43 protein-coding genes and 1 pseudogene are annotated in these 45,240 nt (G+C 70.3%); 21 read left to right on the plus strand and 23 right to left on the minus strand.

The features are described from left to right. Positions 1-81: 81 nt before the first annotated feature. From ACIA73_RS11670 to ACIA73_RS11695, 6 genes are all read right to left on the minus strand, one after another. The gene (locus ACIA73_RS11670) at positions 82-1,383 is read right to left on the minus strand and encodes a hypothetical protein (protein WP_399438226.1); all 1,302 of its coding nucleotides are present in this window, start codon (positions 1,381-1,383) and stop codon (positions 82-84) included. A gap of 2 nt (positions 1,384-1,385) precedes the next feature. Then, positions 1,386-1,904, minus strand: coding sequence for a hypothetical protein (locus ACIA73_RS11675; protein ID WP_399438227.1), 519 nt, complete (start codon positions 1,902-1,904; stop codon positions 1,386-1,388). 87 nt (positions 1,905-1,991) lie between these two features. Then, a complete protein-coding gene (locus ACIA73_RS11680; protein WP_399438228.1) occupies positions 1,992-2,684 on the minus strand; it encodes an ATP-binding protein in 693 nt (230 codons plus the stop codon). A gap of 3 nt (positions 2,685-2,687) precedes the next feature. After that, positions 2,688-3,602 (minus strand): hypothetical protein, encoded by a 915-nt coding sequence (locus tag ACIA73_RS11685; protein ID WP_399438229.1) that lies wholly within the window; start codon positions 3,600-3,602, stop codon positions 2,688-2,690. A gap of 255 nt (positions 3,603-3,857) precedes the next feature. Next, positions 3,858-4,451 carry a hypothetical protein gene (locus tag ACIA73_RS11690; RefSeq protein WP_399438230.1) on the minus strand — a complete coding sequence of 198 codons (594 nt, stop codon included), beginning with the start codon at positions 4,449-4,451 and terminating at the stop codon, positions 3,858-3,860. A gap of 325 nt (positions 4,452-4,776) precedes the next feature. Next, a complete protein-coding gene (locus ACIA73_RS11695) occupies positions 4,777-6,552 on the minus strand; it encodes a recombinase family protein (RefSeq protein WP_399438231.1) in 1,776 nt (591 codons plus the stop codon). A gap of 30 nt (positions 6,553-6,582) precedes the next feature. Here ACIA73_RS11695 and ACIA73_RS11700 point away from each other — a divergent pair. Further along, positions 6,583-7,323, plus strand: a pseudogene (locus tag ACIA73_RS11700) (pirin family protein); the annotation flags it as partial. A gap of 222 nt (positions 7,324-7,545) precedes the next feature. Continuing rightward, positions 7,546-8,631, plus strand: coding sequence for an AI-2E family transporter (locus tag ACIA73_RS11705; protein WP_399438233.1), 1,086 nt, complete (start codon positions 7,546-7,548; stop codon positions 8,629-8,631). A 14-nt stretch (positions 8,632-8,645) separates the two neighbouring features. Here the strand turns inward: ACIA73_RS11705 and ACIA73_RS11710 are convergent, their stop codons facing one another. Then, positions 8,646-10,742, minus strand: a complete 2,097-nt coding sequence (locus tag ACIA73_RS11710) for a SpoIIE family protein phosphatase (RefSeq protein WP_399438234.1) — start codon at positions 10,740-10,742, stop codon at positions 8,646-8,648. A gap of 242 nt (positions 10,743-10,984) precedes the next feature. Between ACIA73_RS11710 and aspS the strand changes: the two genes are divergently transcribed. The 4 genes from aspS to ACIA73_RS11730 all read left to right on the plus strand — a co-directional run bounded on the left by aspS (position 10,985) and on the right by ACIA73_RS11730 (position 15,132). Beyond that, positions 10,985-12,751: an aspartate--tRNA ligase gene (gene aspS, locus ACIA73_RS11715; protein ID WP_399438236.1), complete on the plus strand. Its 1,767-nt coding sequence runs from the start codon at positions 10,985-10,987 to the stop codon at positions 12,749-12,751. Positions 12,752-12,939: 188 nt separating this feature from the next. Further along, positions 12,940-13,452: a SigE family RNA polymerase sigma factor gene (locus ACIA73_RS11720; protein ID WP_399438237.1), complete on the plus strand. Its 513-nt coding sequence runs from the start codon at positions 12,940-12,942 to the stop codon at positions 13,450-13,452. Next, complete coding sequence (locus tag ACIA73_RS11725; protein WP_399438238.1) at positions 13,445-14,347, plus strand: hypothetical protein; 903 nt, start codon at positions 13,445-13,447, stop codon at positions 14,345-14,347. Before ACIA73_RS11720 ends, ACIA73_RS11725 begins: the two co-directional genes overlap by 8 nt. Next, positions 14,344-15,132: a L,D-transpeptidase family protein gene (locus ACIA73_RS11730; RefSeq protein WP_399438239.1), complete on the plus strand. Its 789-nt coding sequence runs from the start codon at positions 14,344-14,346 to the stop codon at positions 15,130-15,132. The genes ACIA73_RS11725 and ACIA73_RS11730 overlap by 4 nt, the downstream gene beginning before the upstream one ends. 48 nt (positions 15,133-15,180) lie before the next feature. Here the strand turns inward: ACIA73_RS11730 and ACIA73_RS11735 are convergent, their stop codons facing one another. The 3 genes from ACIA73_RS11735 to ACIA73_RS11745 form a co-directional block, all read right to left on the minus strand. Then, entirely contained in the window at positions 15,181-17,109 is a 1,929-nt protein-coding gene (locus ACIA73_RS11735) for a serine/threonine-protein kinase (protein WP_399438240.1), read from the minus strand. 192 nt (positions 17,110-17,301) lie between these two features. Continuing rightward, positions 17,302-18,912: a methionine--tRNA ligase gene (metG, locus tag ACIA73_RS11740; protein ID WP_399438241.1), complete on the minus strand. Its 1,611-nt coding sequence runs from the start codon at positions 18,910-18,912 to the stop codon at positions 17,302-17,304. A 106-nt stretch (positions 18,913-19,018) separates the two neighbouring features. After that, positions 19,019-20,476 (minus strand): VWA domain-containing protein, encoded by a 1,458-nt coding sequence (locus tag ACIA73_RS11745; protein WP_399438242.1) that lies wholly within the window; start codon positions 20,474-20,476, stop codon positions 19,019-19,021. A 349-nt stretch (positions 20,477-20,825) separates the two neighbouring features. Here ACIA73_RS11745 and ACIA73_RS11750 point away from each other — a divergent pair, with 349 nt between their 5' ends. After that, positions 20,826-21,224 (plus strand): DUF6344 domain-containing protein, encoded by a 399-nt coding sequence (locus ACIA73_RS11750; RefSeq protein WP_399438244.1) that lies wholly within the window; start codon positions 20,826-20,828, stop codon positions 21,222-21,224. A 230-nt stretch (positions 21,225-21,454) separates the two neighbouring features. Here ACIA73_RS11750 and ACIA73_RS11755 read toward each other — a convergent pair whose 3' ends face one another. Next, complete coding sequence (locus ACIA73_RS11755; protein ID WP_399438246.1) at positions 21,455-22,276, minus strand: TetR/AcrR family transcriptional regulator; 822 nt, start codon at positions 22,274-22,276, stop codon at positions 21,455-21,457. Positions 22,277-22,438: 162 nt separating this feature from the next. Here ACIA73_RS11755 and ACIA73_RS11760 point away from each other — a divergent pair, with 162 nt between their 5' ends. After that, positions 22,439-24,004 (plus strand): MFS transporter, encoded by a 1,566-nt coding sequence (locus ACIA73_RS11760; protein ID WP_399438248.1) that lies wholly within the window; start codon positions 22,439-22,441, stop codon positions 24,002-24,004. A gap of 161 nt (positions 24,005-24,165) precedes the next feature. Here ACIA73_RS11760 and ACIA73_RS11765 read toward each other — a convergent pair whose 3' ends face one another. Genes ACIA73_RS11765 through ACIA73_RS11775 form a run of 3 tightly spaced genes read right to left on the minus strand, consistent with a single transcriptional unit; the run spans position 24,166 to position 25,779 of the window. Continuing rightward, positions 24,166-25,014 carry a helix-turn-helix domain-containing protein gene (locus ACIA73_RS11765; protein ID WP_399438249.1) on the minus strand — a complete coding sequence of 283 codons (849 nt, stop codon included), beginning with the start codon at positions 25,012-25,014 and terminating at the stop codon, positions 24,166-24,168. Between the two features lie 23 nt (positions 25,015-25,037). Next, on the minus strand, positions 25,038-25,553 hold the full coding sequence (locus tag ACIA73_RS11770) for a DUF6879 family protein (RefSeq protein WP_399438250.1): 516 nt from the start codon (positions 25,551-25,553) through the stop codon (positions 25,038-25,040). Then, positions 25,525-25,779, minus strand: a complete 255-nt coding sequence (locus tag ACIA73_RS11775) for a hypothetical protein (protein WP_399438252.1) — start codon at positions 25,777-25,779, stop codon at positions 25,525-25,527. The genes ACIA73_RS11770 and ACIA73_RS11775 overlap by 29 nt, the downstream gene beginning before the upstream one ends. Before the next feature lie 390 nt (positions 25,780-26,169). Here ACIA73_RS11775 and ACIA73_RS11780 point away from each other — a divergent pair, with 390 nt between their 5' ends. Continuing rightward, a complete protein-coding gene (locus ACIA73_RS11780) occupies positions 26,170-26,385 on the plus strand; it encodes a hypothetical protein (RefSeq protein ID WP_399438253.1) in 216 nt (71 codons plus the stop codon). A gap of 67 nt (positions 26,386-26,452) precedes the next feature. Here ACIA73_RS11780 and ACIA73_RS11785 read toward each other — a convergent pair whose 3' ends face one another. Both ACIA73_RS11785 and ACIA73_RS11790 read right to left on the minus strand, forming a co-directional pair. Beyond that, positions 26,453-26,656, minus strand: coding sequence for a DUF397 domain-containing protein (locus ACIA73_RS11785; RefSeq protein ID WP_399438254.1), 204 nt, complete (start codon positions 26,654-26,656; stop codon positions 26,453-26,455). Then, positions 26,653-27,513, minus strand: a complete 861-nt coding sequence (locus tag ACIA73_RS11790) for a helix-turn-helix domain-containing protein (RefSeq protein WP_399438255.1) — start codon at positions 27,511-27,513, stop codon at positions 26,653-26,655. Before ACIA73_RS11790 ends, ACIA73_RS11785 begins: the two co-directional genes overlap by 4 nt. Before the next feature lie 209 nt (positions 27,514-27,722). On the opposite strand from ACIA73_RS11790, the gene ACIA73_RS11795 reads away from it, so the two are divergent. Continuing rightward, positions 27,723-28,199, plus strand: a complete 477-nt coding sequence (locus ACIA73_RS11795; protein WP_399438256.1) for an ATP-binding protein — start codon at positions 27,723-27,725, stop codon at positions 28,197-28,199. A 154-nt stretch (positions 28,200-28,353) separates the two neighbouring features. After that, complete coding sequence (locus ACIA73_RS11800; RefSeq protein ID WP_399438257.1) at positions 28,354-30,438, plus strand: PhoX family protein; 2,085 nt, start codon at positions 28,354-28,356, stop codon at positions 30,436-30,438. Positions 30,439-30,541: 103 nt separating this feature from the next. On the opposite strand, the gene ACIA73_RS11805 is transcribed toward ACIA73_RS11800, so the two are convergent. The 4 genes from ACIA73_RS11805 to wrbA form a co-directional block, all read right to left on the minus strand. Beyond that, entirely contained in the window at positions 30,542-32,197 is a 1,656-nt protein-coding gene (locus ACIA73_RS11805) for an alpha/beta fold hydrolase (RefSeq protein WP_399438258.1), read from the minus strand. 117 nt (positions 32,198-32,314) lie between these two features. Next, entirely contained in the window at positions 32,315-33,349 is a 1,035-nt protein-coding gene (locus ACIA73_RS11810) for an endonuclease/exonuclease/phosphatase family protein (protein ID WP_399438259.1), read from the minus strand. Positions 33,350-33,461: 112 nt separating this feature from the next. Next, on the minus strand, positions 33,462-33,893 hold the full coding sequence (locus ACIA73_RS11815) for a universal stress protein (protein WP_399438260.1): 432 nt from the start codon (positions 33,891-33,893) through the stop codon (positions 33,462-33,464). A gap of 50 nt (positions 33,894-33,943) precedes the next feature. Further along, positions 33,944-34,624, minus strand: a complete 681-nt coding sequence (gene wrbA / locus ACIA73_RS11820) for an NAD(P)H:quinone oxidoreductase (RefSeq protein WP_399438261.1) — start codon at positions 34,622-34,624, stop codon at positions 33,944-33,946. A 239-nt stretch (positions 34,625-34,863) separates the two neighbouring features. On the opposite strand from wrbA, the gene ACIA73_RS11825 reads away from it, so the two are divergent. The 6 genes from ACIA73_RS11825 to ACIA73_RS11850 all read left to right on the plus strand — a co-directional run bounded on the left by ACIA73_RS11825 (position 34,864) and on the right by ACIA73_RS11850 (position 39,891). After that, on the plus strand, positions 34,864-35,763 hold the full coding sequence (locus ACIA73_RS11825; protein WP_399438262.1) for a hypothetical protein: 900 nt from the start codon (positions 34,864-34,866) through the stop codon (positions 35,761-35,763). Further along, positions 35,760-36,299 carry a hypothetical protein gene (locus tag ACIA73_RS11830; RefSeq protein ID WP_399438264.1) on the plus strand — a complete coding sequence of 180 codons (540 nt, stop codon included), beginning with the start codon at positions 35,760-35,762 and terminating at the stop codon, positions 36,297-36,299. Before ACIA73_RS11825 ends, ACIA73_RS11830 begins: the two co-directional genes overlap by 4 nt. Before the next feature lie 274 nt (positions 36,300-36,573). Further along, complete coding sequence (locus ACIA73_RS11835; RefSeq protein WP_399438265.1) at positions 36,574-36,933, plus strand: hypothetical protein; 360 nt, start codon at positions 36,574-36,576, stop codon at positions 36,931-36,933. 172 nt (positions 36,934-37,105) lie between these two features. Continuing rightward, positions 37,106-38,170 carry an ATP-binding cassette domain-containing protein gene (locus ACIA73_RS11840; RefSeq protein WP_399438266.1) on the plus strand — a complete coding sequence of 355 codons (1,065 nt, stop codon included), beginning with the start codon at positions 37,106-37,108 and terminating at the stop codon, positions 38,168-38,170. Next, positions 38,167-39,024 (plus strand): ABC transporter permease, encoded by an 858-nt coding sequence (locus ACIA73_RS11845; protein ID WP_399438267.1) that lies wholly within the window; start codon positions 38,167-38,169, stop codon positions 39,022-39,024. The genes ACIA73_RS11840 and ACIA73_RS11845 overlap by 4 nt, the downstream gene beginning before the upstream one ends. A 186-nt stretch (positions 39,025-39,210) precedes the next feature. Continuing rightward, entirely contained in the window at positions 39,211-39,891 is a 681-nt protein-coding gene (locus tag ACIA73_RS11850; protein WP_399438268.1) for a DUF4232 domain-containing protein, read from the plus strand. A gap of 229 nt (positions 39,892-40,120) precedes the next feature. Here ACIA73_RS11850 and ACIA73_RS11855 read toward each other — a convergent pair whose 3' ends face one another. Beyond that, positions 40,121-40,633, minus strand: coding sequence for a DinB family protein (locus ACIA73_RS11855; RefSeq protein ID WP_399438269.1), 513 nt, complete (start codon positions 40,631-40,633; stop codon positions 40,121-40,123). 114 nt (positions 40,634-40,747) lie between these two features. Here ACIA73_RS11855 and ACIA73_RS11860 point away from each other — a divergent pair, with 114 nt between their 5' ends. Further along, positions 40,748-40,966, plus strand: a complete 219-nt coding sequence (locus ACIA73_RS11860) for a hypothetical protein (protein ID WP_399438270.1) — start codon at positions 40,748-40,750, stop codon at positions 40,964-40,966. Between the two features lie 10 nt (positions 40,967-40,976). Here ACIA73_RS11860 and ACIA73_RS11865 read toward each other — a convergent pair whose 3' ends face one another. Together ACIA73_RS11865 and ACIA73_RS11870 are read right to left on the minus strand one after the other, a co-directional pair. Beyond that, positions 40,977-41,777 carry an ANTAR domain-containing protein gene (locus ACIA73_RS11865; RefSeq protein WP_399438271.1) on the minus strand — a complete coding sequence of 267 codons (801 nt, stop codon included), beginning with the start codon at positions 41,775-41,777 and terminating at the stop codon, positions 40,977-40,979. A 90-nt stretch (positions 41,778-41,867) separates the two neighbouring features. Then, positions 41,868-42,590 carry an ANTAR domain-containing protein gene (locus tag ACIA73_RS11870; RefSeq protein ID WP_399438272.1) on the minus strand — a complete coding sequence of 241 codons (723 nt, stop codon included), beginning with the start codon at positions 42,588-42,590 and terminating at the stop codon, positions 41,868-41,870. Between the two features lie 253 nt (positions 42,591-42,843). Between ACIA73_RS11870 and ACIA73_RS11875 the strand changes: the two genes are divergently transcribed. The 3 genes from ACIA73_RS11875 (at position 42,844) to ACIA73_RS11885 (ending at position 45,136) form a co-directional block, all read left to right on the plus strand. Then, a complete protein-coding gene (locus ACIA73_RS11875; RefSeq protein WP_399438274.1) occupies positions 42,844-43,956 on the plus strand; it encodes a M23 family metallopeptidase in 1,113 nt (370 codons plus the stop codon). Positions 43,957-44,049: 93 nt separating this feature from the next. Further along, the gene (locus tag ACIA73_RS11880) at positions 44,050-44,592 is read left to right on the plus strand and encodes a GNAT family N-acetyltransferase (RefSeq protein ID WP_399438275.1); all 543 of its coding nucleotides are present in this window, start codon (positions 44,050-44,052) and stop codon (positions 44,590-44,592) included. 226 nt (positions 44,593-44,818) lie between these two features. Further along, positions 44,819-45,136, plus strand: coding sequence for a hypothetical protein (locus tag ACIA73_RS11885; protein ID WP_399438276.1), 318 nt, complete (start codon positions 44,819-44,821; stop codon positions 45,134-45,136). Positions 45,137-45,240: the final 104 nt, after the last annotated feature.

Here is a 45,240-nt window from a genome sequence, read left to right on the forward strand (position 1 = left end):
CTCTGGATGGGTAGGGGAGGCCGAGTGCGGGCGTACCGGAAGTAGTTCCGGTACGCCCGCTCGGCGTTGGAGCCCGTACTGTCAATCGCCGCTGAGGTCGGCGAGGTCCGGCGTGATGGCTTTGCCCTCGGCCTCCAGAGCGTCGAGAGCCTGCGAGATCCGAGCATTGGAGGCTTTGCGGTCGAGCTTGTCGAGTTCGGTGCGCATGGCCATGTGAGTGGTGGGTCCGGCGCGCCCTTCGAGATCGCGGGCGATAACGATCAGCTCGTCGATGGAGGTGTCGGGCGGGCGCCCCGTACGGCGAGGTCGGGGTTTCGGCTCATTGCGTTCCGGAAGAGGGCGAGGTGTTTCCGGCTCCTCTGGAGCATCCCGCTTCGCTGGCGGTACGCCCTTCTTCCGCTGGCGCTTGGGAGTGGGGACTTCCGGTACGTGCTCTCGTGCGGGGTGCGGCTGGTCATGGGAACGCGGAGCCGTACCGGAAGCGGAGTCACCGGAAGTCGGCAGTCCCGGTGGAGTGGATGCGGCGTGCTGGCGGGTGCCCGTCTTCCAGGGGAAGGCCAGGTCGGCATCGAGTAGCGCCGAGGCGTTGCGGCGGGCCGCGAACCGGGCCAGGAGCCGCTCGCGCTGTTGCGGATCGGTGGCCACCTGGGCTCGGTCTATCGCCTCGGCCAGGCGGCGAATGGCGATCTGGCCTCGCAGGGTTGTGCGATATGCCTTGGGCCTTGCGGAGAGGCGTGCGGCCAGGGTGGCTGCCTTGGCGGTGGCGCGTTCGCGGGCGATCTCCTGGGCGTCACGGCTGCGGTCGGCGATGCCCAGGCGAGACAGGAGCCGCTCGCGGACCTCGCGCCCGATTCGCGCGGCCAGGCTGTTGGAGGTGGCCTTGGCAATGCGGTGGCGCAGCTCGATGCCCATGGCCAGGTGCCAGAGCACGGCGGCCAGGATCGGCCCGAGGAAGGCCCTCACCGAGCCGCCTACCGGACCCGATTCGGCGTACGCGGGGATGATCTGAACCGCTGTGATGACCCAGACCAGCACTCCGGGTGTACCGGGTGCTCGCTTGTCGCTGTGGAGGTTCTGCCGAGCCAGTAGGGCCATGGAGAACAGTGCGAGCTCACCGGCGGCGAACATCGCGATCCGTTCCGCTGTGCTGTACAAGCCGAGGAAATGGGCAGCGAATCGCCAGCTGGTGTCGGCGCTGTAGAACGTGCACATGGTGGCGGCGACAGTGGCTACCCGGAGCGCGAGGGTTCCTCGCCGCTCACGAGGTTGGCCGTTGATGCCGATCCGGCTTCGCAGGGCCAGGTATGTGGCGAGCGCCCCGAAGGACACGGAGGCCAGGGCGGTGAGGATCACGGGAGCGGTGTCCCACGCAGACCAGGGCATTGTCAGGCGTCACCACCCTGAAGTCGTTGCTGGCTCACGGTCGGCCCCCTCTGCTGAGCCACGCGTGCGGCGTGCTCAGCGGCCAGGACATAGAGGTGGACGGCGCCCAAGGGGATGAGGGGTGCGCTTGCCGACATAGCGAGGACGAGGATGTCGGCCAGGGTCCAAGGGCCTCCCGGGCCCTGCTGGTCAGCGAGGGAGTGGAGTACGGCGATTGTGATGGCGCGTACGACTACTGCGGCGACAGCCAGCCCCCATGCATACTCCTCGTCCCGGATGGAAGCCTGGCGCAGCCGGACTATGGCGGCGATCGCCAGGGCGATGAACCCGTCGAGGGCGCCGAGGAGCACGTAGGGCAGAGGCGCGGAGGCGCGTGTTGTGGCGGTGAGTTGATACACGAGGTCGAGTGCGAGCAGGAAGGTCAGTCCGGCCAGTACGACGGCCGTGATGCATCCCCGTGGAGCGGTCCAGGGCGAGCGGGAGGTTGGCGTCAGGGCAGGGGGAGCTGCAGTAGTGGACATACGAGATCTCCAAATAGCCGTCCGGACATGGGTTTTCACCCGCGCGGACGAGCGGTCAAGGTGAGTGAGTGGTGAAGCGGCTGGCGCTCAGGCGAGACGGAGAGCGCTGCGGCGGCGGTCCTCGCCGGTGAGCGTGACTCGGTCGGTCATCTCCGCGAGGCGGGACGCGACACGGTCGCCCAGGGTTGTACGCAGGTCGCGGATGGGCAGGTTGGTGGTGATCAGGGTGGGGCGCAGGTGCTCGTACCGGTAGTTGATCAGCCGGTAGGTGAGCTCCTCGGTCCACTCGCTGGCCTTCGCGGCGCCGAGGTCGTCGATCAGCAGCAGCGGGCAGCGCATCAGCCCGTGCAGCTCGCGCTCGGGGTCATGGCCCGCCCGGGGGCGGAGGTTGGCATACAGGTCGGCAGCGGTGACCGCCTGCCAGCGCAGCCGGACACCGGCCGCGAGCAGTGCGCGGACCGCCCCGTACGCCTGGTACGTCTTGCCGGTGCCCGTTGGGCCGGCGATCAGAAGCGACGGGCCCTCCGCGATGCCCGGCGCCCCACCGGGGCCCGACCGTCCGATACGGGAGATCTCGTCCACCCACGCGTTGATGCCCGAGTGCTCGGCGTACGCGTCCCGGTAACGGGCCGGGATGCGGGCGGCAGCCAGCTCCAGGGCCGTGGCGCCGAAAGCATCCGCTTCCGGCGCGGTGGGGGCGGAGCTGGCGATACCGGCGGGGATGCCACGGTCGGCGAGGATGCGGGACAAGCGATCGGCGAGAAGCTGCGGCTCTGCCATCGGTCAGAGCTCCTCGGCGTAGGCGGCGGCATCGGTCGGGTTGGTCCAGGCAGCGTGGCGGGAAGAGTGTGAACCCGCAGCTCCTGAACCCCAGTTGGACTTGGCCGTGGCGTTCATCGCCTCGTGCACCATGCTTCCCAGCACACTGGGATGCGCGCCCTTGGCCCGGTGAAGGTCGAGCGCGGCACGCAGGTGGCCGACCTCGATGCCCTCGTCGAGCAGCTTGTTGACCTCGCGGCCGAGGTGGCCGAGGAACTCACGTGGTGGGCGGTGCGCACACCCGGCGATGTACTCGGCGATCAATTGCCCAGCCGAGACGGTGTCCGGTGCGGGGGCGCTCTCGCCCCCCAACGGGGGAGATCCAAGATCCATGGTCCTAGGTCCTAGATCCGGACCGTGAACCTTCACAGCGCTCTCCTGCGCTTGCCGTGAGGGCTCACTGAATCCGCCCTGACCTGTGGGTTTGTCACTCCGTGCGACTTCCCGTCGATGACCGGAGCCTTCACGGGGATCTCCCTGCGTACTCACGACGGTGCTGTGAGCCTGCACTGCGAGTCCGGTGGAGCGCCCGCCCTGGTGGCGTGGGCATGCTGGGCAGCGGCTGCCGCTGGGCCGGTTGATCTTCTGGTGCTTGGACCACGTGACGATGTGGAGGTAGCGCTTGCCGTCCTCACCTTCGTACCGGCAGATCAGCCCGGCCCCGTCGAGCTGGTTGAGGTCGTCCTCGACCTCCAGGGGCCCGTGTTCGGGGCGAAGGGACCACAGGGCACCGGCGATGACGGCGGCCTGATCGCGGAAGCGTCCGTGATCGTCGGCCTGGGTGAATAGGCCGATGAAGGTCCGTTCGGCGGCGATGGACACCTCGGCCAGCGACTCGGAGGTGAAAGCTTCGGGCTTGATGGTGCGTATGCGTGCCAAGGGACGTGGTCCTCACTCGGCGGCCGGAGGGTGGGGTGCCCGGGGCTCGCCGTCGTTCAAGGGGGGAGGGAGAGAAGGGCGGCTTCGCCGCGGAGCAGGCCGGCATTTCGGGCCTGCTGTCCAGGTGGAACCACACATAGCCACACTCGGCGCGCACAAGTCCAGCCCCTTTGGGGTAGATCTCTGACGGCAGAACCGTCGGCCCGATTTGAGCCCAACAGGGATGCCTTGCAAGGGAGTTGGGGAACGTCGGGTCTACGCCGCGAGGCCGAGCGACCACGGCCCACGTACTTTGGCCGCCGGCTTGTAGTACGAGACCTGGCGCCCGTTCCCCGTGGTGAACACAACGCACTCCAAGGAGAGCTCGCAGAGGGAAGAGCCATGCCCTGTCGCGAGGTCCGCGCGGAACGGCTCCACCGTTTCAGCGAACCGCCACGAAGAGGACCGGAAGCGGAACACGCCCATCTCCGGGTCGTCGGCCAGCCGGAAGAGGACAGTCGTGATCGGCTGTGGTCCTTGGCCGAACCTCGCTCGCTCCTTGCGCTGCGTCATGAGCGGTGGGCAGCCGCACGGAGTTCCGGCCCGGTCCGTGGATGCCAGGAACACGTCGCCGTCGCAGTGGTGGGCGAGGCCGCGGGAGTCCCACAACTTCATCTCCATGAAGACGAGCTCCGGCCCGTCGACGACGATCGGAAGGGTGGACCGCTCGGAGAGGACCTCCCACTGTTCGGCGCCGTCGGCAAGGTGCGATTCCGGCTCGCCTCCGAAGGTGCGTCCGAACCTCGCGGCGGTAGACGCCGAATCAGTGATCAGCCGCCATTCCGGCTGAGGATGGAGCTTGTTGCCCACGACACGGCCGAACTCGACCTCGCCTGCGACGTCGCCGGCTGACGTGGGTTGCGTGCGGATGTGGAGCGGTTCGAATGTTGGCGTGAGAGCGGCTCGGCGAGTGCCGACTGTGGCCTCGGTGCGGGTGCCTGATGCGGGCAAGGGGTGTCTCCCGACTCCTCGCTGTGGGGCGGCACGATGCCGCCCGGGAACAGATCCAGAGTCTGGAGAAGCGCCGGTTTCGCTAACCGGCGATCCGGGTGTACATTCCCGGCACCCTTCGCCCCTAGTTGCGTAGGTGTGTCCGGGGGCTGGTGGGCTCAAGCCAGTTACTGCGTGACCGACGTCACGCGGCAACCGTGCCTGCGGCCGGGGCCTCGCCGCGCAGCTTCTCTGTTTCGTCCGGCTCCCGCGCGGGGCGCACGAACTCGATCTGCGTCCGCCGCTCGACCGGCGTCGACTTACCCGCGCCGGATGCCTTGGTGACCGTGATCCGCTGGACGAAGAGCTTCACGAAGTCCCGGCGCTCCTGTGTCGTCGCCGACGCCCACCAGGATCCTTCGCCCACGGGGTCGACATCGCCTGCACCCACCGGCAGCCACAGGTGGATCGGCAGTGTGGGTGTCGCTGCTTCCTCCAGCTCGGCGAGGCGTGCTTCGGCTCGTTCCATGCGGCCGAGCAGCCGTTCGCGGCGGTCCCGGAAGCGTCGTCGGCCTACGGGGTCGTCGTAGTCGCCGGCTTCTTCCCTGTCGTACAGCTCCTCCAGGGCCTGCTTCGCGTCCGCGCGCTCGGCGACGAGGCTGCGGCGCTCGCCGACGATCTCCGGCTGTTCCAGCTGGGCCGTGTAGCGCCGGGCGGCCTCGGCGAGGATGACGGCCGTCTCGGGGTCGTCCTCGGCGGTCTGGATCAGGGCGAAGATGCGGCGGGCCACGTGCAGGTCCAGGGTCCGCATGGAGATGGTGCACTCGCCCTCGTGCTGGCCGGGCAGGATCTTGCGGCGGCGGCAGCGGTACGCGCCCCTGTTCGGGGTGGTCGCGCGGTGTGACGTCATCACCGCGTCGCACTCGCAGTACAGGGCCTCCATAGCCGAGAGGACCGCGTGCCCGCGCGAGAGGCCCTTGCCCTGCCCGCGGCCTTCGAGCCACTGCTGTAGCTCGTGCCAGTCGTCCGGCGGGATGATCGGCGGGTACGCCAGGACCGGCTTCATCGATTCAGGCTCGCGTTCGATGCGGTAGCTCTCGATGGCGCTCGTCAGCTTGCCGTCCTCGCGGCGCCTGTAGACCGGGGTCGCCGCGTAACCGGCGACGCGTGGGTCCCGAAGAATGCGCATGAGGGTCTTCGGGTCCCACACGCTGCCCTTGGTCTCCTTGCCGACGGTCTGGCCCTTCGTGGGCACACCGTCCACGGTCATCTGCGCGCAGATGCCCGTCAGGGAACCGGGGTGCCTGCGACCGCCGCCCGGCTTGTAGGGCACGTCCTTGTGCTTCTTGATCGTCTTCCAGACGTTCTCGATCACGGTTACCTCGTCGGGCGCGTGCTCCAGAAGTTGGATCACGATGGGTCTGCCTTCCGGGGTCATGCGCGTGGCCGGGGCCATGCGGAACCCGTAAGGCGGCTTGCCGCCGAGATACCCGCCGAGGGCAGCCGCCGTCTTCTTCGCACCGCGTACGGCGTCGCTCTTGTTCTTGCTCTCGCTGTGGGCCGCGTCGAGCCGCAGGATCAGATGGATCAGGTCCATGAGGTTGCCCTTGCGGAACTCGCCCTCGGTGAGGCTCACGATCGTCACGCCGAGGTTGAGCAGCTCCGTCACGATGGGGATGGCGTCGAGCGGGTCCATCCGCGACAGGCGGCTCACGTAGTAGACGAGGATCAGGTTGACCCGGCCCTCGTGACAGTCCTTGAGGAGCCGGTCGAAGTCCGGGCGCTCGTCGCCCTTGAAGGCCGAGATCCCGAGGTCCTCGTACGTGGTGATGCTCACCGCACCTCGGCGTTCGGCCTCGGCCACACCCGCAGCGCGCTGCGTGACCGTGCTGACCTCGGACTTGTTGGTCCGCCCCACCGACTGGCGTCCATACACTCCGGCGTGAATGTCCATGCCGGTCACCACCCCTGGCCTCGTCATGGGAGGACTGTAGTCCCCCAACTGGTCTCACCCAAGGGCACCCCCTGGCACCCGCACCGCGGCTTCGAGACCGTCACGTACCTCATCGACGGCGAGATGAACCACCAGGACACCAACGGTGGCGGCGGCACCATCACCAACGGCGACACCCAGTGGATGACGGCCGGTTCCGGCCTCCTCCACATCGAGGCGCCGCCGGAGTCGCTGGTCATGTCCGGCGGGCTCTTCCACGGCCTCCAGCTGTGGGTGAACCTCCCGGCCAAGGACAAGATGATGGCCCCCCGCTACCAGGACATCCGCGGCGGCGAGGTGCAGCTGCTCACCACCCCCGACGGCGGTGCGCTGCTGCGAGTCATCGCGGGCGAACTGGACGGCCACCAGGGTCCGGGCATCACCCACACCCCCGTCACGATGATCCACGCGACGGTACGGCCCGGGGCCGAGGTCACGCTGCCCTGGCGCTCGGACTTCAACGGTCTGGCGTACGTCCTGGCAGGTCGCGGCACGGTGGGTACGGACCGCAGGCCGATCCACCTGGGCCAGACCGCGGTCTTCGGCGACGGCGGCTCGCTGACCGTCCGGGCGGACGAGAAGCAGGACGCCAACACTCCGGACCTGGAGGTGGTCCTCCTCGGCGGGCAGCCGATCCGCGAGCCGATGGCCCACTACGGCCCCTTCGTGATGAACACCCGCGAAGAGCTCCAGCAGGCCTTCGACGACTACCAGAAGGGCCTCCTGGGAGTAATCCCGGCCGCTGTCCACGGCATGTAACCACCAGCGCCGGCTCCGCCCCTGAGCGGACGAGGCAGGGCGGCGGGGGCGCGGCCCCGCCGCCGGAGTGGGCTGCCGGGGGCGGGAGTGCAGGGCGGTCCCGCCGCCCGAGCGGGCTACCGGGAGGGGGAGGGGCAGCCCCCCAACCCCCATCTGACCCACCGTCACCCGCCCAGCCCCCGCCCGAAGGCGCGCCCCCCGCCCCCGTGCTCTCGTGGCCCCATGCTCCCGACCGCGTCGAAGAAGCCCCTCCTCCCCGAACCCGCCCGCCGCATCGCCGCCTGGTGCGTCGTCGCGCTGCTCGTGGCCGGGGTCGCGGCCGTCGGCATCTGGCTCTGCATCACCTTCAGGACCGCGGTGACCCCCGTCCTCCTCGCGATCCTCGGCTCCGCCCTCCTCGGCCCGCTCTACCGGCGGCTCGTCGCCATGAAGGTCAACCAGTCGCTGGCCGCCGCCCTCACCTGCGCGGCGATGGTCGTGGTCGTCGGCGGTGCCGGCTGGATCGTGGTCAGCGCACTCGTCGACACCGGCGAACAGATCGTCACCTCGGTGCAGCGCGCCGCCACCGATCTCATCGAGAAGTTCGGTGGTGAGGGGACCACGCTCAACGACCTCGCCAGCCGCTCCAAGGACCTCCTCGGCAAGTTCGGCGGCTCCGCCGCATCCGGACTGCTGGCCGGGCTCGGCATCCTCGGCGAGTTCATCGCGACCGCCGTTCTGGCGCTGCTGCTGGTCTTCTTCTTCATGCGCGACTCCGACCGTGCGATGTCGTCCCTGCGCGGCCTCGCCCCGCGTGGCGCCGGTGACACGGCCGAGGCGATGGCCCGCCGCGCCTTCGAGGCGGTCGAGGGCTTCATGCGCGGGACCACGTTCATCGCGCTGATCGACGCCCTCTGCATCACCGTCGGCCTGCTGATCCTTCAGGTGCCCGGCGCGGTCGGTCTGGGCGCACTCGTCTTCGTCGGAGCGTACGTCCCCTACCTCGGCGCGTTCCTCTCCGGCGCCGTCGCGGTCCTCGTCGCGCTCGCCGACCGGGGCCTGGTCATCGCGCTCTGGGCGCTGGGCGTGGTGCTCGCCGTGCAGGCCCTGGAGGGGCATGTCCTCCAGCCCATGATCCAGAGCCGCACGGTGCAGATGCACCCGGCGGTGGTGATGCTGGCCATCGCGGCCGGGGCGTCCGTCGCCGGGATCCTCGGCATGCTGCTCGCGGTGCCGTTGACGGCCGCCGCGTTCGGCGTCCTCTCCGAGATCAGGGGCCGGTACGAGGCGCGGGCCGCCCACGAGACACCGGCCGCTCCCCCCGCCTAGGGACCCCGAGCCCCCTAGAGGTCGTCGTACGTCGCCGGCGGCGCATCCTCGTACAGCTCGAACCAGATCGACTTGCCCTCGCCGCGCGGGTCCACGCCCCACGAGTGGGCCAGCATCTCCATCAGCAGCAGCCCGCGCCCGGAGGACGCCATCTCGCCGGGGCGCCGCTTGTGCGGCAGTTCGTCGCTGACGTCGGTCACCTCGACCCGTAGCCGCCGCGCGCCGACGGGGCCGCTGGCCCGGGCCGTCAGCAGGGCGTCACCGTCGGTGTGGACCAGCACATTGGTGACCATCTCGGAAACCATCAGGACCGCCGAGTCGACCTGGTCCCGGTCCGCCCAGTCGTGCAGCAGCTCGCGCAGTTGGCGGCGGGTGCCCGCGATCCGCTCGGGTTCGGCCTGGGCGACGGTCAGCGCCGTGGAGCGGACCGGGCCGGTCTCCGCGGCGATCGGCTCACGGCTGAGCAGCAGCAGGGCGATGTCGTCCTCGCGCCGGTCGGACAGCGGTCCCGTGGTGTGGTGAGAGGGCGGCCCGTGCACCGCCTGGACCAGCTCGTCGGCGAGCTTCTCCAGGTCGAGAGTCGCGTGCTGCTCCATGATCGAACGCAGTCGGGCCCAGCCCGAGTCCAGATCGTGCCCGCCGGTCTCGATCAGCCCGTCGGTGCACACCATCAGCGTCTCACCGGGCTCCAGGGCCAGCCGGGACGTGGGGTAGTCGGTGTCCGGGTCGATACCGAGCGGCAGCCCGCCCGCCGTCGTGCGGACCAGCACGGTCCCGTCCGGCATCCGTACCGCGGGCTCCGGGTGACCGGCCCGCGCCAGTTCGACCGTCCCGTCCGCCGGGTCGACCTCCAGATACAGACAGGTCGCGAAGCGCGGGCTGGAGTGGTCCTCCGGGGCGTACGTGTCGGTGATGCCGTGCAGAAAGCGGGAGGCCCGGGACAGCACGGCATCGGGACGATGCCCTTCGGAGGCGTACGCCCGCAACGCGATCCGCAACTGCCCCATCAGCCCGGCCGCCCGTACGTCATGCCCCTGTACGTCGCCGATGACCAGCGCGAAACGTCCGGACGGCAGCGGAATCATGTCGTACCAGTCGCCGCCGACCTGAAGCCCGCCACCGGTCGGCACATACCGCGCGGCCACCGTCATCCCCGGTATGTCCGGCCCCAGCGTCGGCATCATCGACCGCTGCAGGCCGTCCGAGAGCGCCCGTTCCGACTCCTCCACGCCCGCCCGTGCCAGCGCCTGCGCCAGCATCCGCGCCACCGTCGTCAGCACCGAGCGCTCGTCCGGCGTGAACGCCACCGGGTGCGCGAAGCCCGCCATCCACGCGCCCATCGTCCGCCCCGCCACCACCAGCGGCACGAACGCCCAGGACCGACGCCCGAACCCCTCGGCCAGCGGCCAGGTCGCCGGAAAACGCGTCCGGTACTCCTCGGGAGTGGGCAGATAGATGGCCCGCCCGGTCCGTACGACCTCCGCCGCCGGATAGTCCGTCTCCAGCGGCATGTCCCGGAACGGGTCCTCGTCACCGGGCTTGTGCCCGTGGTGCCCGATCGTGGTCAGCCGGTCGCCCGCCACCCCGAACACCGCGAGCCCGTCCGGCGAGAACCCCGGCATGGACAGCGAGGCGGCCACCCGCAGCACCTCCGCGGTGGACCGCGCCTCGGCCAGCGCCCGGCCCGCGTCCAGCAGGAACGCCTCCCGCGAGCGCCGCCAGTCACCGGTCACCGGGGTGCGGGCAGCCGCGCCCGGCGGGGACTCGGCGACCTCCTGGATGGTGCCGATCAGCTGATAGCTCCCATCGGCGCCGAGCGGCCTGGAGCGGCTGCGTACCGTACGGAGCACCTGGCGCCCGTCCTCGGACATGATCCGCAGCCGGGCCTCGGCCACCGTCCCCTCGGCGACGGCGAGCTGCACGATGCCGTGTATCTCGTTCCAGTCCACGGGGTGGAAGCGGGCCCTGGCGGCTGCCTCCGTGAGAGTGATCTGCTCGGCGGGCAGGCCGACAAGGCGGGCCGCCTCGGCGTCGAAGGCAACGGTCCCGGAGGCGTTGTCCCACCGCCACAGGCCCGTGTCGATCGCGGCCAGCACGTCCTCGGTGCGCATGGGCACATCCTTCCAGGTCATGGGGAGATGGGCCGCCCGGGACCGTTGGGGTCCCCCGAGCGCGTGTTTCACGTGAAACACGCGCTCGTGTTTCACGTGAAACGTCGCTTGTCCTGCAAGACCCACGGCCGGATTTCGGGGTTGCCCCCGCCCCGGAAAATGACTCGCGCCCGGCCGGTAACCTTGGTGGAAGTTGATTCCCGCCTGTCTCGCGAAGAATCTCGCGAAGAATTGGATGAACGATGCAGCATCGGTACAGGTCCCACACGTGCGGCGAGCTCCGCGCCTCCGACGTCGGCTCCGACGTCCGGCTGAGCGGCTGGCTGCACAATCGTCGCGACCTGGGCGGCATCCTCTTCATCGATCTGCGCGACCACTACGGTCTGGTCCAGCTCGTCGCCCGTCCCGGCACCCCGGCGAACGAGGCCCTGGCGAAGCTGACCAAGGAGACCGTCGTCCGCATCGACGGCAAGGTCTCCGCCCGTGGCGCGGACAACGTGAACCCCGAGCTCCCCACCGGTGAGATCGAGCTGGAGGTGACCGACGTCGAGGTGCTCGGTGCAGCCGCCCCGCTCCCCTTCACCATCAACGCCGAGGACGGCGTCAACGAGGAGCGGCGCCTGGAGTACCGCTTCCTCGACCTGCGCCGCGAGCGCATGCACCGCAACATCATGCTGCGCTCCTCGGTCATCGCCTCCATCCGCTCCAAGATGGTCGCGCTGGGCTTCAACGAGATGGCCACCCCGATCCTCACCGCGACCTCCCCCGAGGGCGCCCGTGACTTCGTGGTCCCGTCCCGTCTGAACCCGGGCAAGTTCTACGCGCTCCCGCAGGCCCCGCAGCAGTTCAAGCAGCTGCTGATGATCTCGGGCTTCGACCGCTACTTCCAGATCGCGCCGTGCTTCCGCGACGAGGACGCCCGCGCGGACCGTTCGCCGGGCGAGTTCTACCAGCTCGACGTCGAGATGAGCTTCGTCGAGCAGGAGGACGTCTTCCAGCCGATCGAGAAGCTGATGACCGAGCTCTTCACCGAGTTCGGCAACGGCCGCGAGGTCACCTCCCCCTTCCCGCGCATCCCGTTCCGCGAGTCGATGCTGAAGTACGGCAACGACAAGCCGGACCTGCGCGCCAAGCTGGAACTGGTAGACGTCACCGACGTCTTCGCCGACTCCGGTTTCAAGGCCTTCGCCGGCAAGCACGTCCGCGCGCTGCCCGTCCCGGACACTGCCGGTCAGTCCCGCAAATTCTTCGACGGCCTGGGTGACTACGCGGTCGAGCAGGGCGCCAAGGGTCTGGCCTGGGTCCGTGTCGGTGAGGACGGCCAGCTGGCCGGTCCGATCGCCAAGTTCCTCACCGAGGACGACGTCAAGGCGCTCACCGACCGTCTCTCCCTCGTACCCGGCCACGCGATCTTCTTCGGCGCGGGCGAGTTCGACGAGGTCTCCAAGATCATGTCGGCGGTACGTGTCGAGGCCGCCAAGCGTGCCGGGCACTTCGAGGAGAACGTCTTCCGCTTCTGCTGGATCGTCGACTTCCCGATGTACGAGAAGGACGAGGAGACCGGCCGGATCGACTTCTCGCACAACCCCTTCTCGATGCCCCAGGGCGGCCTGGCCGACCTGGAGGAGAAGGACCCGCTCGACATCCTGGCCTTCCAGTACGACATCGTCTGCAACGGTATCGAGCTGTCCTCCGGCGCCATCCGGAACCACGAGCCCGACCTGATGCTCAAGGCCTTCGAGATCGCCGGCTACGAGGCGGAGACCGTGGAGAAGGAGTTCGCGGGCATGCTCCGCGCGTTCCGTCTCGGCGCCCCGCCGCACGGTGGCATCGCCCCCGGTGTCGACCGCATCGTGATGCTCCTCGCCGACGAGCCCAACATCCGCGAGACCATCGCCTTCCCCCTGAACGGCAACGCCCAGGACCTCATGATGGGCGCCCCGACCACCCTGGAGGAGTCCCGTCTGCGCGAGCTGAACATCCAGCTCCGCAAGCCGGTCGAGAAGTAACCGAGAAGTAGTCACGAAGCAGTAGCGACGCAGTAGCGACGCACCTCGTGGGGAGGGCCCGGGAACCGCAAGGTTCCCGGGCCCTTCTTCCTTTCCGGGGCAACTCTTCCTTTCCGGGGGCAACCCGACGGGACCCCCAGCGCGTTCCCCGGGTGTGACCGACCCGAGAGAGCGACAGGAGTACGGCGATGCAGGGCAGCGGCGGTGCGCGCGACGACGGATTCGAGGAGTTCGTCGCCGCAACCGGGCCCCGGCTGCTGCGCATGGCCTGGCTGCTGACCGGCGACGCGCACCTCGCCGAAGACCTGGTGCAGAGCGCCCTCGCCAAGGTGTGGCCCAAGTGGCACCGGATCAAGGACGAGCATCCGGAGGCGTACCTCCGCAGGACGCTGGTCACCACGCACAGCTCCTGGTGGCGGCGGCGCTGGCGCGGCGAGCTGCCGCACGGCGAGGTGCCGGACGTGCGGTCGGCCCCGGACGCGTACGCGGGCGTGGACCTGGAGGACCTGCTCGGGACGGCCGTCCGGGCGCTCCCGGTGCGGCAGCGGGCGGTGGTCGTGCTGCGTTTCTTCGAGGACCTCGGAGTGGCGGAGACGGCGGCGGTGCTCGGCTGCACGCCCGGCACGGTCAAGAGCCAGTCCGCGAAGGCCTTGCGCGCTCTGCGGGCGGTTCTGCCGGTGCGGGAGGAGTGTCGTGACTGAGCTGCCCGAAGAGGCGGAGGTCCCCGAAGCGCCGGAGGTCCCCGAAGAGGCGGAGATCAGGGAGCTGCTGGAGCGGGGTACGCCCCGGTCCCTCGCTCCGTCGGACCGGATGGAGCGGGTCCGGGAGAGGGTCGTACGGCGCAGGCAGCGGCGGACGGCAGCTGCGGCGGCCCTCGCGATGGCGGGCGTCGCGCTCGCCGGGGGGCTGCTGCCGGGGCTGCTTCAGGACGGCAGGGCCCCGTCGGCACCGACGGTTCCGGGGGCGAGCCGGGGTGTCCTGCCGGTGCCCGAGTCGCCGGGCGCGACGCCACCGCCGAGCCCGAAGGCCGGTCTGCCGGTCCTGGTGCGCCTACCGATGCCGGTCGATCTGGCGCTCCGCATCCCCGAGAACTGGAAGACCGCCATGGCCAAGGGCGACCCCGCGTACGCCTTCGCGGGGTCGCCCGGGGTGTGGCTGCCGTACGGCAAGTCCTGCGGCGGCCGCGGGAGCGAGTACTGCACTCCGGGCAAGGGGCTGGCCACCGACGGCGTGCTGATCGCGATCCGGACGTGGCAGGTCTCGGAGAGCGAGGGCGCGCCCGGGCCCCTCGGCACCGTGCGGGAGGCCGCCGACTTCTCGAAGTCCTGCCGCACGCTGAACGGGACCCGGGAGCTCGTCGTCCGGTACGGGACCGGGCGGGCGGCCTCGGAGGGGCGGCCGGACGCGTACCTGGAGGCGAGGGCCTGTCTGTCCGGGCCCTCCGAGCAGCGGCTCGCGGAGGCTTACGCGGTCCTCGGGGGGATCATCATCGGGAAATCGGGCACCCCCGACAGGGGGACGGACGCCTCGGACGGCACACGGGCCCCGTCCTCCCCTGCCGGTACGCAGCACACGACGAAGGGTGCAACGAAGTGAAGACGCGCATACGGACCGGAGTGTGCGTTGTCGCCGCCCTGGTGATGGTTCCGGTGCTCGCCGCGTGCGGGCAGGGCGGGGAGGCCCGGTCCGGGAGAACAGCCGTCCCGCCGCACGCATCCAGTACGGGTGGTTCCGGTTCCGCCGGGAAGTCCGCGCCGTTCCCGCAGAGCGCACGCACCGACGCCGTACTCCCCGCCGAGCTGCCGGGCCTCGGGCCCCGTACGCGCGCGGAGATCGCCCCCGGCACCCGCCAGGCGCTCGTCGTCACCGGCCGGGACCGGGACTCCACCGAAGCGGAGGCGGTTCTGTACGAGAAGACCGCGGAGGGCGGCTGGAAGGCCGGGGCGACCTGGGCCGCGCAGAACGCCCGGAAGGGCTGGACCGAGCACCATGTGCAGGGCGACCTGCGCTCACCGATCGGCGTGTACGGCCTCACGGACGCGGGCGGGCTGCTCACCGACCCCGGTACGAAGCTTCCGTACGACCGGGGGCGCGGTTACACGATCGACGGCACCGACTCCTTCGGCCAGTCCCTCCGGGGGTCCTTCGACTACGTCATCGCCATCAACTACAACCGCCACGAGGGCCGCAACCCCCTCGACTGGGGCCGCCCGCTGGGCGCGGGCCGGGGCGGCGGCATCTGGCTGCACGTCGAGCACACGTCCCCGACGCAGGGGTGCGTCGCCCTCAAGCGCGAGGTGATGCGGGAGCTGCTGCGCACGCTGGACCCGGCGAAGAAGCCGGTGGTGGTGATGGGGCCGAAGGCGGATCTGGCGGAGTGAGAGCCGGTGTCCGACCGGGGTTTAGACACAGGCGCTGAGCCCCGGGCCCTAGCCGGGCAGCCGCCACATCTGGTTCCTGTTGCCCGGGGTGCAGGGGTCGAGGGCCAGTTGGCGGCCCGCGCCGACGTCGGTGACGCAGCCGTCGCCGACGTAGTAGTTGATCTGGACCGCGCCGCCCGCCGCGGGGGTGGTCTTCCAGGCGGTGATGTAACCGGAGTAGCCGCTCGCCTCGGCGAGCACGAGGCCCGTCTTCTCGTTGTACGCGGGGGCCTGCTTGAGTCCGAGGGCGCCGCCCGCCAGGGTGCAGGCGTGGAACTCGGTGAACTGGTTCCCGCCCGTCACCCACCCGAACTGGGTGTTCCCGCCGGAGACGACCATGCCGCCGGTGCCGGTGTGGTCGGTTCCGGCGAGGCCCATCCTGCGTCCGCTGCCGACGTTGGTGATCGCACCCCAGGAGTCGCCGCCGCAGTTGTCGGGTTTGCCGGGGCCGGCCGGCGGCTTGACTCCCCCGCCGTTCCCGCTTCCGGAACCGGAACCGGAACCCGTACCGGGGTTGCTTCCCGTACTGCCGTCGTTCTTGCCGGAGTCCGCGTCCTTGCTGCCGGACCCGGAATCCGCTCCCGTGCCGGACGTGTCCGTGTCGTCTCCGGCACCGGTCGCGGCACTGCTGCCCTTGCCCTTGTCCTTGGGGTCCCCGCCCTTCGCCGGCTTGCCCGTGGCGGTGGGCCCGGGGGTTCCGGGAGGGGCGGTCGGGAGTGCGGCCCCGGGCGTCCGGCCCGCTGGTACCGAAGCGTCCGGGCCGGGCTTGGCGAGGCCCGACTCCCGGGCGTCCGGCAGGAGTACGAAGGTGAGCACCGTAGCGGTCGACAGGACGACGGGCACGGCGACGATCACTGGCTTGGGCAGCCGCTTCCACCACGGCTGAGGTACGGGTACGGAGGCGGTCGGCCCGGACACGAGGAGGGGCGGCGCAGGCGTCGCCTCCGGCGCGACAGGAACCGGAATCGCAACCGGAACCGGAATCGGTACCGGGAGCCGGGCAGCGGCCGGCGTCGGCGCGGGACCGGGAGCCGGAGCGGCACCGGAGGGCGCCGGAGCGGCACCGGAGGGCGCCGGAGCCGGGCCCGGAGCCCCCTCTCCCGCCGAACCCGCCGCCGCCCGCGCCGCCGCCGCCATCACCGCCGCGTCCGCGTACCTCTCCTCCGGGTTCTTCGCGAGGGCCCGCGCCACGAAGTCCCGTACGGGAGCGGGAAAGGAGTCGGGGAGGGCGGGCGCGGGTTCGCGGATGTGCTTGAGGACGATCTCCAGGACCGTGTCCCCGTTGAACGGCGGCTCCCCGGTGAGGAGTTCGTACGTGACGACGCCCAGCGAGTAGAGGTCGGAGGCCGGGACGATCGCGAGGCCCTCGGCCTGTTCGGGCGCGATGTACAGGGCCGTGCCCAGCACCGAGTGCGACGCGGTGAGCCGGGAGGCGGCCTTGCTGTGGGCGATGCCGAAGTCGGTGACGGTGATGCGGCCGTCGTCGCGCAGCATCAGGTTGGAGGGCTTCAGGTCGCGGTGGACGATGCCACCACGGTGCGCCGTGTGCAGGGCGTCCAGGGCCTGGGCGACCAGGTCGAGCGCGCGGGCACCGGGCATCGGGCCCTCGTCCTCGCGGACCTCGTCGAGCGGGCGGCCGTCGACCAGCTCCATGACGATGTACGCGAGCCGGTCGTCGTCCGCACCGGCCCCGTCCTGCTCGCCGTAGTCGTGGACGTCGACGATCCCCGGGTGCGCCAGCGAGGCCAGTACCTTCGCCTCCCGCCGGAACCGCGCCGCGAACTGCGGGTCCTCCAGCAGCTTCGGCAACAGGATCTTCACGGCGACGGAACGTTCCAGCACGCTGTCCTCGGCCCGCCAGACCTCGCCCATCGCCCCGCCGCCGATGCGCTCGGCCAACGCGTACCGCCCGCCGAGCACGGTCCCCCGACCCCACATGTCCCGTATCCCCCTCGTACCTCAGCCGCCGCTGGCAGTCTGCCAGACGCCCCACGGCCCAAGTTCTCCCGGGGGAACGGGACTTGCAGCCAAGGTCTGGTGGCACTGGTGGCAGACGGGAGAGGGGCCGGACGGCGTTCCGCACGCCGGCCGGCCCCTCTCCGTACCCCTCGAAAATCCCATCCCGGAGGATCAGTCCTTCTTCGGCTCCTCCAGGCGCGGGAACAGCACCGCACCCTTCGTCACCGTCGCGCCGACCGGCAGCTGACCCCAGTTACCGGCGTCCTGCACCTTCTGCGAAGCGAGCGCACCCAGTCCGGCGGACTCCGCGCCCAGCGAGTCCCACAGCTTCTGGGAGGTCTCCGGCATCACGGCGTTCAGCAGTACGGCCATGGCACGCAGCGACTCGGCCGAGGTGTAGAGGATGGTCGCGAGACGCGCCCGGCCCTCCTCGCTCTCGTCCTTGGCCACCTTCCACGGCTCCTGCTCCGTGATGTAGCCGTTGACCTGCTTCACGAAGTCGAAGATCGCCAGGATGCCGCCCTGGAAGTCCAGCTCCTCGCCGATCAGCCGGTCCGCTTCGGCGACGGCCTTCGCGAGTCCCTCCTGCACGGCCTTCTCGGCGTCACCGCTCGCGGCGGCCCCGGGCAGCGTGCCACCGAAGTACTTGCCGATCATGGCGGCCACGCGCGAGGCGAGGTTGCCGTAGTCGTTGGCCAGCTCGGAGGTGTAGCGGGCGGAGAAGTCCTCCCACGAGAACGAGCCGTCACTGCCGAAGGCGATCGCGCGCAGGAAGTACCAGCGGTAGGCGTCGACCCCGAAGTGCGCGGTGAGGTCCTGCGGCTTGATGCCGGTCAGGTTCGACTTCGACATCTTCTCGCCGCCGACCATCAGCCAGCCGTTGGCCACCACACGGCCGGGCAGGGGCAGACCCTGCGCCATCAGCATCGCGGGCCAGATCACCGAGTGGAAGCGGAGGATGTCCTTGCCGATGAGGTGCACATTGGCCGGGAAGACCGACCCGAACTTCTCCGGGTCCAAGCCGTAGCCCGCCGCCGTCGCGTAGTTCAGGAGCGCGTCGATCCACACGTAGATGACGTGCTTGTCGTCCCACGGGACCGGCACGCCCCAGTCGAAGGTCGAGCGCGAGATCGACAGGTCCTGGAGGCCCTGCTTGACGAAGTTCACGATCTCGTTGCGCGCCGACTCGGGCTGGATGAAGCCGGGGTTGGCCTCGTAGAACTCCAGCAGCTTCGGGCCGTACTCGCTCAGCTTGAAGAAGTAGTTCTCCTCCTTGAGGATCTCCACCGGCTTCTTGTGGATCGGGCAGAGCTTCGTCCCGTCCTCCGCCTCGATGAGGTCCCCGGGGAGCTTGTACTCCTCGCAGCCCACGCAGTACGGGCCCTCGTAGCCGCCCTTGTAGATCTCGTCCTTGTCGAAGAGATCCTGGACGAACTCCTGCACCCGGTCGGTGTGACGCTTCTCGGTCGTCCGGATGAAGTCGTCGTTCGCGATGTTGAGGTGCTCCCAGAGAGGCTTCCAGGCCTCTTCCACGAGCTTGTCGCACCATTCCTGGGGTGTGACCCCGTTCGCCTCGGCAGTGCGCATGATCTTCTGACCGTGCTCGTCCGTGCCGGTGAGGTACCACACCTTCTCGCCGCGCTGACGGTGCCAGCGCGTGAGCACGTCGCCTGCGACGGTCGTATAGGCGTGGCCCAGGTGAGGAGCGTCGTTGACGTAGTAAATGGGGGTCGTGACGTAGAACGCCGCCGCCCCCTGCTTCTCGAATCCAGTGGCCGCCATGCGGAAATCTTAATGGCCGGTACGGTGCGGTCTCACCCGCATAAAAGTGAGGGCCGCCCCACGCCGGGGACGGCCCTCAGGCTCCTGGTCCTGCTCCGTTACGGGGTCAGCTCTTCAGCCACTGAGCCGAACCCGCCAGCAGCCCCTTGTAGAGGGCCGCGTCCGTCAGGCCGGCCGGGGCCGGACCCGCGTGGAAGAAGGCGGCGTTCTCGACGTCCAGCTTCCGCAGGTAGTCAAAGCCCTTGGCGTCGGTCTCCCCGAACGCCACGAACTGCCAGAACAACGGCAGCCGCGCCGCCTCGGCCAGCGCGGCCGTCGCGGCACCCTTCGCCTCCGGCGCCCCGTCCGTCTGGAAGATCACCAGCGCCGGGCCTTCGAACGCGTCGTCCTTCTCGTAGTGCTCGACGACCTCCTCGATGGCGCGGTGGTAGCTGGTACGCCCCATGTGCCCGAGGTCGGCGTGCAGCGCGTCGATCTTTCCGTCGACCTCGTCGAGGGAGAGAGCGCCGGTGCCGTCGATGTCCGTCGAGAAGAACACGACCGGGACGACCCCACTCGCGTCCAGGTGCGCGGAGAGCGCCAGCGCCTGCTCGCCGAGCTTCTGCGCGCTGCCGTCCTTGTAGTACGGCCGCATCGACCCCGACCGGTCCAGCACGAGGTACACCCGCGCCCGCGCCCCGTCGATCTCCGCCTTCTTGAGCGCGGTCCCGGCAGCCCGGTACGCCGCCGCCACCTTCGGCGCCCGCGCCTTGACCTGCGCGGCGGTGAACACGGCCCCGGCGCCGGTTGCGGCCGCAGCCGCCACGGGCTTGGCCTCCGGCTCCACGGCGACCGGTTCGGCGACCGGGGCCGGCTCCGGCTCGGCAGCCGCGACCGGCTCGGCCTCCGGCTCTTCCGTTACGGGCTCGGCCTCGACGGCAGCGACCGGCCCGGCCTCCGCCGCGACGGGCTCCGCCGCTACGGGCTCCTCGACGACGGGCGCTACGGGCTTCTCGACGACCGGCTCGGCAACGGCCTCCGCCTCCGGAGCCTTGTCCTCCGTTACGTCGACGGGTTCGGCGATCACCTCGGCGATCACCTCGGCGGCCGTCTCCCGGTCCGTCTGGGCCGGGAGTTGACCCTCTGCGGAGGCCGGGGCCGGGGTGGGTGCCTCCTCCGGCGCCACCTCCTTGCCCTTCGCGGCCTCGGCCCCGGTCAACTGCGACGGCACGCTCTTCTCACGTGACGCCTTCTCACGCGGAGCGGCAGGCGCGGCCTTCGCCTTGTCGAATGCCTCGGCCACCAGGTCCGCCGCCCGGCTCTCCTTGCTCGCCCGGCTCTCCTTCGCGGCGGGGGGCACGTCGGGCTTGCCCGTGTCACCTTCCCCGCGCACCGAACTCGCTTCGACAGAGCCGGAGTTCACCGATTCGCGCGCGTCGGACTCCTGGGCCCCGGCCGGCTCGCCGGTCCCCTGCGTGCGCTCGGCCTGGGAAGGGACCGTAGGTGTCGACGACTCGGGGGTCTGGTCCGAGTTCTGTTCCGACCGGCCGCCAAACACCTTGCGCAGCAAGCTCCGAATGCCCATGGGCGAGGCCTTTCGAGTGAGAGTGAATGGGGTGCGTTGTATGTCCGTGACTGGCGGGATTGATCCCTGACCAGGGGTCACACGTAAGGTTAGCGGCCGCGTTCCACCGGCCGGAGCAGTGGCTTCCGTAGCCCGCGGCGCTCCCTTTTCCACCCCTTCTACCAGCGCCCGATTGGGCCGCACGGGTGGGGTTTGTCCGAAGAACTGCGAATCGGAGTGGCGGTCCGTGCCTTCCCGTGCGTCGTCCGCATCATAAGGAAAGTACGAAAACCGGACATCCCGGAAACCGTTCCGACGTGTTCCGGGCCGCCCGACATCCGCACTCAAGACCAGTTCAAGGAGTCACCTCATGAAGACGATGTGGACCGCCCTGATCAGCGCGATCGTCGCGCTCCTCGCGACCCTGGGCTTCATCGCCCCGGCGTCCGCCACCACCGCCCCCGCCGACACCGCCAACGGCGGCCCGGCCGACGCCCCCCAGTCGCCGGCCCAGGCCCCCGCCCCGGCCTCAGCCCCTGGTTCCGCCTCCACATCCGCCGCCGGGCAACTGCTCGCACCGGCCGGACGGACCGCCGAAGCCGCCGCCTCCTGGTACTGGTCCGGTGCCGGCGTGAGCAGCTCCGTGCCGCCCACCATGAAGCAGCGCATCACGGCCGAGGCTCACGGTGGCTCCCCCGCGTTCCGTCAGGTCCCGGCGCTCGACCGCGCGAACGGTGTCGCCAAGGCCGAACTCGAAGCCGCCGCCTAGGCGTTCGGGTATCGACACTCAGGGGCGCACCACAGTGCCCGGGCTCTCCAGCCCACCGGCGCACGACGAGCCCCACGGCGTATGCCCACCGGCGCACGACGAGCCCCACGGCGTATGCCCACCGGCGCACGACGAGCCCCACGGCGTATGCCCAGCAGCGCACGACGAGTTCACGACGTACCCGAGGACGATCGCCTCGGACCGACGCGGCCCACTCGCCACCTCGCTGCTCACTCCCCCGAAGTACCCGAAGCGCCTGACTTACCCGAAGTAGCTGAAGTACCCGAAGCGCCTGACTTGACCGAAGTACCCGACGTAATCGCTCCGAGCTTGAACTCCAGCCCGTCCAGGACCCGCTGGAGCCCGTAGTCGAACTTGTCCTCCCGGATCTGCTCGGGCTTCCTGTCCCGGACCAGATCCCGCCCCTCCATCGGACCCGGATGACCCTCCTCGATCCGAGCGGCTGCGGCAGCGGACAGGCTCTCCACCCATTCCTCCTCACTGCGACCACTGCGCGCGATCATCGACAGGTAGGCGGTCTCACTGATCGTGTATCCGATGACGTACGCGAAGACCGGGCTAATGGCCATCTCCGTCTCCTCGCCGTCGAAGCCGGCCGAGTGGATGACAGCGGCCAGGCGTTCCGACGTACGCATGACGTTCGGCCCCAGGTGGACCAGTCCCACCTGACCCAGTACTGACGCGACCCACGGGTGGCGAAGCGCCATCGACCGCAGGCTGTAGGCGCTGCGGACGGTAGCTTCACGCCACCCCGACGAGCCGTCCACGGACGGGACTTCGAACTCCCCGTAGACCTCGTCCACGACCAGCTCGATGAGCTCGTCCTTGTTGGCGACATGCCGGTAGAGGGATGTCGCGCCGGCGCCCAGGCGGGTGCCGAGCTTTCGCATGCTCAAGGACTCGATGCCGTCGGCGTCCAGCAGACGTACCGCCTCCGCGACGATCTGCTCCCTGCTCAGCTGCTCCCGCTGTTTGGTGCGGGGCCGCGTCCAGACCGACGCGATCTCCGGGGTCTTCTCTGCCGGGGCCATGGCGGGACCTCCCTCTCGTAATCGTGACTGCATCCTCTTCCGCTCACCGTAGCGCACGCCGTTTGCCTATTGCGCACACCGTGCGCTGTGCGTACAGTGTTCGCAACGAGAGCACGTCGTACGCCTCGCCCCCAACAGGGCGCAGCACAAAGGAGGTTGGTCATGGAAAAGCTCAAGTCCCCGGCGATCAAAGCAAGTTCACCCGTGGTGCGCGACCCGCGCCGCTGGATCATCCTGATGGTGCTGTGCCTGGCCACCCTGGTGCTGGTCATCGACAACATGGCGCTGACCGTCGCGGTCCCGGCCCTCACCGAGGACCTGGGGGCGAGCCCGCAGGACATCCAGTGGGTGCTGGAGTCCTACATCCTGGTGTTCGCAGGCCTGTTGCTCACTTCGGGCAGCCTCTCCGACCGGTTCGGCCGGCGCCGGGTGATGATGATCGGGCTCGCGCTCTTCGGACTCGCCTCCCTGGCAGGGGCGTTCGCGTCCGACCCGGGTCAACTCATTGCCGCACGCACGGTGATGGGGATCGGCGGGGCGCTGATCATGCCCAGCACCCTCTCCATCCTGATGACCGTCTTCGCCGCCGATGAGCTGCGCAAGGCGATGGCGGTGTGGGGTTCGGTCTCGATGCTCGGTCTGATCGGCGGTCCGGTCCTCGGCGGCGCGCTGGTCACGCACTTCGACTGGAGCTCGGTCTTCCTGATCAACGTCCCCGTGGCGCTCCTCGCCATCGTCGCCGCGCTCGTCCTGATGCCGGAGTCCAAGGGCACCTGGAAGAAGGCCGACCCGATCGGCGCGGTCCTCTCGGTCGTCGGCATGGTGGCCCTGGTCTGGACGATCAACGAGCTCCCCAAGGGCGGCCTCTCGCACACCTCCACCCTCGTCTCGCTCGCCGTCGCGGTCCTCGGCCTCACCGCCTTCATCGTCTGGGAGCTGAGGACCGAGTCCCCGATGGTCCCGCTGCGCCTCTTCAAGGACCGCAACTTCTCCGGTGGCAGCCTCTCCCTCACCCTGGTGCAGGTGGGCAACGGCGGTCTGCTCCTCGTGGTCACCCAGTACGTCCAGTTCGTACTCGGCTACTCGCCGACCGAGGCCGGCTCCTCCTTCATCCCGATGGCCGTCGCCGCCCTCGTCTTCAACGGAATCGGCGCCACCCTCGGCCAGCGGATCGGCAACCGGGCGATGGCCGCGATCGGCCTGGTCGCCCTGGCCGGCGCCTTCGTCCTCCTCTCCTCCCTCGACCCCGGTGACGGATTCGTCCTGCTGGCCGCGGGCATGGCGGCCGTCGGTGCCGGTGCCGGTCTGGCGATGCCCGCGGCGATCACCGCACTGATGGGTGCGATCCCGGCCGAGCACGCCGGTGTCGGCTCCGCCCTCAACGACACCATTCAGCAGGCCGGTGCGGCCCTGGGCGTCGCCGCCCTCGGCTCGATCCTGGCCACCGGGTACGCGGCCTCCATGCCGGAATCCGCTCCCGAGGCGGCCCGCCACTCGATCAGCGAGGCCCTGGCCCTCGCGGCACGGACCGGCGACAGCACCCTCGCCCAGTCGGCCCGCGAGGCCTTCACCTCCGGGATGGGCACCACGTTCCTGATCAGCGCGGCCGGTGTGATCGCGGCAGCGGTGGTCGCCTTCCTGATGATGCGGGACCCGAAGAAGACGGCGGAGGCTCCGGTGGCCGAGGAAGCCGCCGAGGAACGGGACCTGGCGGGCGCGGCGCACTGACCGCCGTACCGCCGCCGCAGGACGTACGTCCGTACACGCTCTCGTACGCGTACAAGCAGGACCGCACCACCCGCTCGACCCGCCTCCGGGTCCCGGACCGCACCACGGTCCGGGGCCCGGAGGCCTTCCGGCGTCCGCAGGAGGCTGGAGCTTCCGCCACGTCACTCCAGCGATTCCAGTGCCCGCACGACAAGAGCTCGGGCCGCAGCACCGCGCACCGCGTTCAGCGACAGCCGTTCAAAGGCCCTGGCGTACAGCTGGACCTGGCTGGGCTGGGTCAGCGTGGACGCGGCGTCCAGGGTGTCGGCGTGCACTCGGTGATCGTCGAAGAGGGTGAAGGTCGGCATGGGCCAAACGGTCCGCCGCGCGGCGAGCGGAATGACGCCGACGGCGACGTTGGGCAGGTCCATCGCTCCGAGGAGGTGACCGAGCTGCCCGGCCATGGTCTCGGGGCCTGATACCCGGTACCTCAGGACCGACTCCTCCAGCACGAGCGAGAACCGGTGGGCGCCCGTGTGCAGCACCGCGTTGCGCTTCATGCGCGCTGCCACCGCGTCCGTGACGTCGTCCGGTAGGTCCCTGAATTCCGCGATCGTCGAGAGCAGATCGGTGGCATAGCCGGGAGTCTGGAGGAATCCGGGGATCACGTCGGAGACGTAGACCCGGAAGGTTCCGGTCCGCCGGTACAGGTGCTCGGCAGACTCCTGCAAGCGGCGCTGGCCGCTTCGCTGAAGCCTTCTGAACTGGACGTGGGCCTCTGCCGATTGCCGGTTCGCGGCAATCAGGTCGGGGACCTGGGCGATGGCTTCGCATGCCTGGCACCACCGTCTGATGTCCGCGTCGGACGGCGGCGTCCTGGCATTCTCGATCCGGGACGACTTCGACTCGGACCAGCCGCACCTGGCCGCCAGCTCCCGGCCGCTGATCCCCGCATCCCGTCGGATCTCGCGGAGCCGGCCCGCCAGGGATTCGCGGGCCTGCTGGACACTCGATGAGGGGTGCGGGGGCAAAGAGCGGTCCTTCGTCGGACTCGTCAGACGGTGTACAGGTGGTGCGGTGTCGCGCGTTCCCAGACGGCTTCGAAGGCGGCGGCGCACAGCTTCACGGTCTCCGCGTCCGTCGTTATCTCATCCTCCACGACCACTCCGTCACCTGAGAAGTGGTGCACGCGCAGCAACTCGCCGTCGAACAGCCAGAAGTCGTTGCCTGGTAGCGGGATTCCGGTGGCCAGTCGTCGCGGCAGCCAGCGAACCTGTTCGCCCGCCGTGACGTTGGCGTGGGTGACGTAGTGCTCCCACCGGATGTACTCCGATACGGGCTCGGAGACGATACGGGCACGGCGGACGGTGACACCGCGTGCGACGGTGTCCGCGATCAATTGGTCGTACGGGTGCCACCACGAGGAGCGGTCCGCCCAGTCGATCCGTTCCCCGCGACGCCATGCCTCGTACCGGTCCGTGGCGGCGTAGGAATCGCGCAGTTCCAGGTGCAGGGCGGACCGTCGGCACCGGCCGAGCAGTTCAGCGAAGCCGGGCGCGTTCGACGGCATCGCATGCCTCCCTGATCAGCGGGATCATCCGGGCCGGGAGCCTGACGATGGCTTCACCGTCGGGCACCGGAACGGTGGCGGGGCTGAGTTCCTCACACTGTCCCTGAGTGCCGGCGTCGGGCTTCCAGCCCTGCAACAGGATCTCCTGAGCCTCCGCGTCCGCCCACACCGTGGGGCAGTGCTCCCGGTCGGTCTCGGGGTCGATGCCGACGAATTCCACGGCCATGGCTGACTCCTCGGTTGAAGGGCTTGCGCATGCTTGCACAAGCGTCAGTGGACTGTGCATTGGGTGTCAATATCCGGACCACGGTAATGAATTGGGGTGCAAGTTCATGCAACTTCGTGGCCTGTTCGAGGGCCGCACTCCTAGCTTGACGAGCACCACGACTTCAAGGCCAGGGGCCCTCATGACCGATCCGCCCACATTCCCCGGTGCTCCCATCGACCTCCCGCTCAGGTTCCACGACGAACCGCCTCCGGTGGCGGGGTGCGGTGTGTGCGCGGCCCTGGGGCGGGAGCGGCTCGCGGCGAGGGCCGAGGGGGACGGTTCGCGGGTATCGGACCTGAACGTCGAAATCCGCAATCACCCGCATGCGGGGAGCGAGGGGTCACGCCCATGAGTCATGTCGGACCGCAACACGTCGATACGTACGAGACGCGCGCTCCGGATGCCACCGGGTGGCGGGGTGTGCCGTTCCGTCACGCTGACGAGATCGCGCTGCTGGATGGTGGCAAGCACGACGGAGGCCCGATGCCGCCCGAGGCTCCGCGTGACCCGCAGCCGCCGCCCCAGCAGCCGCAGCAGCCGCAGCAAGGTGGGGGCGGCAAGTAGGCACCGGCCCCGTGGCCCCGTCCGTACGCCGTTGGGCGTGGGGGCGGGGCTTCGGGCTGTGCGGGGCTCAGGCCACGGGGGGTATGCGTCCGGTGCGGATGTGGTTCAGGAGGGTGCGGAGGGCAGTGCGGGTGGTGGTGAGGATGACGTCGGGGTCGTCGCTCTCGCGGAGGTGGAGGGTGGGGCTGGTGGGGGATGCGGCCACGTTCACGCAGCTGTTGCCCTCGGGGCAGTACGAGGACTGCTGCCAGGCCAGAGATATGAGGGTCACTTCGCCTCGTGCTCCTTTGCGATGCGGGCGATGAAGTCGGACGAGTCCTCGGGACTCAGCGCGGCGGATTCCATGACGGCGAGGATTTGCCGGTAGCGGGTCAGCTGGGCCTCTTCGTGGAGGAGCAAAGTGCCGTGCGACTGGTCGAGTTGGGCCGTGTCGAGCTGGCGGACGGGCCCGGTGAAGTAGCTGATGGTCTGGCCCGAGCCGGGCAGGACTTCGGCGGCGAACGGGATGACCCGGAGGGTGATGTGCTCTTTGCGGGCCAGTTCGACGAGGTGTCGGAGTTGGGCCGCCATCGTCTCCCGGCCGCCGAAGCGCATGCGCAGGGCAGCCTCGTGCAGGATGCCTCGGAAGGGGACGGGGTGCTCGCGGTACAGCACCTGTTGCCGCTTGATGCGGTACGAGACCCGGTGCTCCAGCTCCGGCGGGGTGGGTGGCGGGATCGCGCCCCGGATGAGTGCGCGTGCGTAGTCCACGGTCTGGAGCAGGCCCAGGACGTGCACCGTACTGGCCATGTGGAGCGTGGTGGCGTGGTGTTCGGCCTCGGCCAGGTCGAGTTGGCCCACGGGCAACTCGTTCCGGTACTTCTCCCACCAGCCGGGATTCCGCTTGCCCGTCATGCTCACGAGCGCGGCGATGAGCGCTTCGTCGGTGCAGCCGTAGTTCGCGGTGAGGGCGCGGATGCGCTGCTCGCTCAGGCCGAAGCGGCCGGTCTCGATGTTGCTGGCCAGGGCCTGGCCTCCGCCCAGCAGTTCGCCTGCCTGGCGTGCTGTCAGCCCTGCCCGCTCCCTCAACTTGCGTAGCTCGACTCCGAGTCGGAGTTGCCGGGCGGTCGGGGCGGACCTTGGCGGCACGTGCTGCCTCCTCGCTCGAACATAGATGGCAACCGTGACCGGATCGAGTGGCCTGTCGGATGCATCTCGCTGTTTCGTCGTAACCATCCTACGGAGCGGTCTACGGTGGAACACGAAGCCGTCACCGCAGAAGAGCACCGTGTACACACGGCATCGCCACTGCAACGGCGGCCAGTTCGTGATCCGTCAGCCCTCCACAGGAGACGTTCATGGCAACCGTATCCCCGCCCGAACCCTGGGCGTACGCACTTCAACTCCCCCACGCCCCCTGCGCCCCGCGCATTGCCCGAGCCACCCTCCGTGCTGTGCTCTGGTCGCACGGCATGGGGCAACTCATCTACGCCGCTGAGCTGTTGGTGTCGGAGATGGTGACCAATGCCTACCGGCACGCGGAAGGGCCCGCCGCCCTGCGGCTCCGGGAGGTCGGGGCCGACCGGCTGCGGGTCAGCGTGTGGGACACCAACCCGTACATCCCGGCCCCCTTCGACCGGCCGTCGGGGCCGATGCGCGCGCTGCCGAGTGCGTCCGTTCCGTACGAGGACGAGAGCGGGCGGGGGCTGTGCATCGTGCGCAGTCTCGCCGACACCTGGGGGAGCTTTCCGCTCGGGGACGACCTCTTCGGACGGGGCGGAAAGCTGTTGTGGGTGGAGGTGGGGAAGGGGCCCGCCCTGGTCATGGCCGCGTGAGCGCCCCGTAGCCCCGGAGACGGCCGGTCGGCTGGACTTCACCCCTCGTTCATCCGGCGGGCCCCTCGCACGCCCCGTGCGCCCCCTAGTGTCACGGCCGAAAGCAATCCGGTCAGGCGTTCGCCCTGGCCGCACTCCGGAGGGGACCCGACCCGTGCGCAACCTGCTGCCGCTGCTCAACCCGTCGTCGCACGGGGGCGCCCGCTCCGCGCTGACGTGCCGTTACCGCTGCGGTGACGCCTGCTTCCAGGAAGTCCCGAACACCAGCGACAACGAGTACGTCGGCGACGTCATCGCCGGCGCCCTGTCCCGCCGCTCGATGATGCGCGCCGCCGCCGTCGTCACGGTCGCGACCGCCGCCGGTACGACGCTGATGACGGCCGGGGCCCCGGACGCGGTCGCCGCCCCCGTACCCACTCCCGAGGCCAAGAAGCACGGCCACGGTCACGGCAACAAGGGCAAGGCCGCCCGCGGCCTCCGCTTCACCCCCGTCGCCCCCAACACCGACGACAAGGTCACCGTCCCCGACGGCTACACCCAGAACGTCGTGATCCGCTGGGGCGACCCGATCCTGCGCGGCGCCCCCGCCTTCGACCCGGAGAACCAGACCGCGAAGGCCCAGGCCGGCCAGTTCGGCTACAACAACGACTTCCTCTCGCTGCTCCCGCTCCGCGGTGAGCGCGGCCGTCAGGTGCTGGTCGCCAACCACGAGTACACCGACGAGAACCTGATGTTCCGCGGGTACGACGCCAAGAACCCGACCCGCGAGCAGGTCGAGATCGGCAAGGCGGCACACGGCCTCGGCGTGGTCGTGGTCGAGGAGACCCGGCGCGGCAACGGCCTTCTCGCCGTCCCCCGCCACCACCTCAACCGCCGTATCACCGCCGACACCCCGATGCGCCTGACCGGCCCGGCGGCCGGCAGCAAGTTCCTCCGTACCTCCGCCGACCCGACCGGCCGCAAGGTCCTCGGCACCTTCGCCAACTGCGCCGGCGGCACCACCCCGTGGGGCACCACCCTGCACGGCGAGGAGAACTTCAACGGGTACTTCGCCAACGCCGACCACTCCACCAGCGCCACCGACAAGCGCTATGGCATCGGCACCGCCCCCACCGAGCGCAAGTGGGAACGCTTCGACAAGCGCTTCGACGTCAAGCAGGAGCCCAACGAGCCCCACCGCCACGGCTGGGTCGTCGAGCTGGACCCGTACGACCCGGACTCAACTCCCCGCAAGCGCACGGCACTCGGCCGCTTCAAGCACGAGGCCGCCCAGCCCCGCCTGACCGACGACGGCCGCCCGGTCGTCTACATGGGCGACGACGAGCGCTTCGACTACCTCTACAAGTTCGTCTCCTCCAAGCGGATGAAGCGCGGCAGCTCCCGCGCCGCCCGCGAGCACAACCTCACCCTCCTCGACGAGGGCACGCTCTACGTCGCCAAGCTCACCGGCGACTCGCCGACCACCGAGATCGACGGCACCGGCAAGCTCCCGGGCGACGGCGAGTTCGACGGCAGCGGCATCTGGATCCCGCTCGCCACCGGCACCCGGTCGCACGTCCCCGGCATGACCGCCGAGGAGGTGTACGTCTTCACCCGCCTCGCCGGTGACAAGGTCGGCGCCACCAAGATGGACCGCCCCGAGGACGTCGAGCCGTCCCCGCGCACCGGTCGCGTCTACGTCGCCCTCACCAACAACACCGACCGCGGCAAGCCCGGCAAGCCCGGCGCCGACGAGGCCAACCCCCGCAACCTCAACAAGCACGGCCAGATCCTCGAACTCGCCGAGCACCGCAACGACCCGTCGCAGACCCGCTTCGCCTGGGGCCTCTTCCTCGTCGCCGGCGACCCCAAGGATCCCGCCACCTACTTCGCGGGCTTCCCCAAGGACCGGGTCTCCCCCATCTCCTGCCCCGACAACGTCGCCTTCGACCCGCACGGCAACCTGTGGATCTCCACCGACGGCAACCAGCTCGGCACCCACGACGGACTCTTCGGCGTCGCCGTCTCCGGCGACCGCCGCGGCGAGCTGAAGCAGTTCCTCACCGTCCCCAAGGGCGCCGAGACCTGCGGCCCGCTGATCCAGGACAACCGCGTCCTGGTCGCGGTCCAGCACCCCGGCGAGCTCGACGGCGCCACCGTCGAGAAGCCCGGCTCCAGCTGGCCCGACGGCCCCGGCAAGATGGTCCGGCCCGCCGTCGTCTCGGTCTGGCGCAAGGACGGCGACGACATCGGCGTGTAGCCCCCACCCGGCGTCCCGACAGCATCACCCCACCCGTCCCCGCGGGCCGGAGCCCCTCCGGCCCGCGGGGACGGGTCTGCTGTGTGCGGCTTCACCGCCGCCCTCAGGTCGGGCAGTTCCCCGCCACCGGCCTGTTTCCCTTCACCAGGGTGTTGAGCAGGGCGCTCTGGACGCACTCGTTGCCCTGTGAGGTGATTCCGTGCAGGTCGCCGCCCACCCTGAGCAGGGGCGCCTTCATCCGGGCGGCCACCTTTTCCGCGCCCGCCAGGGGGGTGCGCGGGTCCTTCTCGGTGTTGACCAGCAGCGGCCGCGGTCCGGCCGAAGCCTTGAGTGCGCCGAGCGGTGAGCCCGTCCCCGGCCACTGCGCGCAGGCCGCGAAGTCCGCGCCCGTCGTCGGTCCCGCGGGTTCGTTGCCCGCTGCCTTCGCCGCGACGGCGACCTCCTGGAGGAGGGTCTCGGTGTTCCTGGGCCAGGCGTAATCGGTGCACTTGTTGCCCAGGTCGAAGGCGAGGTTGGCGGGGGCCGGCTTCAGCACCTCCGCCAGGTCCTTCGGCAGCGGCAGGGCGGCGATCTTCTTGAGGGCGACGGTGGAGTTCGGCCCGCCCGCGTCGGCGTCGTCGACCGCGCGGGCGAACTCGGGCCACCGCGCGGGGTCATAGGCCACCGCGTTGACCGATTTCACCAGGTCGGGGTGGAGGGTGAAGGCCTTCTCCACAGCCTTGGCCGGGTCGTCGGCGAGGGCGCACTCGGCCGGTCCCGCACCCTTGCACCAGGGCAGGAACCCGGAGAGCGCGCCACGGATCTGCTCGGCCCGGCGCCGTGCCCCGGTCTTGTCCCGGGTGGAGTCCGCGTCCTGAAGGTTCATGGAACCGCTGATCGCCTCCGCCGCGCCCGTACGGGCCGGGTCCACCACCCCGTCCAGTACGGCCGCCCGCACCCGGTCCGGATGGGTGGCCAGGTACTCCTGGCCGAGCAGCGTCCCGTACGAGAGGAACAGCAGGTTCAGCTTGTCCTCGCCGAGCGCCTTGCGGATCGCCTCCAGGTCCTTGGCGACGGCCTTGGTGCCGAGGTGGGCGGTCAGCGCCCCGTACTTCTCGGTGCAGGCGGCGGCGTACTTCGTCGTCCCAGCCGTGACGGCGGGGACGTCCACGGCCGCCGGGTCGAGAACCTCGGCCTCCCTGACCCGCTCCACCGCCGCGCCTGGCTCCCCGCAGTCGACGACCGGGGTGGAGGCGTGCGAGCCGCGCCGGTCGAAGCCGACGATGTCGAACAGGGCGCGGAACTGCGGCGGAAGCAGGTTCGCCTGGGTGTAGCGGCCCTGGAGGCCGGGCCCGCCCGGGTCCGTCACCAGCACCCCGAGCCGCCGCTTGCGGTCGGTCGCCGGAAGCCGGGACACCGCGAGCCCGGTCGTCCCCGCGTCGGGCCGGGTGAAGTCGACGGGCACCTTGAGGGTGGCGCACTCGCGGGTCGGCTGCCCGGTCAGCGGGCAGTCCTCCCAGTCGGCCTGGGGCGCCTCCACGGGGGGCGGCGAGGAACGCGCGCTCGGCTTCGTCGACTCCTTCTTTCCCCCGTTGCCCTCCCCTCCGTCGTTGCCGCCCCCGCCTCCGCACGCGGTGAGGGCGAGTGTGGCGGCCAGGCCCAGCGCGAGGGAGGAGAGGGCGTGCCGGGACGGTCTCGCGGTACGGGGCCGCACCCGGCGCGCCATCGCCGTCCGTGCCTCCGCCTCCGTCGCCGTCTCTGCCGATGCCTTCGCTGCCACTGCCGGGCCCCTCTGTTGGTGCAGGTGTTACCGGCCAGTGTCGACGGGCGGCGGGGTGCGGCGCATCCGCAGGGGCCCGGACGGGCCTTCGGGGGTGCGTGCTACGGGGGGCGGTGTTCAGCCGCCGTGCAGCTTCAGGTCGGCCAGGACCGCCCGGTGGTCCGTCCCGGCCAGGTCCAGGAAGCGGACGGCGCTCACCGAGAAGTGCTTGCTGACCAGTACGTGGTCGATCTGGGTGCCCAGCACCGGTGTGGTGCTGGTGGGCCAGGTAGGGGTACGGGCAGAACCGGCGAGCGCCGCGCTGTCCCGCAGCCCGGACCCCGCGTCGAGGATCCGGCGGAACGCGGCGTGGTCCTGGGAGGCGTTGAAGTCCCCGGCGATGAGGGTGGGCCCGCTGCCGGCCCCGGCGTACTCCTCGATGGCCCTCAGCTCGGACCGCCACCGTCCGAGTATCCGTGGCACGGGCGGCAGTGGGTGCGCGAGCTGCACCCTGATCTCCTGCCCCTGTACGACGGCGGTGGCGCCCGGCATGGCGAGGGTGGAGGGGATTCTGGCGGCGGCGCGCAGCGGGTGCGTACTGAGGATCGCCGAACCCTCCGGGCCGTGGGCCTCGATGACTTCGCGGTACGGGTACGAGGCGGTGGGCAGCTCCTTGGCGAGGGCGCGGGCGCATCCGTAGTCGCACTCCGGGACGAAGACCAGGTCCGGTTTTTCGCGGCGGACGGCGGTGATCAGAGCGGGGGTGGCTTGTCCGAACTCGACGTTGGCGGTCAGCACGCGGAGCGTGGTGAGGGCGGGGGTGGAGGGGGTGGTGTCCGTGCCGTACGGGCGGAGGTACCAGGCGTTCGCCGCTGTGAGGGTGAGGGCCAGGGCGATGAGGAGGGGGTTGCGGGCGAGGGTGGCCAGGAGGAGGGCGCAGAGGGATGGGGCCAGCAACCAGGGCAGGAATGCGAGGAGTTGGGGGAGGGGGGTGACTCCGTCGATGCCGAGTGCGCGGCAGGCGATCACGATGCTGGCGCCGGTGAGGAGGAGTGCCGATGCCCAGGTGGCTGTCTGGCGCCGCCTGCTTGGGGGCGTTGCCGCGCGGGGCTCGTCGACGTCCTCCCGCACGTCCCTGGGGTCGCTCGCTTCGCGGGTGTGTGGCGCGTCCAAGGGAGTCCCCTCACCATGGTGCCGGCATGGAAGCCTGCATCTTCTCCCGGAACGGGGGTGGGGTGGGGGCGGGTGGGGTGCGACGCCGTCGGGGGTGAGGGAGCGGGGGTGGTCAGGGGAGGTCCTCGTTGCCGCGGACGACCGTGACCGGGATGGGGGAGTGCTGGACGACGTGGAGGGAGACGGAGCCCAGGACTGCGGCCTTGAGGCCGGTGTAGCCGCGGGCGCCGACCACCAGGAGGTCGGCGCCTTCTGCGCGGGCGAGGAGGGCTTCGGCCGGGCGGCCCTGGACGGTCTGCTGGGTGACCGTGGAGGCCACGCCCGGGCCGAGGGCGCGGGTGACCGTTTCGGTGAGGGTCTGGGCTGCCAGGTGTTCGGGGTTGAAGGTGGCGGCCTCCGCCGTCAGGCCGCTCCAGGCGGGGAACTCCCAGCCGGTCACCGCGACCAGTTCCGCGCCGGTCAGTTCGGCCTGCCGCGCCGCCCAGCGCAATGCCCGTACGGAGGGGTCCGAGCCGTCCACGCCCACGACGATCCTGCCTGCCATCTGCCAGCCTCTCTGCCGCACGGAACATTGATGGAGATGTGTGGCCGCTGCTACTGCTGAGCCAGCCCCGTCTTGATCGCGCCGGTGAACCGGACCACGCGGTGTGCCTGTACCCGGGCCGCGGTCTTCGCGATCTCATCGACCGGGTTGGCACCCTGGGCGTCCACGTGGGAGGTGCCGTACGGGTTGCCGTCCTCGAACTTGGAGGGCTGGGTGTAGCCGGGCGGGACGATGATGCCGCCGAAGTGGTACGCGCAGTTGTAGAGCGCGAGCAGGGTGGATTCCTGGCCGCCGTGCAGGGTCGCGGACGAGGTGAAGCCGCTGTAGACCTTGTCGGCGAGTTTGCCCTGTGCCCAGAGGCCGCCGAGCGTGTCGATGAACTGCTTGAGCTGCGAGGTGACGTTGCCGTAGCGGGTGGGGGTGCCGAAGATGACCGCGTCCGCCCACTCCATGTCGGCGGGCTCGGCCTCCGGGATGTCGGCGGTGGCGGCGGCGTTGGCGGCCCAGGCCGGGTTCGAGTCGATGGCTGCCTGGGGCGCGAGTTCGTGGGCCTTGCGCAGGCGGACGTTGGCTCCGGCCTCTTCGGAGGCGGCGGCGATCTCGGCGGCGAGGGTGGCGATGGTGCCGGTGGAGGAGTAGTAGATGACGGCTACGTTGACGCTGCCATTGCCATTGCCATTGCCATCGCCGTTGCCGCTGCTGTTGCCGTCTGCGCTGGTCGGGGTCGTCATGGAGCACCTTCCGGGGTGAGCCAGGGTGAGCCGGGGAGTGGGGGATGCCGGCGGTCGGGCATTTCCGGCATTCCGCCTCAACCTAACGCCGCGGGCCCGGACGCGCCCGGCGGGACGGGCCCGCTCCCTGGCGCGGGCCCGGTCCTCTCCCCTGCACCGCCCCTCACCGGTACGGCCGCGTTCCGGTCGCGGGGGCCGGTCGGGTCGCCTTGGGTGGGGGGATGCGGCGTGTTCTCTGTGTGCTTCTGCTTGCGCTGGCGGCGCTTCTGGTGCCGGTGGCGGCAGTTTCCGTGTGGGCTGATCGCGAGATCGATGACACCGACGCGTATGTGGCGCAGATGGCGCCGCTGGCGGAGAACACCGAGGTGCGGCAGGCCGTTGCCACCCGGCTGACGACCGAGATCATGAAGCAGATCGATCTGGGTCCTCTGCAGGACGGGGCGGGGAAGCTGCTGGCTGACGCGGCCCAGTCCTTCACCGGTACGGACGCCTACCGACAGGCGTGGAACACGGTCAACCGCGTGACGCACGACGCCTTCCGCGACGCGCTCGCCGCGCCGGTCGGCAGCGGGGACGCGGTCACCCTCGACCTGGCCCCGGTGACCGAGGAGCTGAAGGCGCAGCTCCAGGCGGACAACGTGCCGCTGGCGGGACGTATCCCGGTGGTGCACACCGACATCACGCTGGCCCGGACCGACCAGCTCGATACCTGGCGCGGGGTGTACAAGTGGCTTTCACCGCTGGCGGGCTGGCTGCCGTGGGTGGTCCTCGCTCTGGTGGTCGCGGCCGTGCTGGTGGCGGGGTGGGGGCAGGGCGCGGGGCGGTGGCTGTTCGGGCTCGCGGGGGGTGGGGTGGCGGTGGTGGTGGGTGCGTCGCTGCTGGCGTTGGTGCTCGCCGTCGCGCACAATCTGGCGTTGTCCTCGCTGCCGGCGGACGTCAGCAGGGCGGCGGCCGAGGCGGTGTACTCGACCTTGACGGGGCCGTTGCGGACGGCGGCCTGGGTGCTGGGCGGGGCGGGGCTGGTGGTGGCGGTCGGGGCGGGGGCGGCCCGGTTGCTGGTACGTCGGCGGGAGACGCGCACCCTTTCGGACCACCCGCCTCGCGGGGCGGGGCGGGGCGACGCAGGGTGGTCGGCATGAAGATCACCCGCGCCGCCGGCGCCGTCGTTCTCGCGTCCCTCCTCTCCTTCTCCGTTTCCGCGTGCGGGGATGGGGACAAGGCATCGAATGCCGTTTCCAGTGCTACTGCGAAGGCGGGCGAGGCGGCCGCAAGCGCTACCGCGAAGGCGGGCGAGGCCGCGGCCAGTGCCACCGCGAAGGCCGGTGAGGCGGCCGGCAAGGCCAAGGAGGCGTACGCGTCTGCCTCCGCGTCCGCGTCCGCGAAGATGGCCGAGGTCAAGGACGGGGCCGCCGCCAAGGACGAGGTCAAGGTCGGGGACGTCAAGGCGGACGGGGACCGGATGACGGCGGAGGTTACGGCCTCCAACAAGGAGTCCAAGAAGCAGAGTTACGTCGTCCAGGTCAACTTCCGGGATGCCGGGGGCAATCTGCTCGACACGGCGGTCGTCACGGTCAAGGACGTCGAGGCGGGCAAGGACGGCATGGCCACCGTCAAGAGCAACAGGAGCCTCGACGGCGACGTCAAGGCGGAAGTCGCCAAGGCCCTCCGCCACTGACCCACCGGCGTCACCCAACGAGGGGGCGCAGGCCCCCACCCCACGGAAGGCGGGCCTGCGCCCCCTCGCCATGCCCCGCCCTCGACCCCCGGCAGCCCCCCGACTTGCCGCCCGGGCTCAGAGGGTGTGACCTGGTGGGGTGGGGGATCCACCACCGGGGGCGACCTTGAGGAGTGGCTCGATGGGCGCACATGCAGCGGCACCGGCGGGAGGAATACGCGGCCGGAGCGGCCAGGGTGGCCGGGCCGGCCAAGGTGGTCGGAGTGGTCAGGCAGTGGGTGCGGCGACCGCGACCCGGGCCTCCTGGGCCATTCCGCTCCTCCTCGGCCTGACCTACGGCATATACACCGCCTTCATGGCCCGCGGCACCTCCCCCCTCACCGCCCGGAACGTCTGGCTCGGCGTCCTCTGCGGCGTCATCCTCACCGTCGTGGCGTACCTCGTGGGCAAGCTCGGAAAGGGCCTCCCCGCCGGACCCCACGCGGCCGCGTTCGCCGCGCCCTTCGGCATCGCGATGGGGTTCCTCTACAGCCTCGGTGGCGGCAGCATCCTCACTGCGGTGCTGCTGGCGATGACCCTCGCCGCGAGCATGTTCGTCGCCTCGTACTACGTGTTCTACTCGCACAGCGACTGACACCACACCCGGCCGCCCCTCGGACCGAAAATGCCGCGATGCACTCAACTCCCTTCAGATACGGTCGAGTTGAGTGCAAGTTGAGTGCGATGACTGCGCGCACCCGCCGCCTCGGAGTAGAACACCAGTCTGTACGGACCGGCATCACACCACGGGGAGTTGACCCATCGGCATGACCATTCAAACCCTCCCGGACCTCGCCATCGAGACCACCGGCCTGGTGAAGGTCTTCGGCGACAACCGGGCCGTCGACGGAATCGATCTCTCCGTTCCCACCGGCACCGTCTACGGCGTGCTGGGTCCCAACGGCGCCGGCAAGACCACCGCGGTGAAAATGCTCGCCACCCTGCTGCGCCCCGACGGCGGCTCCGCCCGTGTCTTCGGCAAGGACGTGGTGAAGGACGCGGACGCGGTACGTTCCCGGGTCAGCCTCACCGGGCAGTACGCGTCCGTCGACGAGGACCTCACCGGCACCGAGAACCTCATCCTGCTGGCCCGCCTCCTCGGCCACTCCAAGCCGGACTCCCGCTCCCGCGCCGCCCAGTTGCTGGAGGCCTTCGGCCTCACCGAGGCCGCCGCCAAGCAGGTCAAGAACTACTCCGGCGGCATGCGGCGCCGTATCGACATCGCCGCCTCCATCCTCAACACCCCCGACCTCCTCTTCCTCGACGAGCCCACCACCGGCCTCGACCCGCGCAGCCGCAACCAGGTCTGGGACATCGTCCGGGCGGTCGTCGCCCAGGGCACCACCGTCCTGCTCACCACCCAGTACCTCGACGAGGCCGACCAGTTGGCCTCCCGCATCGCGGTGATCGACCACGGCAGGGTCATCGCCGAGGGAACGAAGGGCGAGCTCAAGGCCTCCGTCGGCACCGGCTCCGTACATCTGCGCCTGCGCGACCCGGACGACCGCCCGCGCGCCGAGAACATCCTCGCCGCCGAGATGAACGCGAACGTCCAACTCGACCCGGACCCCGTCGCACTGACCGCCACCGTCGACGGCCACGGCACCGAACAGGGCGCCGCCGAGCAGGCCGCCCGTGCCCTCGCCGCCCTCGCCCGCGCCGACATCACCGTCGACAGTTTCGCCCTCGGCCAGCCCAGCCTCGACGAGGTCTTCATGGCCCTCACCGACAAGAGCCCGGCCGACAGAGCCGACAAGGCCGACAAGAGCGAGACGGCAGAAAGGACGAGCGGGCAGACGCGGTCCGCCGAGGACGAGGGGATCACGGCATGAGTACCGCCACCACCAAACAGGACCAGGCCGAGACCCACCTCGAAGCACCCAAGGTCGACGAGCTCGCCGCCCTCCTCGTCGCCAAGGACCGGCCCCGTCGCCCCAGCGCCCTCTCCGCCTCGCTCACCTTCGGCTGGCGCGCCATGCTGAAGATCAAGCATGTGCCGGAGCAGCTGTTCGACGTGACGGCGTTCCCGATCATGATGGTGCTGATGTACGCCTACCTCTTCGGCGGCGCACTCGCCGGATCGGTGTCCCAGTACATCCAGTTCCTGCTGCCGGGGGTGCTGGTGATGTCCATCGTGATGATCACCATGTACACGGGCGTGGCCATCAACACCGACATCTCCAAGGGTGTCTTCGACCGCTTCCGGACGCTGCCGATGTGGCGTCCGGCGCCCATGGTCGGCTATCTGCTCGGCGACATCGTGCGGTATCTGATCGCCTCGGTGGTCATCCTCACGGTGGGCGTGATCATCGGGTACCGGCCGCAGGGAGGAGGCTTGGGGATCCTGGGCGGGGTGGCGCTGCTGATGGTCTTCTCGTTCTCCTTCTCCTGGATCTGGACCATGTTCGGGCTGATGCTGCGCTCGGAGAAGTCGGTCATGGGCGTCAGCATGATGGTGATCTTCCCGCTGACCTTCCTGAGCAATGTGTTCGTCGACCCGAGGACGATGCCGGGCTGGCTCCAGGCGTTCGTGAACAACAGCCCGGTCAGCCATGTGGCCACGGCGGTGCGGGAACTGATGGCAGGAAACTGGCCCGGCGCGGACATCGCCTGGTCCCTGGGCTGGGCCGCCCTCTTCCTGGTCGTCTTCGGCACGCTGACCATGCGTCTCTACAACCGCAAGTGAGCCGTCAAGATCGTCACGGTTACGGGTCTGTCCCAGGCCCGGGGTCGCTGTAACAGGAATGTATTAGGGGGAGGTTGGGCGGAACGGTTCTGCGTGGCGGACGAGTCCTGGTGATCAGAAAGTACGCACCGCCAGTACGAGTACGCGTACGAGCATCCGTACCGCCAACCGATCCGAGGACTCCCCATGCGCGCAACCAAGCTCACCCTCGCCACCCTGGCCGTCGTCGCGGGCCTGTCGCTCACGGCCTGCCAGAACGACGGTGACGCCGTGGGCAAGGGCGACCCCTCGTCCCCGGCCTCCGCGTCCACCTCGGGCGGTTCGGGCCCGGACAGCAAGGCGCCGAGCTCGGCGGGTTCCGAGGGCACCGGCTCCACCGGCGGCAAGTCCGACGAGCCGCAGGGCACCGTCGCCGGTACCGGCACCAACGAGAACGGCAAGATCGGCGCCTGCCGCACCGACGAGCTGGACATCTCGGCCGTGGACGCGACGGTCGGCGGAGACGCGGAGGGCACCGTGGCCGTGGAGTTCAAGAACGGCGCCGGTCGCGACTGTTCCCTCGCCGGTTACGCGGGCGTGGACCTGAAGACCAACGCGGGTGACCTGTCCGCCAAGCGCACCGGCGAGAAGGCGGAGTCGGTGCTCCTCAAGGACGGCAAGTCGACCTTCTTCGGCATCACCTACCCGGTCAACAACTCCGGCGGCTCCGGCGTCAAGATTACCGGCCTCGTGGTGACCCCTCCCGGCGAGACCAAGTCGATCACCCTGGACTGGCCGGGCAAGGGCTCGCTGCCCGTCACCGACGGCTCCGGATCCCCGGTGAAGGTCGGCCCGATGGGCAGCGCGGGCCAGGGCGGCGCGCAGTAACACCCTCAGCAACACCCACGCAGTGACACCCACCAGGAGCGGTCCCGGCAGCACGGACAGACCTCAAAGGCCGGCGGTGCCGCACCACTTGGTGCCACTACCGCGCGACCACGACGACGCACTCGACGTCTCCGTCCGCTTCACGGCCCCGTACGTGAGTGGGGCCCTGCCCGGCGGAGACTCCACCGGGCAGGGCCCCACTCCGTCCCACCTCACGCACACCGATCCGTCAGCGGCCGGTCTGCCCGTCCGCCAGCTCCCGCAGCGCGTCCAGGTGACCGTTGTGCCGGGAGATCTCCTCCACCAGGTGCATCAGGATCCAGCGCATCGTCGGGTGCTCGCCGTTGCGGAACGGCTTCGCCGACCGTGCGTCGAGGTCCGTCTCCGCCACCAGCTTCCGGTACTGCTCGCTCTGGGTCTCGTACTCGGCCACCAGCTGCGCCATCGGCGTCCGGGCGCCCAGCCGCATCTCGCGGTCCGGGTCCTCGTCCGTCCACGGCCACTCGATGTCGTCGCCGTGGCCGAGGAAGATCTCCTCGAACCAGGACTTCTCCACCCACCGCAGATGGCTGATCAGCCCGCCCATGGTCGTCAGCGGCGAGGACGGCAGCAGGGCCGCGCCCACGTGCTCGGGCGCCAGATCGGCGCACTTGGCGATCGCGCTGCCGCGTGCGTAGTCGAGGAAGGTGGTCAGCGTGGATCGCTCGTCCCAGGCGGGAGGCATATCGGTGTGTCGGGGCATCGGGGGGATGATCGCCGTCCCCGGCTCCGAATGTCGAGCGATTTACGTTCCCCGAAGGAGTGACCACGCGCCGAACTTGCCACGCGCACTCGCCAGGAGGTGCACTCTGCCGGGATGTCCACACGCATCGACGTACGCATCCCGGACCACAACGACCGGGTGCCGACCCCGCCGCCGATCCCCCCGGCCTGCCCCAACTGCCGTCAGGGCGTGCTCTGGAAGGACACCCGCGCCGACCAGAAGGACTCCGGCAAGAACCACTGGCGCTGGTGGTGCGGCAACTGCCAGAAACGCTTCCGGCCCACCGAGGAACACCTCCGCCGCTTCGCGTAAGCCGTGATCCCTACGGCTCCCCGGCCAACGCCTGGTCGCCCTCCGTCCCGGGCACCAGCCCGGCCTCCACCACTTCCCGCGCCACTTCCGTGAGCCGTCGCCCGTTGCTGCGCGCATAGCGGCGCAGCACGTTGAACGCCTCGTCGACCGTCACTCCCAGTCTGGCCGCCAGCACGCCCTTGGCCTGCTCGATGACAATCCGGCTGTCGAGGGCGGTACGGAGCTGGATGGCGGTGAGCCGGTGGGCGGACAGGGTCTGTTCGTGTACGAGGCCGATCACGGCGGCGTCGGCGAGCGCCTGTCCCAGTCGCACATCGCTCTCCGGCAGCGGTGTCTTCTCGGTCCGCAGCAGGAGCAGGCATCCCAGCCGCTCCTCGCGCAGCCGCAGCGGCAGCGCGCACGCCCAGGTGTACCCGGCCTGGCGGGCGTGCGGCGTGAAGGCGGGCCACCTGCCGTTCGCGCTCGCGAGGTCCACCCGTGCCAGACAGGCGCCGTCGACCGTGTCGGTCGCCAGGGCCATGTCGATCACCTTGCCGACCGCGCCCGGCCCGGTGTGACAGTCCACGCACGGTCCCTCGTCCGCCGCGGCCTCCAGCAGTTCGGAGAGCGCCTCGCCGGGGTCGCACGGCGCGACCACCCGCAACGGCTCCCCGGCCGGGGCCAGCAGCACGGCCGCCACTGATACATCCAGCAACTGGGAGCAGCGCACCGTCAGTTGCTGAAAGAAGTCAACTAAATCGAAATCGTCCACGAGTGTGTCGGCCAGCTCGACGAAGGTTTCGGCCAGGGCCATTTCGCGGTCCCGTGTCATGATCGGCCTCGTCCCTTCCGGTTTGTTCCGCCAGTCTTCGTGGTCTCCAGGACATCCAAGAGAACTCTGTCTTCCTTTCGCCCCTCGATCTCATGCATCGCGGGGCCCCGTGCGTCGGTCGTCGGGCAACCGCAGTCGTCCGGCGACTATGTCGCGGGAAAGGGCGACGAGAGGCCGATTGCGTGCGAAGGCATAGGCGCGCAATCGGTCAAGAGCGGTCGCCAGGTCCACGTCCAGCTGGACGCTCAGCATTCCGGTTGCCTGGTGGACCACCGCCCGGTGCAGGACGCGCGGTGGCTCACCGCGGTTCCCGGTGCCCAGTGTTCCCGAACGTACGGCGGACAGCAGCCAGTGGGTGAGGGCTTCGCAGACCGCCAGCGATGCATTCAGCCCCTCCTCGGAGAGCGGGTGCGGCTCACGCCGGTACCCGGTCAGCGAACCGACCCGGATGGCTCCGCTCCGTAGCGGAAAGGCGAACACCGTGCGTACGCCGAGTTCGATGGCACCGGGCACGACCGCCGGCCGGCGGCTGTCGTCGACGCGTGCGACACCGGCGAGCATGTGCAGTGACCCGTCCCGTGCGGCTTCGATGCTCGGACCCTGGTCCAGAGTAGACTGCAAATCCTCCATCGCCGCACCCAAGTCGGCGCTGTGCCACAGGAGTTCGGGTGACGGTACTCGACTCGAAATGGCGACCCCGTCCACCAGCACCAGGCGGGCACAGTCACCCGCCCAGCTGTCGGAGGGCCCGGCTCCACCGGGAGCCGGTGTTTCGACCAGCACGGTCAGTTCTTGCGGCTTGTACGCGGACATGCCTCGTCACCTCGAACGCCGCACAGCCCGGCGGGCCGTTCACCTCGTGATGCCGCACTGTTCCGAACGGCGTTCCCGGTTCTCCCCCAGCATGTCCCGGGCGCGCGACGGGCTCAAGCGGCTCGGGCCGTTGGCCTCGGCGGGCCCGCTCGGCCCTGCCGTCGGCCGCGTATTGCTGCACCGGAGTGACGCTGCCGCGCGCCCCGGGCTCCGGTGCGGGGCCGGTCGGGTGGGCGGTTGTCACAGTCGGTCAATGCGACTAATCGAGATCACGCGAGGGTGCGCAGTGTCGATGGCGGTCTGCCTCGCGGTCGGGGCAGTGGGTACGGACGCGCAGGCGGACCCGGCACCGGAGGCAACAGAGGTGGCGCGGCTGTACCGGGAGGCCGGAGCCGCGGTGAAGGCGCACGAGGCGGCCCGCAAGGCGGTCGGCAGAGCCCGGGACGAGGTGGCCCGCCTCCAGGCGGCCGAGGCGGCCGAACAGGCGAGGCTCGCCCGACTCCGTGACGCCATGGGCGAGTTGGCCCGCAGTCAGTACCGGACGGGCGGTGGCAGCGTCGCGTACACGGTGCGCTTCCTGACGTCCCCGTCCCCCGAGCAGTTGATGCGGCGGGTCTCGCTGGCCGGTCGGGGCAGCCACGCGACGTCCTCCCTGATGGTGCGCGTACAGGAGTCCCGGGCGCGGCTCGCCCGCGACCGGGCGGCGTCCGCGAAGGTGCTGACCGGGCTGAAGGCGGAACTGGTCCGGCAGTCCGGCGCCCGCCGCCTCATCGAGCAGAAGCTGAAGGAGGCGCAGGAACGTTTGCGCCTCGCCGAGGAAGCACGACGGCTCGCGGCCGTGGCGCGATCGGCCAGGGACTCGGGCCGCGGGTGGAGTGCGTCGGCGGGTGCCCCCGGCCCGTCCTGCGCCATGGGCGCGCAGGAGCTGGGCGGCCCGTCGCACGCCAACCGGGCGGCCGCCCCCCGCTGGGTCAAGCCGGTCGACCCCGCCCCGATGTCCGCCGGCTTCGCCGAGTCCGGCAGCCGCTGGAAGCACCGGCACACCGGCCAGGACTTCGCGGTCCCCGACGGTGAGCCGGTACGGGCCGTGGGCGCCGGGGTCGTCGAGTTCACCGGCTGCGGCGACGGCTTCGGCAACCAGATCGTCCTCCGCCACCCCAACGGCTACTTCACCCAGTACGCCCACCTCTCCGCCTTCGGCGTCGGTCGTGGCCGCCCCGTGGTCGCGGGCGACATCATCGGACTGTCCGGCAGCACGGGCAACGTCTCCGGCCCGCATCTGCATTTCGAGGTCCGCATCACCCCCCAACTCGGCTCGGGGATCAACCCGTTGCCGTGGCTGCGGGAGCGCGGCGTACGGCTCTGAGGAAGGGGGCGGGGCTGGGGGCTTCGGAGGCGGTGTCGGAGGGGGAGTGGGCTGGTGGGGAGGGGTGGCCGGCGGGCGTGCTTTCATACGCCGATGACGCCCGCCACCCCGCCTGCCCGCCCCGGCCCGCCTGCTCCTGCCGATGCTCTCGAAGTGCGCCTTCGCCATCCCGCCGATCTTCCGGTGCTGGCGCGGGTGCTGGGTGAGGTGCACGAGGAGGACGGCTATCCCCGGGACTGGCCCGCCTCCCCGGAGGAGTGGGTCGGGCTTCCGGCGCCGCTCGGGGCCTGGGTGGTCGTGTGGGGCGGGGAACCGGTCGGCCATGTGGCGTTGACGGCTCCGGGGCAGGGGGATGTGGCCCCGGGGCTGGTGGCGGGGCCGGTCGCGGTGGTGGCGCGGCTGTTCGTGTCGCCCCGGGTGCGGGGGCTGGGCGCCGGAAGGGTGCTGCTGGCGGAAGTCTGTTCGCTGGCAGGGGAGTTGGGAGTGCGCCCGGTGCTCGACGTGGTGTCCGCCGATACCGGGGCGGTCGACTTCTACTCCCGTACCGGCTGGGAGGCCGTCGGGTCGGGGGAGCAGGAGTGGGGCGGCGGCGAACTCGTACCGGTGCACTGCTTCGCGGCGCCGCTGCCCCACTGATCCTCCCAACTCCCGTACCCAACAACCCACTTCGTCCCGCACCGCTCCTCTACTGTGAGACGCGTGGCTGAAGCGAACGAAGTGCTGATCGGGGGCCGTTACCGGCTGGCCGGGTGCGGCGGGCATGCCCGTACAGCCGGGCCGTTCACCCGCGCCCACGGCGCCTCCCCTCCCGCAGCTTGCGCGGACGGGGTTGAGTCCGGGTTTGGCGCGGGGGTGGCGGCTGTTGGGGGCGTTGGCCCTGGTGGTCGGGGCGGGATTCCTGCCGTGGAACTTTGCGCACGGCGTCACCCTCATCAGCATCCTGACCGCGCTCGTGCTCGCCACCGTGAACGCGTTGCCCCGCCCTCGCCTGCACCCGGCCTGGGTCTGGGGGTGCGCCGTACTGCTCAATCTGGTGCTGCTGTTCGTGTTCCAGGGGTTCGGCCTGCTGAGCAGCCTCGCCGGACTGCCGCACTACCAACTGTTCAACGCCCTGGTGCTTGGCACCGGAGCCTGGCTGCTGTGGTGGCGCATCCCGGTCGCCGGCACCCGGGCGCGGTAGTCCGCTCCCTGAACAGGGAAGCGGGGGGGGGGGGGGGGGGGGGGGGGCCCCCCCGCCCCGGCCAGCCAACAAACACAAAGAAAAAAAAAAGGAGAAGCGACAGC

The organism is Streptomyces sp. NPDC051561 (assembly GCF_044454195.1).
Classification (GTDB): Bacteria; Actinomycetota; Actinomycetes; order Streptomycetales; family Streptomycetaceae; genus Streptomyces.

Excerpts from the sequence above, each read along its gene's own strand:
- ACIA73_RS11670 (WP_399438226.1), bottom strand. The coding sequence starts at position 1,383 with ATGCCCTGGTCTGCGTGGGACACCGCTCCCGTGATCCTCACCGCCCTG.
- ACIA73_RS11675 (WP_399438227.1), bottom strand. The coding sequence starts at position 1,904 with ATGTCCACTACTGCAGCTCCCCCTGCCCTGACGCCAACCTCCCGCTCG.
- ACIA73_RS11680 (WP_399438228.1), bottom strand. The coding sequence starts at position 2,684 with ATGGCAGAGCCGCAGCTTCTCGCCGATCGCTTGTCCCGCATCCTCGCC.
- ACIA73_RS11695 (WP_399438231.1), bottom strand. The coding sequence starts at position 6,552 with ATGACGAGGCCAGGGGTGGTGACCGGCATGGACATTCACGCCGGAGTG.
- ACIA73_RS11705 (WP_399438233.1), top strand. The coding sequence starts at position 7,546 with ATGCTCCCGACCGCGTCGAAGAAGCCCCTCCTCCCCGAACCCGCCCGC.
- ACIA73_RS11710 (WP_399438234.1), bottom strand. The coding sequence starts at position 10,742 with ATGCGCACCGAGGACGTGCTGGCCGCGATCGACACGGGCCTGTGGCGG.
- aspS (WP_399438236.1), top strand. The coding sequence starts at position 10,985 with ATGCAGCATCGGTACAGGTCCCACACGTGCGGCGAGCTCCGCGCCTCC.
- ACIA73_RS11720 (WP_399438237.1), top strand. The coding sequence starts at position 12,940 with ATGCAGGGCAGCGGCGGTGCGCGCGACGACGGATTCGAGGAGTTCGTC.
- ACIA73_RS11735 (WP_399438240.1), bottom strand. The coding sequence starts at position 17,109 with ATGTGGGGTCGGGGGACCGTGCTCGGCGGGCGGTACGCGTTGGCCGAG.
- metG (WP_399438241.1), bottom strand. The coding sequence starts at position 18,912 with ATGGCGGCCACTGGATTCGAGAAGCAGGGGGCGGCGGCGTTCTACGTC.
- ACIA73_RS11745 (WP_399438242.1), bottom strand. The coding sequence starts at position 20,476 with ATGGGCATTCGGAGCTTGCTGCGCAAGGTGTTTGGCGGCCGGTCGGAA.
- ACIA73_RS11750 (WP_399438244.1), top strand. The coding sequence starts at position 20,826 with ATGAAGACGATGTGGACCGCCCTGATCAGCGCGATCGTCGCGCTCCTC.
- ACIA73_RS11755 (WP_399438246.1), bottom strand. The coding sequence starts at position 22,276 with ATGGCCCCGGCAGAGAAGACCCCGGAGATCGCGTCGGTCTGGACGCGG.
- ACIA73_RS11760 (WP_399438248.1), top strand. The coding sequence starts at position 22,439 with ATGGAAAAGCTCAAGTCCCCGGCGATCAAAGCAAGTTCACCCGTGGTG.
- ACIA73_RS11770 (WP_399438250.1), bottom strand. The coding sequence starts at position 25,553 with ATGCCGTCGAACGCGCCCGGCTTCGCTGAACTGCTCGGCCGGTGCCGA.
- ACIA73_RS11775 (WP_399438252.1), bottom strand. The coding sequence starts at position 25,779 with ATGGCCGTGGAATTCGTCGGCATCGACCCCGAGACCGACCGGGAGCAC.
- ACIA73_RS11780 (WP_399438253.1), top strand. The coding sequence starts at position 26,170 with ATGAGTCATGTCGGACCGCAACACGTCGATACGTACGAGACGCGCGCT.
- ACIA73_RS11795 (WP_399438256.1), top strand. The coding sequence starts at position 27,723 with ATGGCAACCGTATCCCCGCCCGAACCCTGGGCGTACGCACTTCAACTC.
- ACIA73_RS11815 (WP_399438260.1), bottom strand. The coding sequence starts at position 33,893 with ATGGCAGGCAGGATCGTCGTGGGCGTGGACGGCTCGGACCCCTCCGTA.
- wrbA (WP_399438261.1), bottom strand. The coding sequence starts at position 34,624 with ATGACGACCCCGACCAGCGCAGACGGCAACAGCAGCGGCAACGGCGAT.
- ACIA73_RS11830 (WP_399438264.1), top strand. The coding sequence starts at position 35,760 with ATGAAGATCACCCGCGCCGCCGGCGCCGTCGTTCTCGCGTCCCTCCTC.
- ACIA73_RS11840 (WP_399438266.1), top strand. The coding sequence starts at position 37,106 with ATGACCATTCAAACCCTCCCGGACCTCGCCATCGAGACCACCGGCCTG.
- ACIA73_RS11845 (WP_399438267.1), top strand. The coding sequence starts at position 38,167 with ATGAGTACCGCCACCACCAAACAGGACCAGGCCGAGACCCACCTCGAA.
- ACIA73_RS11850 (WP_399438268.1), top strand. The coding sequence starts at position 39,211 with ATGCGCGCAACCAAGCTCACCCTCGCCACCCTGGCCGTCGTCGCGGGC.
- ACIA73_RS11855 (WP_399438269.1), bottom strand. The coding sequence starts at position 40,633 with ATGCCCCGACACACCGATATGCCTCCCGCCTGGGACGAGCGATCCACG.
- ACIA73_RS11860 (WP_399438270.1), top strand. The coding sequence starts at position 40,748 with ATGTCCACACGCATCGACGTACGCATCCCGGACCACAACGACCGGGTG.
- ACIA73_RS11865 (WP_399438271.1), bottom strand. The coding sequence starts at position 41,777 with ATGACACGGGACCGCGAAATGGCCCTGGCCGAAACCTTCGTCGAGCTG.
- ACIA73_RS11870 (WP_399438272.1), bottom strand. The coding sequence starts at position 42,590 with ATGTCCGCGTACAAGCCGCAAGAACTGACCGTGCTGGTCGAAACACCG.
- ACIA73_RS11875 (WP_399438274.1), top strand. The coding sequence starts at position 42,844 with ATGCGACTAATCGAGATCACGCGAGGGTGCGCAGTGTCGATGGCGGTC.
- ACIA73_RS11880 (WP_399438275.1), top strand. The coding sequence starts at position 44,050 with ATGACGCCCGCCACCCCGCCTGCCCGCCCCGGCCCGCCTGCTCCTGCC.